Annotated in this window: 54 protein-coding genes (1 of these 54 only partly in view); 20 read left to right on the top strand and 34 right to left on the bottom strand. The window is 70.0% G+C overall.

Annotated features, from left to right (window positions below):
* Positions 1-795: the 5' portion of a helix-turn-helix domain-containing protein gene (locus QWJ39_RS08085; protein ID WP_290257228.1), read on the bottom strand. The gene continues 426 nt to the left of window position 1, outside the view; 795 of the gene's 1,221 nt are visible here — the first part of the coding sequence; the start codon lies at positions 793-795; its stop codon lies beyond the left edge, outside the window.
* A 245-nt stretch (positions 796-1,040) separates the two neighbouring features.
* Here QWJ39_RS08085 and ald point away from each other — a divergent pair, with 245 nt between their 5' ends.
* Positions 1,041-2,159 (top strand): alanine dehydrogenase, encoded by a 1,119-nt coding sequence (gene ald, locus QWJ39_RS08080; protein WP_290257227.1) that lies wholly within the window; start codon positions 1,041-1,043, stop codon positions 2,157-2,159.
* Positions 2,160-2,218: 59 nt separating this feature from the next.
* Here ald and QWJ39_RS08075 read toward each other — a convergent pair whose 3' ends face one another.
* The 6 genes from QWJ39_RS08075 to QWJ39_RS08050 all read right to left on the bottom strand — a co-directional run bounded on the left by QWJ39_RS08075 (position 2,219) and on the right by QWJ39_RS08050 (position 10,366).
* Positions 2,219-3,283: a Gfo/Idh/MocA family oxidoreductase gene (locus QWJ39_RS08075; protein ID WP_290257226.1), complete on the bottom strand. Its 1,065-nt coding sequence runs from the start codon at positions 3,281-3,283 to the stop codon at positions 2,219-2,221.
* Positions 3,284-3,418: 135 nt separating this feature from the next.
* Complete coding sequence (locus tag QWJ39_RS08070; RefSeq protein ID WP_290257225.1) at positions 3,419-5,131, bottom strand: ABC transporter family substrate-binding protein; 1,713 nt, start codon at positions 5,129-5,131, stop codon at positions 3,419-3,421.
* 47 nt (positions 5,132-5,178) lie between these two features.
* Complete coding sequence (locus QWJ39_RS08065; protein WP_290257224.1) at positions 5,179-7,431, bottom strand: ABC transporter ATP-binding protein; 2,253 nt, start codon at positions 7,429-7,431, stop codon at positions 5,179-5,181.
* Positions 7,428-8,396 (bottom strand): ABC transporter permease, encoded by a 969-nt coding sequence (locus QWJ39_RS08060; protein ID WP_290257223.1) that lies wholly within the window; start codon positions 8,394-8,396, stop codon positions 7,428-7,430. The genes QWJ39_RS08065 and QWJ39_RS08060 overlap by 4 nt, the downstream gene beginning before the upstream one ends.
* 2 nt (positions 8,397-8,398) lie before the next feature.
* Positions 8,399-9,385 carry an ABC transporter permease gene (locus QWJ39_RS08055; RefSeq protein WP_290257222.1) on the bottom strand — a complete coding sequence of 329 codons (987 nt, stop codon included), beginning with the start codon at positions 9,383-9,385 and terminating at the stop codon, positions 8,399-8,401.
* Between the two features lie 366 nt (positions 9,386-9,751).
* Entirely contained in the window at positions 9,752-10,366 is a 615-nt protein-coding gene (locus QWJ39_RS08050) for a TetR/AcrR family transcriptional regulator (protein ID WP_290257317.1), read from the bottom strand.
* Positions 10,367-10,511: 145 nt separating this feature from the next.
* Between QWJ39_RS08050 and QWJ39_RS08045 the strand changes: the two genes are divergently transcribed.
* The 3 genes from QWJ39_RS08045 (at position 10,512) to QWJ39_RS08035 (ending at position 12,956) form a co-directional block, all read left to right on the top strand.
* Complete coding sequence (locus tag QWJ39_RS08045) at positions 10,512-11,075, top strand: NADPH-dependent FMN reductase (protein WP_290257221.1); 564 nt, start codon at positions 10,512-10,514, stop codon at positions 11,073-11,075.
* 114 nt (positions 11,076-11,189) lie between these two features.
* Positions 11,190-12,482, top strand: coding sequence for a PLP-dependent aminotransferase family protein (locus tag QWJ39_RS08040; RefSeq protein ID WP_290257220.1), 1,293 nt, complete (start codon positions 11,190-11,192; stop codon positions 12,480-12,482).
* 42 nt (positions 12,483-12,524) lie between these two features.
* The gene (locus tag QWJ39_RS08035; protein ID WP_290257219.1) at positions 12,525-12,956 is read left to right on the top strand and encodes a universal stress protein; all 432 of its coding nucleotides are present in this window, start codon (positions 12,525-12,527) and stop codon (positions 12,954-12,956) included.
* Between the two features lie 40 nt (positions 12,957-12,996).
* Here the strand turns inward: QWJ39_RS08035 and QWJ39_RS08030 are convergent, their stop codons facing one another.
* A complete protein-coding gene (locus tag QWJ39_RS08030; protein WP_290257218.1) occupies positions 12,997-14,598 on the bottom strand; it encodes an AMP-binding protein in 1,602 nt (533 codons plus the stop codon).
* 233 nt (positions 14,599-14,831) lie between these two features.
* On the opposite strand from QWJ39_RS08030, the gene QWJ39_RS08025 reads away from it, so the two are divergent.
* A complete protein-coding gene (locus tag QWJ39_RS08025; protein WP_290257316.1) occupies positions 14,832-15,170 on the top strand; it encodes a hypothetical protein in 339 nt (112 codons plus the stop codon).
* Between the two features lie 89 nt (positions 15,171-15,259).
* Here the strand turns inward: QWJ39_RS08025 and QWJ39_RS08020 are convergent, their stop codons facing one another.
* The 4 genes from QWJ39_RS08020 to QWJ39_RS08005 all read right to left on the bottom strand — a co-directional run bounded on the left by QWJ39_RS08020 (position 15,260) and on the right by QWJ39_RS08005 (position 20,293).
* Positions 15,260-16,801 carry a dihydrolipoamide acetyltransferase family protein gene (locus QWJ39_RS08020; RefSeq protein WP_290257217.1) on the bottom strand — a complete coding sequence of 514 codons (1,542 nt, stop codon included), beginning with the start codon at positions 16,799-16,801 and terminating at the stop codon, positions 15,260-15,262.
* Positions 16,802-16,812: 11 nt separating this feature from the next.
* The gene (locus tag QWJ39_RS08015) at positions 16,813-17,793 is read right to left on the bottom strand and encodes an alpha-ketoacid dehydrogenase subunit beta (RefSeq protein WP_290257216.1); all 981 of its coding nucleotides are present in this window, start codon (positions 17,791-17,793) and stop codon (positions 16,813-16,815) included.
* Complete coding sequence (gene pdhA / locus QWJ39_RS08010) at positions 17,790-19,028, bottom strand: pyruvate dehydrogenase (acetyl-transferring) E1 component subunit alpha (protein ID WP_290257215.1); 1,239 nt, start codon at positions 19,026-19,028, stop codon at positions 17,790-17,792. The genes QWJ39_RS08015 and pdhA overlap by 4 nt, the downstream gene beginning before the upstream one ends.
* 146 nt (positions 19,029-19,174) lie before the next feature.
* Entirely contained in the window at positions 19,175-20,293 is a 1,119-nt protein-coding gene (locus tag QWJ39_RS08005) for a histidinol-phosphate transaminase (RefSeq protein WP_290257214.1), read from the bottom strand.
* A gap of 59 nt (positions 20,294-20,352) precedes the next feature.
* On the opposite strand from QWJ39_RS08005, the gene QWJ39_RS08000 reads away from it, so the two are divergent.
* Positions 20,353-20,778 carry a phage holin family protein gene (locus QWJ39_RS08000; protein WP_290257213.1) on the top strand — a complete coding sequence of 142 codons (426 nt, stop codon included), beginning with the start codon at positions 20,353-20,355 and terminating at the stop codon, positions 20,776-20,778.
* On the opposite strand, the gene QWJ39_RS07995 is transcribed toward QWJ39_RS08000, so the two are convergent.
* On the bottom strand, positions 20,723-22,171 hold the full coding sequence (locus QWJ39_RS07995; protein ID WP_290257212.1) for a hypothetical protein: 1,449 nt from the start codon (positions 22,169-22,171) through the stop codon (positions 20,723-20,725). The genes QWJ39_RS08000 and QWJ39_RS07995 overlap by 56 nt on opposite strands.
* Before the next feature lie 14 nt (positions 22,172-22,185).
* A complete protein-coding gene (locus QWJ39_RS07990) occupies positions 22,186-22,485 on the bottom strand; it encodes a hypothetical protein (protein ID WP_290257211.1) in 300 nt (99 codons plus the stop codon).
* Positions 22,486-22,718: 233 nt separating this feature from the next.
* On the opposite strand from QWJ39_RS07990, the gene purB reads away from it, so the two are divergent.
* The 4 genes from purB to QWJ39_RS07970 all read left to right on the top strand — a co-directional run bounded on the left by purB (position 22,719) and on the right by QWJ39_RS07970 (position 26,554).
* Positions 22,719-24,170: an adenylosuccinate lyase gene (purB, locus tag QWJ39_RS07985; protein WP_290257210.1), complete on the top strand. Its 1,452-nt coding sequence runs from the start codon at positions 22,719-22,721 to the stop codon at positions 24,168-24,170.
* A 109-nt stretch (positions 24,171-24,279) separates the two neighbouring features.
* Complete coding sequence (locus QWJ39_RS07980) at positions 24,280-25,167, top strand: endonuclease/exonuclease/phosphatase family protein (RefSeq protein WP_290257209.1); 888 nt, start codon at positions 24,280-24,282, stop codon at positions 25,165-25,167.
* Between the two features lie 42 nt (positions 25,168-25,209).
* Entirely contained in the window at positions 25,210-25,908 is a 699-nt protein-coding gene (locus QWJ39_RS07975) for a histidine phosphatase family protein (protein ID WP_290257208.1), read from the top strand.
* Between the two features lie 142 nt (positions 25,909-26,050).
* Positions 26,051-26,554 (top strand): GNAT family N-acetyltransferase, encoded by a 504-nt coding sequence (locus QWJ39_RS07970; protein WP_290257207.1) that lies wholly within the window; start codon positions 26,051-26,053, stop codon positions 26,552-26,554.
* A gap of 25 nt (positions 26,555-26,579) precedes the next feature.
* On the opposite strand, the gene QWJ39_RS07965 is transcribed toward QWJ39_RS07970, so the two are convergent.
* The 4 genes from QWJ39_RS07965 to QWJ39_RS07950 all read right to left on the bottom strand — a co-directional run bounded on the left by QWJ39_RS07965 (position 26,580) and on the right by QWJ39_RS07950 (position 30,226).
* The gene (locus QWJ39_RS07965) at positions 26,580-26,972 is read right to left on the bottom strand and encodes a nuclear transport factor 2 family protein (protein ID WP_290257206.1); all 393 of its coding nucleotides are present in this window, start codon (positions 26,970-26,972) and stop codon (positions 26,580-26,582) included.
* Between the two features lie 116 nt (positions 26,973-27,088).
* Positions 27,089-28,276, bottom strand: a complete 1,188-nt coding sequence (locus QWJ39_RS07960; protein WP_290257205.1) for a 4-hydroxybenzoate 3-monooxygenase — start codon at positions 28,274-28,276, stop codon at positions 27,089-27,091.
* Between the two features lie 102 nt (positions 28,277-28,378).
* On the bottom strand, positions 28,379-29,155 hold the full coding sequence (locus tag QWJ39_RS07955) for an IclR family transcriptional regulator (protein ID WP_290257204.1): 777 nt from the start codon (positions 29,153-29,155) through the stop codon (positions 28,379-28,381).
* 30 nt (positions 29,156-29,185) lie between these two features.
* Complete coding sequence (locus QWJ39_RS07950; RefSeq protein WP_356903076.1) at positions 29,186-30,226, bottom strand: FUSC family protein; 1,041 nt, start codon at positions 30,224-30,226, stop codon at positions 29,186-29,188.
* A 240-nt stretch (positions 30,227-30,466) separates the two neighbouring features.
* Here QWJ39_RS07950 and mscL point away from each other — a divergent pair, with 240 nt between their 5' ends.
* Complete coding sequence (gene mscL, locus QWJ39_RS07945) at positions 30,467-30,910, top strand: large conductance mechanosensitive channel protein MscL (protein WP_290257203.1); 444 nt, start codon at positions 30,467-30,469, stop codon at positions 30,908-30,910.
* Positions 30,911-30,927: 17 nt separating this feature from the next.
* Here the strand turns inward: mscL and QWJ39_RS07940 are convergent, their stop codons facing one another.
* Positions 30,928-31,923, bottom strand: coding sequence for a diacylglycerol kinase family protein (locus tag QWJ39_RS07940; RefSeq protein WP_290257202.1), 996 nt, complete (start codon positions 31,921-31,923; stop codon positions 30,928-30,930).
* A 213-nt stretch (positions 31,924-32,136) separates the two neighbouring features.
* Between QWJ39_RS07940 and QWJ39_RS07935 the strand changes: the two genes are divergently transcribed.
* Together QWJ39_RS07935 and QWJ39_RS07930 are read left to right on the top strand one after the other, a co-directional pair.
* Positions 32,137-32,355: a hypothetical protein gene (locus QWJ39_RS07935; RefSeq protein ID WP_290257201.1), complete on the top strand. Its 219-nt coding sequence runs from the start codon at positions 32,137-32,139 to the stop codon at positions 32,353-32,355.
* Positions 32,356-32,479: 124 nt separating this feature from the next.
* On the top strand, positions 32,480-33,106 hold the full coding sequence (locus QWJ39_RS07930) for a hypothetical protein (RefSeq protein ID WP_290257200.1): 627 nt from the start codon (positions 32,480-32,482) through the stop codon (positions 33,104-33,106).
* 43 nt (positions 33,107-33,149) lie between these two features.
* Here the strand turns inward: QWJ39_RS07930 and QWJ39_RS07925 are convergent, their stop codons facing one another.
* The 12 genes from QWJ39_RS07925 to QWJ39_RS07870 all read right to left on the bottom strand — a co-directional run bounded on the left by QWJ39_RS07925 (position 33,150) and on the right by QWJ39_RS07870 (position 44,489).
* A complete protein-coding gene (locus QWJ39_RS07925) occupies positions 33,150-33,971 on the bottom strand; it encodes an IclR family transcriptional regulator C-terminal domain-containing protein (RefSeq protein ID WP_290257199.1) in 822 nt (273 codons plus the stop codon).
* 25 nt (positions 33,972-33,996) lie between these two features.
* Positions 33,997-34,683, bottom strand: coding sequence for a 3-oxoacid CoA-transferase subunit B (locus QWJ39_RS07920; RefSeq protein ID WP_290257198.1), 687 nt, complete (start codon positions 34,681-34,683; stop codon positions 33,997-33,999).
* Position 34,684: 1 nt separating this feature from the next.
* On the bottom strand, positions 34,685-35,344 hold the full coding sequence (locus QWJ39_RS07915) for a 3-oxoacid CoA-transferase subunit A (RefSeq protein WP_290257197.1): 660 nt from the start codon (positions 35,342-35,344) through the stop codon (positions 34,685-34,687).
* 3 nt (positions 35,345-35,347) lie between these two features.
* Positions 35,348-36,571: a thiolase family protein gene (locus tag QWJ39_RS07910; RefSeq protein WP_290257196.1), complete on the bottom strand. Its 1,224-nt coding sequence runs from the start codon at positions 36,569-36,571 to the stop codon at positions 35,348-35,350.
* Positions 36,564-37,022 carry a 4-carboxymuconolactone decarboxylase gene (gene pcaC, locus QWJ39_RS07905; RefSeq protein ID WP_290257195.1) on the bottom strand — a complete coding sequence of 153 codons (459 nt, stop codon included), beginning with the start codon at positions 37,020-37,022 and terminating at the stop codon, positions 36,564-36,566. The genes QWJ39_RS07910 and pcaC overlap by 8 nt, the downstream gene beginning before the upstream one ends.
* Before the next feature lie 11 nt (positions 37,023-37,033).
* Positions 37,034-37,852 (bottom strand): alpha/beta fold hydrolase, encoded by an 819-nt coding sequence (locus tag QWJ39_RS07900; RefSeq protein ID WP_290257194.1) that lies wholly within the window; start codon positions 37,850-37,852, stop codon positions 37,034-37,036.
* Positions 37,845-39,278: a lyase family protein gene (locus QWJ39_RS07895; protein ID WP_290257193.1), complete on the bottom strand. Its 1,434-nt coding sequence runs from the start codon at positions 39,276-39,278 to the stop codon at positions 37,845-37,847. The genes QWJ39_RS07900 and QWJ39_RS07895 overlap by 8 nt, the downstream gene beginning before the upstream one ends.
* Positions 39,275-39,859 carry a protocatechuate 3,4-dioxygenase subunit alpha gene (pcaG, locus tag QWJ39_RS07890; RefSeq protein ID WP_290257192.1) on the bottom strand — a complete coding sequence of 195 codons (585 nt, stop codon included), beginning with the start codon at positions 39,857-39,859 and terminating at the stop codon, positions 39,275-39,277. The genes QWJ39_RS07895 and pcaG overlap by 4 nt, the downstream gene beginning before the upstream one ends.
* On the bottom strand, positions 39,852-40,751 hold the full coding sequence (gene pcaH, locus QWJ39_RS07885) for a protocatechuate 3,4-dioxygenase subunit beta (protein WP_290257191.1): 900 nt from the start codon (positions 40,749-40,751) through the stop codon (positions 39,852-39,854). The genes pcaG and pcaH overlap by 8 nt, the downstream gene beginning before the upstream one ends.
* A 69-nt stretch (positions 40,752-40,820) precedes the next feature.
* A complete protein-coding gene (locus QWJ39_RS07880) occupies positions 40,821-42,743 on the bottom strand; it encodes a sugar phosphate isomerase/epimerase and 4-hydroxyphenylpyruvate domain-containing protein (protein WP_290257190.1) in 1,923 nt (640 codons plus the stop codon).
* Positions 42,743-43,624, bottom strand: a complete 882-nt coding sequence (locus QWJ39_RS07875; RefSeq protein WP_290257189.1) for a shikimate dehydrogenase — start codon at positions 43,622-43,624, stop codon at positions 42,743-42,745. Before QWJ39_RS07875 ends, QWJ39_RS07880 begins: the two co-directional genes overlap by 1 nt.
* 124 nt (positions 43,625-43,748) lie before the next feature.
* On the bottom strand, positions 43,749-44,489 hold the full coding sequence (locus QWJ39_RS07870; protein ID WP_290257313.1) for an IclR family transcriptional regulator: 741 nt from the start codon (positions 44,487-44,489) through the stop codon (positions 43,749-43,751).
* Between the two features lie 347 nt (positions 44,490-44,836).
* Between QWJ39_RS07870 and QWJ39_RS07865 the strand changes: the two genes are divergently transcribed.
* Positions 44,837-46,156, top strand: a complete 1,320-nt coding sequence (locus QWJ39_RS07865; protein WP_290257188.1) for an MFS transporter — start codon at positions 44,837-44,839, stop codon at positions 46,154-46,156.
* A 139-nt stretch (positions 46,157-46,295) separates the two neighbouring features.
* Here QWJ39_RS07865 and QWJ39_RS07860 read toward each other — a convergent pair whose 3' ends face one another.
* Positions 46,296-47,363, bottom strand: coding sequence for an ATP-dependent DNA ligase (locus tag QWJ39_RS07860; protein ID WP_290257187.1), 1,068 nt, complete (start codon positions 47,361-47,363; stop codon positions 46,296-46,298).
* A gap of 140 nt (positions 47,364-47,503) precedes the next feature.
* On the opposite strand from QWJ39_RS07860, the gene QWJ39_RS07855 reads away from it, so the two are divergent.
* Complete coding sequence (locus QWJ39_RS07855; RefSeq protein ID WP_290257186.1) at positions 47,504-47,740, top strand: hypothetical protein; 237 nt, start codon at positions 47,504-47,506, stop codon at positions 47,738-47,740.
* A 55-nt stretch (positions 47,741-47,795) separates the two neighbouring features.
* On the opposite strand, the gene QWJ39_RS07850 is transcribed toward QWJ39_RS07855, so the two are convergent.
* Positions 47,796-48,569: an NAD(P)-dependent oxidoreductase gene (locus QWJ39_RS07850; protein WP_290257185.1), complete on the bottom strand. Its 774-nt coding sequence runs from the start codon at positions 48,567-48,569 to the stop codon at positions 47,796-47,798.
* Between the two features lie 92 nt (positions 48,570-48,661).
* Here QWJ39_RS07850 and QWJ39_RS07845 point away from each other — a divergent pair, with 92 nt between their 5' ends.
* Positions 48,662-49,345, top strand: coding sequence for a GntR family transcriptional regulator (locus QWJ39_RS07845; protein ID WP_290257184.1), 684 nt, complete (start codon positions 48,662-48,664; stop codon positions 49,343-49,345).
* A 3-nt stretch (positions 49,346-49,348) separates the two neighbouring features.
* Here the strand turns inward: QWJ39_RS07845 and QWJ39_RS07840 are convergent, their stop codons facing one another.
* On the bottom strand, positions 49,349-50,758 hold the full coding sequence (locus QWJ39_RS07840) for an aminomethyl transferase family protein (RefSeq protein WP_290257182.1): 1,410 nt from the start codon (positions 50,756-50,758) through the stop codon (positions 49,349-49,351).
* A 158-nt stretch (positions 50,759-50,916) separates the two neighbouring features.
* On the opposite strand from QWJ39_RS07840, the gene QWJ39_RS07835 reads away from it, so the two are divergent.
* From QWJ39_RS07835 to QWJ39_RS07820, 4 genes are read left to right on the top strand one after another with little or no spacing between them, the layout of a single operon-like run.
* Positions 50,917-51,648, top strand: coding sequence for a PIG-L deacetylase family protein (locus QWJ39_RS07835; RefSeq protein WP_290257181.1), 732 nt, complete (start codon positions 50,917-50,919; stop codon positions 51,646-51,648).
* A gap of 29 nt (positions 51,649-51,677) precedes the next feature.
* Entirely contained in the window at positions 51,678-52,382 is a 705-nt protein-coding gene (locus QWJ39_RS07830; RefSeq protein WP_290257180.1) for a 4-carboxy-4-hydroxy-2-oxoadipate aldolase/oxaloacetate decarboxylase, read from the top strand.
* Positions 52,375-53,454, top strand: a complete 1,080-nt coding sequence (locus QWJ39_RS07825) for a 4-oxalomesaconate tautomerase (protein WP_290257179.1) — start codon at positions 52,375-52,377, stop codon at positions 53,452-53,454. Before QWJ39_RS07830 ends, QWJ39_RS07825 begins: the two co-directional genes overlap by 8 nt.
* Positions 53,455-53,481: 27 nt before the next feature.
* Positions 53,482-54,459, top strand: coding sequence for a VOC family protein (locus QWJ39_RS07820; RefSeq protein ID WP_290257178.1), 978 nt, complete (start codon positions 53,482-53,484; stop codon positions 54,457-54,459).
* Positions 54,460-54,484 lie beyond the last annotated feature (25 nt).

Genomic DNA, 54,484 nt, shown 5'->3' with positions numbered 1-54,484 from the left:
CGAGGTTCCCAGGATGATCCGCCGGACGGGCCGGCCGGAGCGCTTGGCCAGTTCGAGCTGATAGTGCACCAGCACCTGGGCGTGGTCCGCCCGGCCGGTGGACTCCTTGAACAGGATCACCGCGTGGGTCTCCGTTCCGGCGCTGAAGAGGGCCGCGTCCACGCCGATGGTGGCCTGCAGCGCGGCGGAGCGGTGGACCAGCATGGCGTCCGTGGGGTCCGATCCCTCGGCCCAGCCGTCGGCGTCGAGCACGGTGACCAGCTGCCAGGGCCCCCGGCCTTGGACTTCCTTCCAGCCCGCAACGGCGGCGACGGCGTTCGCCTCCCCGCGGCAGGCGGCCAGGAATTCCCGTTCCCGGCGGCGGCGGAATTCGGATTCGGCGGTGTTGGAGTCCAGCAGCAGTGCCGAGAGCTGCTCGAGGTCGCGGGCCACGTCCGGCAGCTGGGCCAGGACGGATCCGGCGGTGGGTTCTCCGGCGTCGAGCTGGACCCAGAGGTAGCCCACCCGGAAGCCGCGGACCAGCAGGGGTACGCAGACCCGGCCCAGCATGCCCAGCTCCTCGTTCGCCGGGACCACTACCGGCCGGACCGCGGTGGCGATGCCGTGCGAGAGTTGCCAGGCGCTGACGTCCACCGGGACGCGCTTGCTGAGCAGGAAGTTCACCCGGACCCGGTCCGCGGCGGACTGGTTGGAGGAGTAGGCGAGCAGGACGCCGTCGAGGTCCTCGAGGGACAACCCGCGCCCGAGGCGCATGGCCACGCGCTCCACGAGCTGCTCGACGTCCTGCTGCTGCATGCTGCCACAGTACTGCCCCGCCCGGGCCGCGGCGAAGCCGGACCACTTCGGACAGCAGGCGACACCTGCCGCCCGCACCCTCGACATCTGTCGAAACGCGCCGGACAACATCCGCGGAATGGCGGGGTTTTCGCGTCGGGCGGGCAGGACGTCCCTGTCGCCTGCCTCACAGCCGGTCCTATTCTGGAATCACGACTTCCCCCGTACACCCGGCCGGCCAGGCCGCCACTTTTGGAGCTTCACACATGATCATCGGTGTCCCCAAAGAGATCAAGAACAACGAATTCCGCGTCGCCATCACGGCGGCCGGCGTGCACGAATTCCGCCACCACGGCCACACCGTCCTGGTGGAGCGCGGCGCGGGCCTGGGCTCGGGCATCACGGACGAGGAATACGCCATCGCCGGCGCCGAGATCGTGGCCGAGGCCGACGACGTCTGGGCCCGCGCCGACATGGTGATGAAGGTCAAGGAGCCGGTCAAGGCCGAGTACCACCGCTTCCGCAAGGGCCTGATCCTCTTCACCTACCTGCACCTGGCCGCCGAGCCGGAACTGACCCAGGAACTGATCAACTCCGGCGTCACCGCGATCGCCTACGAGACCGTGCAGGAGGGCCGCGCGCTACCGCTGCTGGCGCCCATGTCCGAGGTCGCCGGCCGCCTGTCGGTCCAGGTGGGCGCCACATCGCTGATGGCTCCGGCCGGCGGCAAGGGCGTGCTGCTCGGCGGCGTCCCAGGCGTCCGCCCGGCCAAGGTCGTGGTCCTGGGCGCCGGCGTGGCCGGCACCAACGCCGCCGCCATGGCCCTGGGCCTCGGCGCGGACGTCACCATCCTGGACATCAACATCAACCGGCTGCGTGAACTGGACGCCCAGTACCAGGGCCGCCTGAAGACCGTCGCGTCCAACGCCTACGAGATCGAAAAGTCCGTGGTCGACGCCGACCTGGTCATCGGTTCGGTGCTGATCCCGGGCGCCAAGGCCCCCAAGCTGGTCACCAACGAGCTGGTCTCCCGGATGAAGCCGGGCTCGGTCCTGGTGGACATCGCCGTGGACCAGGGCGGCTGCTTCGAGGACACCCACCCCACCACGCACCAGGAACCCACGTACAAGGTCCACAACACGATCTTCTACTGCGTGGCCAACATGCCCGGCGCCGTGCCGAACACCTCCACCTACGCCCTGACCAACGTCACGCTGCGCTACGGCGTGGCGCTGGCCAACCTGGGCGTCAAGGCCGCGTTCGATCGGGACGCCTCCCTGGCCGCCGGCCTGAACATCGCCGCCGGCAAGGTGGCGCACCGGTCTGTCTCCGAGGCGCACAACCTGCCCCTGGTCTCCGACTGGCACGAGCTCGTCTCGGCGTAACTCACGCCGGTCAGCCGTTTGAACGGCAGTCATCCGTACGGATGGCTGCCGTTCGGGCGTTAGGGCCTCTCCCCGGCCAGTACCCGGGCCTGCTCGATGATCTCCAGGGCCTCGACGGCGTCCTGCGGGTCGACCGGGACGGGCAGGGGCGAGTTCGCGCCGCCGTCGGCGATCTTCTCCGCGAGCAACCGGTAGAACTCCGGGTAGGCGCCGCGTTCGGTGGGCAGCCGATCCAGGCGGCCGTCACGGCCCAGCAGGCCGGCCCACTCCGTGTCCTCGACGCCGTACGCCGCGTCAAGCGGGCTGCCGCCGGCCGCCAGGTAGGGTTCCTGCGGGTCCACGCCGTGTTTGGTGTAGCCGCCGCCGCTGCCCAGGATTCGGAACCGCGGCCCCTGCTGGGCGCAGAGCAGGTTCATCCAGAGGTGGCTCGTCACCCCGGAGTCGTGCCGCAGCGCCACGAAGGCGTCGTCGTCTGAGGCCCCGCCGGGCCGCCGCACGGCCAGCTCGGCATGGCGGAGCGTGGCGGGCCCGAAGAGCTGCAGGGCCTGGTCCACCAGGTGGGTGCCCAGGTCGTAGAGCACCCCGCCGCCCTCGGCCGCGGTCGCCGCCGCCTTCCACGGCTTACTGACCGCCGGGGACCAGCGCTCGAACCGGGACTCGAAGCGCGCCACTTGGCCCAGGCTGCCGGCCGCCAGCAGACCGCGGACGGTCAGGAAGTCGCCGTCCCAGCGGCGGTTTTGGAACACGGTGAGCACCCGGCCCAGCCGCTCGGCCAGGCCGGTCAGCTCCCGGCCCTCGGCGCTGGTCACGGTGAACGGCTTGTCCACCACGACGTCGAGCCCGGCCTCCAGTGCGGCGCGGGCGAGCGGGTAGTGCGTGGCCGGCGGGGTGCCGAGCACCAGCAGGTCCAGGCCGTCCGCGCCCGCCAGGATGGCCTCCGGGGTGTCCACCAGCCGGGCGCCCGGGTAGCGTTCGGCGGCCGCGGCGCGCCGGCCCGGGTCCGCGGTGGCGATGACCTCCAGCGAATAGGCGGGGTCCGCGGCGATCAGGGGGGCGTGGAAGACGCTGCCGGAGAGGCCGAACCCGGCGACGGCGGTGCGAAGGGGGTGCGTGGGGGCTGCCATGGGTCCACGCTACCGGCCCCTTGCATACGGAGGGGTGCTCCCTCGGTTTCGGCTACAAAATGGCGACGCTCCCCCACGAAGTGAGGGAGCGCCGCCCGAATTCCCGCTTAAGCTGCGGGAGCGTCGGTGGGGAGGTTACTTCTTTTCCCAGCCGATGGTGGTCCAGTCCGGAACCTGGGACAGGCTCTTGAACAGGGAGGGACCGTAGTTCGCCAGGCCCGTGCGGGCGAAGGAGATCTGCGGGCCGTTCATCACGACGCCCATGGAGAAGTACTTCGCCATGTGCTCCTTCTCGACCTCCATGGCCGCCTTGTTGCGCTCGGCGTTGTCGGCGATGGTGGAGAGCTTCTTGATCTTCGCGTCGAGGTCGGCGTCGCCGAGCTCGTTCTCGTTGGTCTTGGAGTCGTAGAACTGCTTGACGGAGTCGGTCGCGTCGGCGCCGACGGTGTAACCGGAGACGCTCAGGAAGAAGTCGCGGCTGCCCAGGACCTTGCCGAAGTCGGCGGAGGCACGCTGGTCGATGCCGACATCCATGCCGCCGGCCTGGAGCTGCTTCTGCAGGGTCTGGGCGAAGGCGAGCGTGGTGGGGTCGTCACCGAAGTTGCTGATCTTGAAGGCGGCGGGGACGCCGTCCTTTTCCATGATGCCCGCGGCGTTGGCCTTGTAACCGGCGTCGGTCAGGACCTTCTTGGCGGCGTCGGGGCCGGTCTCGGTGACGGGGTAGTTGTCCTGGTAGTACTTCGAGAACGGCAGCAGCATCATCGAGCCGGAGCTTTCCTCTTCCCAGTTCAGCCCGTTGAAGCGGACCTTGCGGAGGGCCTCGCGGTCAACTGCGGTGAAGATCGCCTTGCGGATGGCGACGTCGGTCATCGGAGCCTTCTGGGCGTTGATGTTCAGGCCGCCGGCGAACAGGCGCTGGCCGCGCCGGATCTCGGAGTTCTTGGTGCCGTCGAGCTGCTTGTACGGCGTGATGGTGTTTGCGGACACACCATCGATTTCACCGTTCTTGAACGCAGCGATCGCGGCGCTGGACTCGAGCTGGCGGAAGACAACGCTTTCCAGCACCGGCTTGGTGCCCCACCACTTGTCGTTCGGGACCATGGTGACGGTCTTCGCGGCGGTGTCGTACTTGTCCACCTTGAACGGGCCGGCCATCCACTCGGGGTGCATGTCGCCGGTGAAGCCGGTGTTGAAGATCTCCGGGGTGTTGACGGCCGGGTGGATGAAGCCGGTGAAGAGGGAGTCCAGCGGGTAGACCGGCTGGGTGGTGGTGACAACGACTTCCTTGTCGTTGGCGCCGGCCTTGACCGAGTCGACGAATTCGTAGGCGCCGGACGTGACAATGTCGATGTCCTTGTTCTGCCCGTTGAGCATCTTCCAGGTGTTCTCGAAGGTCTTTACGTCGATCGGGGTGCCGTCGTTGAACGTGGCCTTCGGGTTCACCTTGATGGTGATGGTCTGCTTGCCGTCCTTGACGTCGCTCTTGACGTCCTCGCAGAAGTTCTTGTTCGGCGAGGCGGTGCCGTCGAAGTCGAAGTTCCAGCAGCCCCAGGTGCCGGCCTCGTCGATCGGGCGGTGAAGGGCGGTGTTGTCCGCGCTGTTGCCGGTGTTGGAGAAGCCGTTGAAGTCCGGGCCGATGTTGCCCAGCGGCAGGGTGAGCTTACCGCCCTGCTGCAGGTCCTTCGGGTCCTTGGCGTTGATGCTGATGAGCTTGGACAGGTCGCTGCCCGAGTCCTGGCCCTTGGCGGCTTCCGGGCCCTTCGACCCGCCCCCGCCACCGCCGCAGGCGGTCAGCGCGAGAGCTGCCACGACGGCGGTGACGCCGCCGATCTTGTTGAGATTCTTCATTTTTCCCCTCATTTTTTTCTGTTGCACTGCTGCGCCTGACGGGTAGGTCAGGTGGTTTCGTGGACTACGAGCATGTCCGCGTCCAGGTCGCCGTCCGGGTAGAAGCAGGCGAATTGCTGGTCTGTGGGGGCCGACGGCGGACCGCCGGCCGGGCGGCCCGGGGCCGCCCCGGGATGTGCCGCGTTTTCGAGCACGGGCTCGATGGTCAGGCACTTCTCCTGCTTGGCGGGAGGAAGCGCGGCGAAGACCGGGCAGCGGGTCGCGAAGTTGCAGCCCTGCGGCGCATCCAGCGGCGAGGGCAGGTCACCCTGCAGGATGATCCGTTCCCGGGTGCGTTCGAGCCGCGGATCCGGCACCGGGATCGCGGAGAGCAGCGCCCGGGTGTAGGGGTGGCGGGGGCGGTCGAAGACCTCGTCGACGTCGCCGATTTCCACGATCTTGCCCAGGTACATGACGGCTACCCGGTTGGAGATGTGCCGCACCACGGACAGGTCGTGGGCCACCATCAGGTAGCTCAGGCCCAGTTCGGCGCGGAGCTGGTCCAGCAGGTTGATGACGCCGGCCTGGACCGAGACGTCCAGCGCGGAGACCGGCTCGTCCAGGACCACCAGTTTGGGATTGACCGCCAGCGCCCGGGCGATGCCGATGCGCTGCCGCTGGCCGCCGGAGAACTGGTTGGGGAAGCGGTTGACGTGGTCGGGCTGCAGGCCCACCAGCTCCATCAGCTCCATGATCCGTTTCCGGATCGCGGGCTTGGCCATGCCGGAGTTCTCCAGCGGTTCGGCCAGCACCTCGAAGACGGTGAAGCGCGGGTCCAGGGCGCCGGTGGGGTCCTGGAAGACCATCTGGAGTTCCCGGCGCATGGCGGCCTTGGTCTTCGCGTCCGAGGCGGCCTTGTTGCTCAGGCCGCCGATGGTGACCTCGCCGTCCTGGTCCCGGTGGAACTCCATGATCTCCAGGAGCGTGGTGGTCTTGCCGCAGCCGGACTCGCCCACGATCGAGAAGCACTCGCCCTCGCGGATGTCGAAGCTGAGGCCGTCCACGGCCTTGACAGTGCCGATCCGGCGCTTAATCAGGGAGCCCTTTAGCAGCGGGAAGTGCTTGCGCACGTCCGTCAGCTCCAGCACGGCCTTGCGGTCGGCGCGCGGGACGGCGTCGAACCGGGAGACCGGCACCTCGGGGGCGGAGAAGATCCGGTGCACGTCCACCCCGGCGCCCAGCTCTTCGCTCTTGATGCAGGCGGCGCGGTGCTCGAGTGTGCCGTCCCCGGCGCCGCCGACGGCCAGCAGCGCGGGCTCGCCGTCGAGGCATTCCTCCGTGGCCAGCGGGCAGCGGGGTGCGAAGGAGCAGCCGGTGGGGGCGTTGATCAGGTTCGGCGGGATGCCCTCGATCGGCACCAGCGAGGTCTTCTCGGCGGTATCCACGCGGGGCACGGCGCCGAGCAGGCCCATGGTGTAGGGCATCCGCGGGTTGTAGTAGATATCGTCGACGCTGCCGGTTTCCACCGGCCGGCCCGCGTACATCACCATGATGTCGTCCGCCATGCCGGCCACGACGCCCAGGTCGTGGGTGATCATGACGACGGCGGCCCCGGTCTCTTCCTGCGCGGTGTGCAGCACCTCCAGCACCTGCGCCTGGATGGTGACGTCCAGCGCCGTCGTCGGCTCGTCCGCGATCAGCACCCGGGGGTTGTTTGCGATCGCGATGGCGATCATCACCCGCTGCCGCATGCCGCCGGAGAACTCGTGCGGGAAGGCCTTGAGGCGGTCCTTCGGGCTGGGGATGCCCACCATGGCGAGAAGTTCGACGGCGCGCGCCTCCTTGGCCTGCTTGCTCATCCCGGGGTTGTGCACGGTGAGCGCCTCGATAATCTGGGCGCCCACGGTGTACACCGGGGTCAGCGAGGACAGCGGGTCCTGGAAGACCATGGCCATCTCGTTGCCGCGGTGGCGGCACATGGCCTTGTCGCTCAGGCCCAGCAGCTCGGTGCCGTGCAGCCGGACCGAGCCGCTGATATCGGCGGTTTCCGGGAGCAGGCCCATGATGGCCATGGAGGTCACGGACTTGCCGGAGCCGGACTCGCCCACGATGCCGAGGGTCTTGCCGGGCATCAGGTCGAAGTCGATGCCGCGGACGGCGTGGACCACGCCGTTCTCGGTGTTGAACCGGACGTTCAGGTCCCGGACGGAAAGGACGGCGCCCGCGGGCGCACTATCGGCGCTGTGCAGGCCGGCTGCATGGAGGCGTTCGGTGGTATTGAGGCGTTCGGCGGTGCCGAGGCCGGTGGTGTCGCTGCTCATGCGGTGGCCTTCTTCCTTTTCTTGGCGCTGCCAATCGAGCTGGAGCTGGGGTCGAACGCGTCCCGGAGGCCGTCGTTCATCATCGCCAGGGACCCTGTGAGCAGGAACATCACGGTCAGCGGCACCCAGAACATCCACGGGAAGGTGGAGACCTGGGAGGTGGCCTGGCCGATCAGCACGCCCAGGCTCACGTCCGGGACCTTGATGCCGATGCCGATGAAGGAGAAGGCGACCTCGGAGAGGATGGCGCCGGTGACGCCACGGGTGATGTCCAGCACCAGCAGCGAGCCGATGTTCGGGACCAGGTGACGCCAGACGATGCGCCGGGCGGGAACACCCATGTACTGGGCGGCTTTGACGAAATCCCGCTGCATCAGGGACATCGACAGAGACCGGATGAGGCGGGCGGTGCCCATCCAGCTGAAGACCAGCAGCACGATGATCAGCAGCAACCAGCTGGGCAGGCTCTTCTTCAGCCCGTCCCCGCCGCCGCTCGTGGCCACGGCCACCACCAGCAGCGCCGGCATCATGATCAGCGCTTCGAGGATGAAGAGCATGATCTTGTCGACCTTGCCGCCGAAGTAGGCCATGGTGCAGCCGTAAACGGCCGCGATCAGGACCGAGACCAGGCCCACCACCAAACCGATGAGGATGGAGACCCGAGTCCCCTCGACGGTGAGCGCGTACAGGTCGATGCCGGCCTGGGAGGTGCCCAGCAGGTGCTCGGCGGAGGGTTCGGTGCCGATGTTGAACGGGTCGATGGTCTCCTTGTCCCAGCTGGAGAGTGCCCCGCCGAAGAAGGAGAGCAGGGTCAGCAGGATGAAGATGACGAGCCCGGCGACGGCGGTCTTGTTGCGCAGGAAGCGGCGCAGGATGATCCGCGACTTGGCGATGACGACGTCGCCGTCTTCGATCTTGGCTTCCTCGGCGACCGCGGCCGGGTCGATGGCGTTGAGGTTGGTCATGGCTACTGCATCCGCACTCTCGGGTCGACAAGGGTGGTGGCGAAGTCGGCGAGGATCGCGCCGATCGCGAAGATCACGGAGCCGTAGGCCAAGGTGGCCGTCGCCGCGTTCACGTCCTGGAGGGCGATCGCGTCGATGCTCCACGAGCCCACGCCGTGCCAGGCGAAGATCTTCTCCGCGAAGAAGCCGCCGGCGAAGATCGCCGGGATGGTGAAGGCGATGCTCTGGGCCACCGGGATGAAGGAGACGCGCAGTGCGTGCCGGGTGATGGCCTGGTTGCGGGTGAGGCCCTTGGCGCGGGCGGTGCGGACGAAGTCGGCGTTGACGTTGTCCAGCAGGTACTGCCGCTGCGCGATCTGGTAGGCGCCCCAGCCCACGATCGTGATGGCGAAGGTGGGCACGGCGTAGTGGGCGAGCATGTCCAGGAACTGCACCCAGCCGTCGCCCTCCAGGCCGGGGGTGGAGATGCCGGTGACGAACAGAATCCGGTCACCCACGGTCTCGTTGATGTTGATGGCCCACAGCTGCACCAGGAAGTACGCGATCGGTGCGGGCACGATGTACACCAGGTAGCTGTAAGAGGTGATGGCGCGGTCGGAGAACTTGTACTGCCGGGCCGCGGTGTAAACACCGAGGGCGACGCCGATGATCAGGGTCAGGATGATCGAGGCGAGGAAGAGACGGGTGGAGATCCAGACCCGGTCGGTAAACTCTGCGTTGATGTAGGCGCCGTTGGGGCTGCGGCCCCAGTCCCAGCGGGTCACGATCCCGGTGAGCCAGTCCACGTAGCGTTCCCAGGGGCTCAGCGCGGGGTCCAGGCCCTTGAGCCTGAAGGAGTTGGCGACCTGCTCGGGGGTGGGGCGCGGGATGCGTTCCTGTTCCAGCAGCGCCGGCTGCAGGCTGGTGACCGCCAGGAAGTATCCGGCACTGGTGGTCAGGAAGATCATGACGACGTAGGTGACGGCCCGTTTGGCCAAGTAGCGGAGCATGCGGCTACGTCAGGCTGGCCGTCGGCTGTGCTGCGGTGGCGGGCGCCGCCGGGCGGGGCAGGTCCGCCCGGCCGCGGGGCAGGGTCATGAGTTCGTTCACAGCGCGAATCCTTCCGTAGTCCCCGCGTGACGGGGGGTCTCCGCCGTCGGTCCGGGATCAAGGCCAGCAGGTGCGTGGCCACCCGCAGGCCCTTCGGCCAGCCTCGTAAGGCAGTATGTTGCGGGTCACATTCCAGAGGAAACTACCACATAGAAATCACGCCGCCGGGCGGGAAATGCGCCAATCCGGGACCGTCACTACCAGATCGTTATGAATAATTCCTTTGAATTGATTTGACTTGGCGGACGGCCGAAAGAGGGCGTACTCTACGCGGTGCCAACCACCCGGACGGCCAACTCCCGCCAGGACTCGGCCAGCCGCTCCGGGGACACCTGGTGCACCCTGACGGCATAGAGGATGCGCTCCGGTTCGAGAGTCACGCTGAGCGATCCGGCCATCAGCCAGGGGTCCGCCGTAAAGCCCGCCTCGCGCAGCAGCATTTCCAGGTGGCGCTGCCAGAGGACGGCGGCCGGGACGTCGAACCGGTTGTAGGGGGATTCGTCCGCGGCCCGGGCGAGGTCGCCGAATTCCAGCACCCAGCGGATCCGGGCGGCACCCACGGCCACCAGCCGGTCCAGGGGCGGGGCGCCGGGGCCCAGGGGCGGCGGACCGAACATGAACCGGCCCTGGAACTCCGCCTCGGCGTCGCTGAGCAGGCTCACCATCAGCCCGGCGCGGCTGCCGAAGCGGCGGAACACCGTGCCCTTGCCCACGCCGGCCCGTGCGGCAAGGGAATCCATGGTGAGGGCCTCCGCGCCGCCCTGGGCGATCAGTTCCCGGGCGGCGGCCAGCAGGAGTTCGCGATTCCGCGCGGCGTCCCGGCGCTCGGACGGCCTGCCGGCGGCCGTGGGCAGGGCGGCACCGGGCGCGGACCCCGGCATGCCGGGGCGGAGGGGGATGTGGCTCACGCTCCACATCCTAGCCGCCGGGAATATTAAACGGACCGCAGTCCGTTTACCTCCGTGAAGGCCTCCGGGCCGATTCCAACAGCCACGCGCCGCTCCCGGCGCACACGAAGGAGACTCTATGTCCAGCACCACAGTCCTCACCCTCGTCGGCAGCCTCCGCGCCGGCTCCACCAACGCCCAGCTCGCCGAGGCGATCCAGCTCAACGCGCCGGAGCAGGTGGAGGTCGTGATCCACGACAGCCTGGGTGACATCCCGTTCTACAACGAGGACATCGACGTCGAGGGCCAGGTTCCCGCCGCTGCGGCCGCCCTGCGCGCGGCCGCCAGCGAGGCTGACACGCTGCTCCTGGTCACCCCCGAGTACAACGGCACCGTTCCCGCCCCGCTGAAGAACGCCATCGACTGGCTGTCCCGCCCGTTCGGCGCCGGCGCCCTCAACGGCAAGCCCACCGCCGTCGTCGGCACCGCCTTCGGCCAGTACGGCGGCGTCTGGGCCCAGGACGAGGCCCGCAAGGCCGCCGGGATCGCCGGCGCCCGGGTCCTCGAGGACGTCAAGCTCGCCGTCCCGGGCTCCATGGTCCGCTTCGCCGAGGTCCACCCGAAGGACGACGCCGAGGTCGTGGAGCAGATCAAGGGTGTCTTCCAGGCCATCGAAGAGGCCCGCACCGCCGACGCGGCCTAGTCTCCCCTGCCCCGGAAGCCCCCGGCCGGCCGCTGGCTGCCGGGGGCTTTCGTGTGCGCTCGATCTTGTGAACAAAAGTTTTCCCCATAACAACAAGCGCTGTATCCTGAGGGTGTGACCCACGAAACACTTGATGCCGCCGGCGCTGTCCTGCCGGCCGAGGCCATTGACGCAATCGAACGCGCGGCTACGTCCGCCCACCGCCACGAGGAACTCTTCTCGGAGCGCGCAGCAAACATCAAGCAATCGGCCGTGCGGGACGTCTTCGACATCTCCCTGCGGCCCGGACTGGTCTCCCTCGCCGGGGGCAGCCCGTACCTCCAGTCCCTCCCGCTGGACCGGCTCGCGGAATCGGCGGCCCGGATCATCGCCGAGGAGGGCCTGACCGCCCTCCAGTACGGCGGCGGCCAGGGCACCGAGGAACTCCGCCGCCAGATCTGCGAGGTGATGGCCGCCGAGGGAATCCTCGACGCCGCCCCGGAGAACATCGTCATCACGGCGGGCTCCCAGTCCGCCCAGGACGTGGCCACCAAGGTCTTCTGCAACCCCGGCGACGTGGTCCTGGTGGAGGACCCGACCTACGTCGGCGCGCTGAACACCTTCGAGGCCTACCAGGTGGAGGTCGCCACCATTCCGATGGACGGCGACGGCATCGTCCCGGAGCAGTTGGAGGCCAGGATCGCCGCCCTGCAGGCCGAGGGCAAGAACATCAAGTTCCTCTACACCATCCCCAGCTTCAACAACCCTTCCGGCATCACCCTGGCCGCCGAGCGCCGGCAGCGGGTCGTGGATATATGCCGTAACGCGAATATCATCATCCTGGAAGACAACCCCTATGGGCTGCTGCGCTTTGACGGCCGCCCGCTGACGCCGCTGCGGGCCGGGAACCCGGACGACGTCATCTACATGGGGTCCTTCTCCAAGATCTTCGCCCCCGGCCTGCGGATCGGCTGGGCGCTGGTCCCCGCGCACCTGCAGCGCCGCTACTACCTGGCCTCCGAGGCTGTCACCCTGTGCCCGCCGACGCTGAATCAGATGCTGGTCTCGGCTTACCTCCGCGATTACGACTGGCAGGGTCAGATCGCCACTTACCGCGGCCTCTACAGGGAGCGGTGCGAGGCGATGCTGGCAGCCCTGGAGGAGTACATGCCGGAGGGGCTCAGCTGGACCCGGCCCGAGGGCGGCTTCTTCGTCTGGGTCACCCTGCCGGAGGGCATCGACACCTACCCGCTGCTGCAGAAGGCGATCGACGCCGGGGTGGTCTTCATTCCGGGTGCCGCGTTCAGCCCCTCCGACGAGCCCTCGAACAAGCTGAGGCTCGCGTTCAGCGCCGTCCCGGCCGAGGCGATCGAGGAAGGCGTCCGCAGACTGGCGCCGGTCCTGCGGGAAGCCGTCGGGGCGTTGTAGCCTGAACTGATTGTCTGGCCCGCCTGAATTAGAGGAGACCTCATGTCCGGAATCATCGTCGTCGGCGTCGACGGCAGCGAGACTGCCCTGCGCGCCGCGCACACCGCGCGCGATTTGGCCGCCTCCCTCGGTGCCACCCTCCACGTTGTCAGCGCCTTCGACAGCGACCGGACGCAGGTGTTCGGCAGCGGCAGCGACCAGTGGATCGTCTCCGACGCCGGCGACGCCGAGACGGTCGCCAAGGGCGTGGCCGAGAAGCTGCAGTCCGAAGGCACCCCCGTGACCTACTCCGCGGCGCGCGGCAAGCCCGCCGAGGCCTTGATCCAGGAGGCCGAGCGCACCGGCGCCCGGATGATCGTGGTGGGCAACCGCCGGATGCGCGGCCTGGGCCGGGTGCTGGGGAGCGTTGCGAACAGCGTGGCCCACAACGCCCCCTGCGACGTCTACATCGCCAAGACCGACTCGCCGGAATAGTCACCCCGGCCGCCCGGGCGGCTCAAGTTTTACGGCCGGCTCAGGCCTGCGGCGCCGGGTGCGGATTTTTCAGCACCCGGCGCAGGATTTTGCCCGAGGCCGACTTCGGCACGGCGTCGATGAACTGTACCCGGCGGATTTTCTTAAACGGGGCGACCTTCGCGGCCACGAAGTCCTCGACGGCCACCTCATCCAGCGCGTCGCCGTCGGGCCCGGGCTGGCGCACCACGAAGGCCATGGGAACCTCCTGGCCGTCCTCGTCGACGCTGCCGATCACGGCGGCGTCCGCGATTCCCGGGTGGGTCAGCAGCAGCGCCTCGAGCTCGGCCGGGGCGATCTGGTAGCCCTTGTACTTGATCAGTTCCTTGAGCCGGTCAACGATCGTGACCACCCCGTCGGCACGGACCGTGGCGATGTCCCCGGTGCGCATGAACCCGTCCGTGTCCAGGGTGTCCGCGGTCTCCTCGGGCCGGTTCAGATACCCGAGCATCACGTTCGGGCCGCGGCACAGCAGGTGTCCGGGTGCGCTGGTGCCCTCGGCGGGGATCTCGATCTCGTCCCCGCTGGCGGGGTCCACCAGGCGGCACTCCATATTGGGGACGGTGTAGCCCACCGAGCTGACCGGGACGTCGACGGCGTCGACCGGGATCAGGTGCGAGACCGGGCTCATCTCGGTCATGCCGTAGCCCTGGAGGACCCGGCAGCCCAGCCGTTCGCCGAGCCGGGTGCCGAGTTCGCCGTCCAGCGGCGCCGCGCCGGACATGGTGGTGCGCACGGATCCGAGGTCGTACTCGGCCACCATGGGGTGCTTGGCCAGGGCCACGGCCACGGGCGGGGCGATGAAGAGGAAGCTGCAGCGCTGCTCCTGGATCAGCCTGAGGAACTCCGCGAGATCGAACCTGGGCATGGTGACCAGCCTGGCGCCCTCGCGCAGGGCCAGGTTCAGCAGCACCGTCAGGCCGTAGATGTGGAAGAACGGCAGGACCGCCAGGACCCGGTCCTCGGCGGTGACCTTGAGCAGGTTCCGGGACTGTTCGACGTTGGCCACCAGATTGCGGTGGCTGAGCATCACGCCCTTGGGCCGGCCGGTGGTGCCGGAGGAATAGGGCAGCACGGCGATGTGCCTGGCCGGGTCGAAGCTGACCTCAGGGGCGGGTTCCCCGGCGGTCAGCAGGTCCCGCAGCGAGGGGTGCCCCTCGGCGCCGTCGAGCACCACCAGCCGGTCGGCGGGAATGCCCGCCTCCTGCGCCGCGGCGCGTGCGGCCGGGAGCAGCGCCGAGACGGTGAAGAGCCAGTCTGCGCCGGCGTCGTCGAGCTGCTTGGCGGTTTCCTCGGCCGTGTACAGGGAGTTGACAGTGGTGACGGTGGCGCCGGCCCGAAGCAGGCCGTGGAAGACGACGGCGAAGGCCGGGGTGTTTGGGCAGAGGATTGCCGCGACGCCGCCGACGCCGAGGCCCCGGGCCGCAACGGCTCCGGCGACGGCGTTGACCCCGTCGCGCAGTTCCCGGTAGCTGGTCTCCGCGCCGCCGCTTCCATCCACCAGCGCCACCCGGTCCAAGGCGGCGTCGTCGAGGCCGGCAAAAAGGTAGTCGTAGAGGCTGACGTCGGGAATGTCTACGGCGGGGAACGGACTCCGGAACACCACTATCTCCTTTGATCGGTGAGGACCGCACCGCGGCGGCTGGTGCCACTCTAATGCCGCGGGACGCCGGCGGACAGGAGGGCGGCACTTTGACCGCCGTCACGGTGGCCCGTGGGCAGTCTCACCCGGATCCGGTCCGGGCCGGCGGTGGGCGCGGCGGTAAAATGGGAGGTGCCCCCGACGGTGCGGACAGTCCTATCCGCCCACGTTTCCGGGAGAATCCCTTGCCTACTCTGCCTACTTTGCAACGCCGCCAGCTCGTCGGCCACGACATCCTGCTGGCCCGCCACGGCAACCACATCAGCGCCATGCGGGTGGACCGCGCCGCCGGCCGCGTGGTGGCCTACCTCGACGACGGCAGCGTGGACTCGGCGCCGAACCTGATTTCCCCGTCGCTGCGGATGCCGGCGACGGTGCGCAGCGTGCTGCGGGAGGACTGGAAGTTCCTCTCCATCGTCACCGGCGCGAGCTTCGGCGTGGCCGGCACCATGTTTGCCGCGGCCATCGCCGTCGCGAACTGGGGCGGCAGCCGGGTCATCGGCCAGCTCCTCTCCGGTTACTCCGGAGCGTAGAGCCTCCAGAAGGTTCTCACTAACGGGAAGGGGCGGGCGCTCGGGCGCCCGCCCCTTCCCGTCGGTCAGACCCGGCGAGTCGGAACCGGTTAGTCGAGCAGCAGCGCCGGTTCCTCGAGGATCGAGGCGACGTCAGCCATGAAGCGGGCCGAGAGGTCCCCGTCCACCACGCGGTGGTCGAAGGAGCCGCCGAGCGTGGTGATCCAGCGCGGGATGACTTCGCCGTCCAGTACCCACGGCTTCTGCTTGATGGTTCCGAAGGCCACGATCGCCACCTCGCCCGGGTTGATGATCGGGGTGCCGGTGTCGATGCCGAGGGCGCCGATGTTGGTGATGGTCAGGCTGCCGCCTTGCATCTGGGCCGGCTGGGTCTTCCCGGCGCGGGCCGTAGTGGCCAGCTCGTTCAGTGCCAGCGCCAGTTCCTTCAGCGAGAGGTCCTGAGCGTTCTTGATGTTCGGCACCATGAGCCCGCGCGGCGTGGCCGCGGCGATGCCCAGGTTCATGAAGTGCTTGACGTGGATCTCCGCGGAGTCGCTGCCGTCCTTCGCGTCCACCCAGCTGGCGTTGACGCTGGGGTTCCGTGCCGCGGCCCAGATGACGGCCTTCGCCAGGATCAGCAGCGGCGAGACCTTGATGCCTTCGAAGTCCCGGGAGGCCTTCAGCCGCTTGACGAATTCCATGGTGCGGCTGGCGTCCACGTCGACGAAGATGCTCACGTGCGGGGCCGCGAAGGCAGACTCGACCATGGCCCGGGCGGTGGCCTTGCGGACACCTTTGACCGGGATCTTCTCGATCCGCTGTTCCTGCGGGCGGCCCGTCTTGCCCCAGAAGGTGTCCGCCTTGTCCACCTCGGCGTCGCGCTGCGCCTGGTAGCTGACCAGATCCTCGCGGGTCACCTCGCCACGGGCGCCGGTGGGGACGACGTCGGCCAGGTCGATGCCAAGGTCACGGGCGATCTTCCGGACCGGCGGCTTGGCCAGGACCTTGGAGACGAGGCCGGTGATGGCTCCGCCGAGGGTGGGGCGCGGGTCGGCCCCAGCAACGGGGGCCTGGGGTCCGCGTCCGGCCTGGGTGACGGAGGCCGGGTCGATCCAGATGTCGTGCGACTCGACCGGCTCGGCGGGAGCGGCTGCCGCGGGGGCTGCGGCCGGGCTGGCTGCGGGCGCTGCCGGCGCGGAGGTCCGGCGGCGGCGCTTCACGGCGTCGGCCTTGGGGCCGGAGCCAACCAGCGGGCCGCCGGCGGGGCGGCCGTCGGCTTCTGCGGCGGGCTCGGCGTCGCCGCCCGGGGTGAGCGTGCCGTACATCGGTGCCGGTTCCGGGGCCTCCGGCGCCTGGGTCCGGTCGGGGGCGGGCGCCGCGGAAGCCGCCGGGGCGGGTGCCGCGGGTGCGCCGGCGTCGGCCACGCTGATGATGGGGGTGCCGACGTCGACCGTCACACCCTCGGCGACCAGCAACTCCGCCACCGTCCCGGCGTAGGGCGAGGGGAGTTCGACGATCGACTTGGCGGTCTCGATCTCGCAGAGGATGTCATTGACGGCCACCGTGTCGCCGGCCTTGACCTTCCAGGAGACGATTTCGGCCTCGGTCAGGCCCTCGCCGACGTCCGGGAGATTGAACTTGTTTACGGTCATGGTGCTCCCCGTCAGTAGGCGAGGGCGCGTTCGAGCGCCTCAAGAATGCGGTCGATGTCCGGCAGGTAGTCTTCCTCGACCTTGGCCACCGGGTAGGGCATGTGGAAGCCGCCGACGCGCAGCACCGGGGCCTCCAGGGAGTGGAAGGCCCGCTCGCTGACGCGCGCCGCGATCTCGCCGCCGATGCCGCCGAAGGTGGGGGCCTCGTGCGTGACGATCAGCCTGCCGGTCTTCTTCACGGACGCTGTGACGGTGTCGAAGTCGATCGGTGAGATGGACCGCAGGTCGATCACCTCGACGCTGTGCCCGTCCTCGGCCGCGGCGTTGGCGGCGGCGAGGGCCACGGGCACCAGCGGGCCGTAGGCAACCACCGTTGCGTCGGTTCCCTCGCGCAGCACATGGGCGGCAAACGGGTCGGCGGAGCGGCCCGCGGCGGCGGTGTCGACGTCGCCCTTGAGCCAGTAGCGGCGCTTCGGCTCAAAGACGATCACCGGGTCCTGGCAGTCGACGGCCTGCTGGATCATCCAGTAGGCGTCGTGCGGGTTGGACGGGGTGATGATCCGGATCCCGGCGGTGTGTGCGAACAGTGCCTCGGGAGACTCGGAGTGGTGCTCGATCGAGCCGATGCCGCCGCCGTAGGGGATGCGGATGACCACGGGGACCGTGAGGTTGCCGTTGCTGCGCGAGTGCATCTTGGCCAGCTGGGTGGTGATCTGGTTGAAGCCCGGGAAGACGAAGCCGTCGAACTGGATCTCGCAGACGGGCCGGAAGCCGCTGAGGGCCAGGCCAATCGCGGTGCCGATGATGCCGGATTCGGCCAGCGGGGTGTCGACGACGCGGTCGGCGCCAAACTCGCCGATCAGGCCGTCGGTGACCCGGTAGACGCCGCCGAGGGGTCCGATGTCCTCGCCCATCAGCAGGGTGCGCGGGTTGCCGGCCAGGGTGGCGCGCAGGCCCTCGTTGATGGCCTTGGCAATGGTCATGGTGGTCATCGGCTGGCTGCCCCGTCTGTCGCTGTGCCCTGTGTTCCGGAGTCCTCGGCGTCTGCCGCCTCATCGGCGAAGCCGGCGCTGTAGTCCTCGAACCACGCCAGTTCCTCAGCCACCAGGGGGTGGGCCTCGGCGTAGGTGTTCGCGAAGGCCTGCCGAATGTCCGGGGTCTCCAGGTCGTGGGTGGTCTTGCGGACGTAGGCGGCGAGCTCGTCGCCGTCGGCCTTGACCTGCTCGAAGAAGGCGTCGTCCGCGAGACCCTCGGCCCGCAGGTACTTCTCGAGCCGCTCCAGCGGATCCTTGGCCCGCCACTGCGCCTCCTCCTCGGAGCCGCGGTACTTCGTTGGGTCATCCGCCGTGGTGTGGGCGCCCACCCGGTAGGTGAAGGCCTCGATCAGCACCGGGCTCTCGCCGCGCCGGGCCCGGTCCAAGGCCCATTCGGTCACGGCGTGCACCGCGATGACGTCGTTGCCGTCCACCCGGATGCCCGGGAAGCCGTAGCCCTTGGCGCGGTTGGAGAGCGGAATCCGGGTCTGCACCGTGGTGGGGACCGAGATGGCCCAGTGGTTGTTCTGGCAGAAGAAGACCACGGGGGCGTTGAAGGAGGACGCGAAGACCATCGACTCATGGACGTCGCCCTCGGAGCTGGCGCCGTCGCCGAAGTAGACCATGACGGCGGCCTTCTCCCCGGTGGGGTTCAGCTTCTGCTCGCGCTGGATGCCCATGGCGTAGCCGACGGCGTGCGGCGTCTGGGCTGCCAGGACCAGCGTGTACAGGTGGAAGTTGGTGTCTTTGGGGTTCCAGCCGCCGTTCGACACCCCGCGGAACTGCCGCAGCAGCTCGGCGAGGTCCACGTTCCGCGTCAGGGCGACGCCGTGTTCCCGGTAGGTGGGGAAGATGTAGTCCTGCGGCTGGCTGGCCCGGCCCGAGCCGATCTGCGCGGCTTCCTGTCCGGTCAGCGGCACCCAGAGGGCCAGCTGGCCCTGGCGCTGCAGCGCGGTGGCCTCGACGTCGAACCGGCGGATCTTCGCCATGTCCGCGTAGAAGCCCTTCAGCGTCCCGGCGTCCAGGCGGGCGGCGTACTCGGAGAACACCGGGTCCGTCCCCAGGGTCCCGTCCGGGCGCAGGAGCTGGACCATGGGGACGTCGGGGTCGCCCAGGACAGCCTCGGCCTGCGCCTCGCGGCGGTCATCCGTGTCGGTTCCGTCGAACTCGGTGGAGGGCAGTTGTGTACCCATACCGTCTCCTTGCCTGCCGCATCCGGGGCGCTGCACTCGGTGGTAGATATGCCGCACCGGGAATACATCCCGGTTCCGGCATACATGATGGCTTACTCGTCCCCACAGTACCCTCCGCGGGCGGCCGCAGGGGGTGATGCTTACCGCTAGGAACGCTGCGGGGCTTTTGTATAGTTCGCACACAGTTCGAGGAAGCGGGTGTTGGCTTCCGTCTCGCCGATGCTGACCCGCACACCCTCGTCGCCGAAGGCCCGGACGGAGAGCGCCTGCTCCCCCGCCAGTGCGGCAAATTCGCCGCTGTTGGCCCCGAGGTTCAGCCAGACGAAGTTGCCCTGGGCCTCGGGAACGAACCAGCCGAGGGCCCGCAGGCCTGCCGTTACCCGGTCCCGTTCGTCGACCAGGCTTTGTACCCTTTCTACAACCTGGTCGTAGTGCTGGAGGGAGGCGACGGCGGCGTCCTCACCCAGCTGGGATACGGCGAACGGGGTGGCCGTGACGCGCAGGTGCTGGGTCAACCCGGGCTGGGAGACGCTGTAGCCCACCCGGAGGCCGGCCAGGCCGTGGGCCTTGGAGAAGGTCCGGAGCACCACCACGTTGGGGAATTTGCGGTACATCTCGATGCCGTCCACGGCGTCCTCGGCCCGGACGAACTCCTGGTAGGCCTCGTCGATCACGACGACGACGTCCGCGGGCACGGCGTTGAGGAACCGCTCCGTCTCTTCGGAGGTGAGGATGGGCCCGGTGGGGTTGTTCGGGGTGCAGAGCAGGATCATCTTTGTCCGGACAGTGACGGCGGCGGCCATGGCGTCCAGGTCGTGGCGTCCGTCCGCGGTGAGCGGGATTCGGACGCTCTCGGCACCGGCGAGGCCGACGCTGATGGGGTAGGCCTCGAAGGAGCGCCACGCGTAGATAACTTCGTCGGCCTTGCCGTCGTCGTTCTGGCCGGCGAAGGTGGCCAACAGCTGGTTCAGGGCGCCGAGGCTGCCGGCGCCGGTGACGATGTCCTCGGCCGGGACGTCGAGGAAGTCGGCGAGCGCGGCGCGGAGCTTGCTGCTGAGCGGGTCCGGGTAGCGGTTGAAGTCGGTCCGCGCCGCGATGGCCTGCTGCACTGCAGGGATCGGCGGGAGCGGGTTTTCGTTGGAGGAAAGCTTGTAGCTGACCAGCCCCTCGACGGGAGCCGGCGGCTTGCCGGCTGCGTATCGGGGAAGCAGGTCCACCACCGGCCGCGGGCGGATTCCGCCGGCCAGGCTGTCAGAAGAAGTCATGCCCCCTAGCCTACGACGCCACCCTGCCCGTGCGTCCGGTGATGTGACAGCATGGGGCCATGCGCTCTCTCTTTGTGCGGGTCATCGTCAATGCCCTGGCCCTCTGGGTGGCCAGCTGGATCCTGCCGGGACTGAATATCTCCACCACGGCCACCACCGGCGCCGTCGCGGACCAGGGGGTCACGCAGGGCACGGAGACCATCGGTATCATCCTGGCCTACCTGTTCATCGGCCTGATCTTCGGCCTGGTCAACGCCTTCGTCAAGCCGCTGGTCAGCCTGCTGTCACTGCCGATCACCATCCTCACCCTGGGCCTGTTCACCGTTGTGATCAACGCGGCCATGCTGTACCTGACGGCCTGGCTGAGTTCCTACACGCCGGTGCACTTCACCATCGACTCCTTCTTCTGGACCGCCGTCCTGGCCGCCATCATCGTGACCCTGGTGTCGCTGGTGGCCGGCCGGCTTCCCGGTGGCCGCCGCTGACCGTACCGCCGGCGTCGGCCCTGACGCTCCCTCCTCCCGCCGGTACGGGGCGTGCCTCGCGGCGGAGCGCGAACCGGGTGACGGCCGCCGTCCCGCCCGTACCCACCACGGCCGCGAGCGCGGCGGTGGACGCCTGCAGCGACGGGTCACGGGAGGCTTCGACGGCGGCGGCGCCGGCCTCGTAGTTCTCCAGCCGGTGTCCCGGCCCCAGACCGAAGTCCTTTGGCGCCGGGACGCTCAGGGCGTTGGTCAGGGTGGCCGTGACCCGGTCGCGAGTGTCCGCGTTCGGGGCGCCGTCGGCCCCGGGCACCCAGTCCTCCCGGTGTTCAAGGTGCAGGCTGCTGATCCCCGGGGCGGGGCTGATCCCGCCGACCGGCGACCCGGCCGTCAGGACGTACTTGAGGTCGAATTCGGCCAGGAATGCCTTGTCCCGGCTGAGGTTCATGGCGTGGATGCCGCCCTGGCTGTAGCCGACGGCCACCAGCTGATCGCCCGCCTCCGCGCCGGCCTCGCGCAGTGCGCACCTGATGGCGGCTGTTGTTTCGACGGAGTCATAGCCCAGCGCCTCCGCGATGCCGGCCGTGTCGAAGGGGTTGGTTCCGGCGGGAAGACCGCCCAGTTGCGTCCCCGGGACCAGCACCACCCAGGCAGGGCCGCCGGCGGCATCGACCCTGATGACCTCGATCTCGCCCGGCGTCCGGTCCACGTCCTCGGTGCGGCGGAGCAGTCCGGCCGGCGTCAGGTCCACGGTTTCGGTGCTGGTGCCCCCGGCGGTGGCCGAGACCGGACGGGGCTTGAGGAAGCCGAGCCCGGGCTCGTCCGTCAGCGCCCTGACCAGGCCACCGATCGAGGCCGACCCGGGAACCCCGGCGAGCGCTCCGGCCAGCGGGAGCGGCAGGCCCAGCAGCAGCGCCAGGCTCCCCGGTGAGGCCAGCCCGGTTTCGAACCGGTCGCGCACCCCGGGGAAGCCCAGGACCCCGCCGGCGGATCCATACTCGGGCCCGGCCAGGCCCATCCTCAGCAGCAGGGCGTTGCGGGCCTCGGTGAACTCGTAGTCCCGGTGGCTGGCCCGGACCTGGGCGGCGATGTGTTCCACCTCCGCCCGGACCCTGCCGATCCCCCGACCTGCCTCCCCCACAGCGGTGATGGCTTCGCTGCCGCTGCGGTAGGCGTCCTGCTGAAAGGGGAACAGGGACCGGCGGATCCCGTCCGCCTCCGCTTCCACCGCGTAGAGGTCCCGCACCGAGGCGTCCAGGGCTGCCGCTCCGGCCAGCAATTCCTCGAACTGGAAGGCCACGCCGCCCACCCCGCCGCGGATGCGGAGCATGCCGTCCGGGGGCGGGGCCACCGGACGCGGCACCTCGCCGGAACCGGCCGGACTGAGTTCCGTCATCAGTACCCGCCCTCTCAAAACCCCGACCGGCCGGGGGCGAGGGCCACCAACCGGGCGTGGGCCAGCACCGCGGACGAGGCCTCGAGCAGGCCATCCCGGGCCCGTCGGAGCGAGGCCGCCTGCAGCGAGAGCGTCACCCGGTACGCCCGCCCGGCCGGCGACTGCCAGGTCTGCAGCTCCAACCGGGCCAGCGCCGCCAGGACGGCGTCCGCCTGCCCGGCGCATCCGGCCACCCGGGCCGCGAGCCGCTGCACCTCGGCGCTGCGGGAGGCGCAGGCCGCCGCGTCCCCGGCCAGCACGGTTGTGGACGTCATCGCGCATCCCTCCTTTCTCCGGCTTAAGCCGGCTTCCTCGTGTTCTCTGCCGTGTGTTCTCTTCCTGGGGTTGCCTCCTGCACACCCCGGCCACAGAACGACGCTAGGGCCACGCACCGGGGGCGGACACGGCACGGTGCGGCTATGTGGACAACGGGCTGCGCCCCGCCCGGGCGGCTGTCATACCACCGCCCGGCTTCGGCCCCGGCGGCACTTCGTGAAAGAATCGGACCATGCCTGAAACTGCTGCCACAGCTGAGACCCGCACGCCGTCCGGACGCCTGGCCCTGGCCGCCTCCGGCACCCCCATCGCCCTGGGACCGCTGGACGGCCGCTACCAGTCCGCCGTCGCGCCTTTGGTGGACTACCTCTCTGAGGCCGCGCTCAACCGCGACCGCGTCGCCGTCGAGGTCGAATGGCTGATCCACCTGACCGGCAACAACGTCCTTCCCGGCGCCGGCCCGCTGTCCGCGGAACAGCAGCAGCAGCTGCGGGACATCGTCACCGAGTTCGACGCCGCCTCGGTGGCCGAACTCGCCGAGATCGAGGCCGTCACCGTCCACGACGTGAAGGCCGTCGAGTACTACATCGGCCGCCGCCTGCCCGGCATCGGGATCGAGCACCTGACCGCGATGGTCCACTTCGGCTGCACGTCGGAGGACATCAACAACCTCTCTTACGCGCTCGGCATCAAGGGCGCCGTCGAGAATGTCTGGCTGCCCGCCGCACGCACGCTCGTGGGACAGATCGGCGCCATGGCCGAGGCCAACCGCGCCGTCCCGATGCTCTCCCGCACCCACGGCCAGCCCGCCACCCCCACCACCCTGGGCAAGGAACTGGCCGTCATCGCGCACCGCCTGACCCGCCAGCTGGACCGGATCGCGCGCACCGAATACCTGGGCAAGATCAACGGCGCCACCGGCACCTACGCCGCGCACGTCGCCTCCGTCCCGGGAGCCGACTGGGAAGCCGTCGCCAAGGGCTTCGTCGAGGGCCTCGGGCTTACCTGGAACCCGCTGACCACCCAGATCGAAAGCCACGACTGGCAGGCCGAGCTGTACGCCGACGTCGCCCGCTTCAACCGGATCCTGCACAACGTCTGCACCGACATCTGGAGCTACATCTCGATCGGCTACTTCGCCCAGGTCCCCGTGGCCGGCGCAACCGGCTCCTCGACCATGCCGCACAAGGTCAACCCGATCCGCTTCGAGAACGCCGAGGCAAACCTGGAGATCTCCTCCGGTGTCCTGGACGTGCTCGGCTCCACCCTGGTGACCTCCCGCTGGCAGCGCGACCTCACCGACTCGTCCTCGCAGCGGAACATCGGCGTCGCCTTCGGCCACTCACTGCTGGCGATCTCCAATGTCGCCAAGGGCCTGGACCGCCTGGACGTGGCAGAGAACGTGCTGGCCGCGGACCTGGACACCAACTGGGAGGTCCTCGGCGAGGCCATCCAGATGGTCATGCGCGCCGAGGCAATCGCCGGCGTGCCGGGCATGGAAAACCCCTACGAGCGGCTCAAGGACCTGACCCGCGGCCAGCGGGTGGACGCCGCCCGGATGCAGGAGTTCGTCCAGGGCCTGGGCCTCTCCGCCGAGGCGGAATCACGCCTACTGGCGCTCACCCCGGGCCGCTACACCGGCATCGCGGACAAGCTGGTCGATCACCTGGCGGACGGCCGCTAGGTCATTCACGTCGAATTAACCTTCCGGCACAGCCGCGTTTACGCCGCCGTCTAGGAGCGGCCAGTCGTATCGTGGATTCTGGGACTGTAACCGACACGAGGAGACTCCCTTGCCGAGCGACATAGCGTCGACCGCACGGACCGTTCTGACCGACCCGGACCCCCTGGCGCCGGACGCCCCCGAATCTCCGGGGGCGGACGACGCCGCGTTGAGCCTGATGAGCTTCAACATCCGCTGCGACACCAACCGCACCCTCCCCGGCCAGGCCGACTACTGGCCGGAACGGGCACCGGCCCTGCAGGCCGTGCTCGCCGAGGAACTCCCGGACGTCCTGGGCATCCAGGAGGGCCTCGGGCACCAGCTGGCGGTGATCGAAGAGGCGCTGCCGGACCACTACCGGATGATCGGCCAGGGCCGCGACGGCGGCAGCCGCGGTGAGTACTCCTGCATCTTCTACAACTCCCGGCGCCTCCTGCTGCAGGCCTGGGACCAGTTCTGGCTCTCGGACACCCCGGACGTCGCAGGATCCGCCACCTGGGGCAACGACACCACCCGGATCGCCACCTGGGGCCGGTTCGAGGACAGCAGCACCGGCCGGGAACTGATGGTCCTCAACACGCACTTCGACCACGAGTCGGAGAACGCCCAGCTGCGCAGCGCCGAGGCCATCATCGACCACACGGCCCGCTTCGAACCCGGGCTGCCCACCGTGGTGATGGGCGACTTCAACGCCCGCGCCGGCGCCTCCGGGGCGTACTCCACCCTGGTGGACGGCGGACCGTTCCGGGACTCCTGGCTGGTCGCCAAGCGGCACCTCACCCCGGCGTACGGCACCTTCCCGAACTACAAGGACCCGGTGGTGGGCGAGAGCCGGATCGACTGGATCGCCGTCACCCCCGGCATCCAGGTGGCCGACGCGGCGGTCAACACCTTCCGCCTCGACGACCGCTACCCCAGCGACCACGCCCCGATCCAGGCCACCGTCCTCATCCCCTGACGCCCGGCTCCCCTCGCAGGGCGCGGCGGTAAAATTCGGGCTATGAGGCTCCTCCTGATCAGGCACGGCCAGACGCCGGGCAACGTGCTCGGCCAGCTCGACACGGCGCATCCCGGCCCCGGCCTGACCGAGCTGGGCGAACGGCAGGCGGAGGCCCTGGCCCGTTCCCTGGCGCGGCTGGAAATCAGCCGGCTCTACGCCTCCACGCTGATCCGGACCCAGCTGACCGCCGCCCCGCTGGCCGGCCGCCGCGGACTGGATGTCACGGTCCTGGACGGGCTGCACGAAATCGAGGCGGGCGCGCTGGAGAAGCTCACCGATCGGGAGTCCCACCTGCGCTACCTCGGCACGGTGTTCGGGTGGGCCGCGGGCGAGCTGGACCGGCGGATGCCTACCGGTCCCAGCGGCCACGACTTCTTGGCCCGGTTCGACGACGCCGTCGACCGGATCGCGGCGGCAGCTGCCGGGCCCCGGGGCGGGGCGTCCCCGGGGAGCACGGACGACGGCGGCACGGTCGCCGTCGTCAGCCACGGCGCGGCAATCCGGGTCTGGACCGCCCTGCGCGCGGAGAACGTCGACGCCGGGTTCGCGGCCCGGCACGTCCTGGCCAACACCGGCATCGTGGCCCTGGAGGGCGGCCCCGCGGACGGCTGGCGGATGGTCCACTGGGACGGCAGCCCCGTGGGCGGCCTGGCCCTGGCCGACCCGACGGCGGAGGACCCGGCCGGCGGACCCGCCTGAGGTCCCTTCGGCATCGATGCCCTCCGCGCCCTCCGCGCCGTCACCGCCCCAAGTTCTCCCATCCCTTACCTGCGGGAAACACCGTGGAAACCACCGCTTCCTAGCCTTGGACTGCATAACCCTTCGGTGAAACGAGGCAACGATGCAGACCAACCCGCGGCTTCACATCCGGCAGGTGCCCTGGGCCAACCCCGTGGGCGCAGACCTCCGGGCCGCCCAGCAGGCCGAACTGGACGCACGCTTCGGCCGCCCGGACCACGAGCCGGGCCCGGTACCCTCCGAGTCGGACTCGGCGGTGTTCCTGGTCGCCTATGACAAGGGCTCGGGCCAGCCGGTGGGCTGCGGCGGGCTGCGCCTCCTGGACTCCCGGACCGCCGAGATCAAGCGCCTCTACGTCCTGCCGTACACCCGCGGTTCGGGGGTGGCGAGCTCCATCCTGGCGGCACTGGAGGGGCACGCCCACGCCCTGGGCATCACCAGGCTGACGGCGGAGGCGGGCTCGGTACAGACCGACGGGCGGCAGTTCTACGCCAACTCCGGGTTCGCCCCGGTGCCGAACTTTGGGCCGTACATCGGCGTGGATCACTCCTTCTGCTACGAGAAGACCATCGATTCCCACAGCGCGGCCCACACCGCGATGGCCTGAGGGACACGAGGGCGGGGATGTTCGGTCAGGCCCAGAAATCGTCCGCCGTGGCGGTGTTCTCGAAGTACTCCCTGCCCTCCGCGACCTTCCCGTCCCGGACCACGAAGACGATGACCGAGCCCATGTCCAGGGTTTTGCCGTTACCCTCCGCAACGGTCCGCTGGATCGCTACCGTGTGTTCCTCGCCGCCAACGATGTCCTGGACCTTGGCGTGGAAGTTGCCCTGCGTGCGGGCACCCAGTTCGCCGAAATAGGCGAGAATTGCGTCGCGGCCCTGCTTGGTTCCCGAGAGCACGCCGCTTCCGGCCACGTGCCACACTGCGTCCTCGGCGAAGATTTCGCTGAGTGTCGCCATATCCCCTGAGTTGAAGGCCTCGTACCCCCGTCGGACCAGTTCAACATTGTCTGCGCTTCCCATGATGGACACCTCTCCGTCGTCCTCGTCGGGTCATGGTGGGATGGTTTAAGGCTAGTCCCGTCGCAAGGGAGTGTCGATGGAAGAATGAGTGGCTGACCGCTCCCCGGAGCGCCGCCCTACCGCGCCGACGGCCAGCCGGTGTAGGCCTCGGCGAGGTAGGCGCGGCCGTGCCGGGAGGACACCACGGAGTTCAGCTCGCCCAGCTGCCGGGCCCGGGCGAAGTCGTCCGCACCCTCGGGGGTGTGCAGCATGGAGGTCATCCAGTAGGAGAAGTGCTGGGCCTTCCACACCCGGTCCAGGGCGCGGCTGCTGTAGCGGTCCAGGAGAGCCTCCGACCCGGTCTTGTAGTAGCTGTCCAGTCCCTCGAACAGCACCCGGACGTCAGCGATGGCGAGGTTGAGGCCCTTCGCCCCGGTGGGCGGCACCGTGTGGGCGGCATCCCCGGCCAGGAACAGCTTCTTGTGGCGCATCGGGGCCTGCACGAAGCTGCGGAACTTCAGCACCGTCTTGTCCAGCACAGGACCTTCCTTGAGCTCGAAACCGTTGCCGTTCACCCGGCTGCGGAAGGTCTCCCAGATCCGCTCATCGCTCCAGTTGTTGACGTCCTCGCCCGGATCGCATTGGAAGTACATCCGCTGCACCGTCTCGGTGCGCTGGCTGATCAGCGCGAAGCCGTTCTCCGAGTTGGCGTAGATCAGCTCCTCCGAGCTACGCGGTGCCTCGGCCAGGATGCCGAACCAGGCGAACGGGTACTCGTGGAAGTACCACTTTCGGTGCGCCTCCGGGATCTGCCCGCGGCAGTGGCTGCGGGAGCCGTCGGCGCCGACGATGAACTCCGCCCGGAGCTCCACCTCGGTGCCGTCGGCGTCGGTGAACCAGACCCGGGGGTCGCCGTCGAGGTCGTGGATGGCCGTGTCCGTGACTCCGTAGCGCACGTCTCCGCCGTCGGTCTCGCGGCGGGCGGCAAGGTCCTTGAAGACATCGGTCTGGGGGTAGAGCCACACCGATTCCCCGACCAGGTCCTGGAAGTCGATGCGGTGGCTCTCGCCGTTGAAGCGCAGCTCGATCCCGTCGTGCCGGTCCCCGTCGGTGAGCACCCGGTCCGAGACGCCGCTGTCTACCAGCAGGTTGACGGTGCCGTGCTCCAGGATTCCGGCGCGGACGGTCTCGGCGATCTCCTGCCTGCTGCGCAGCTCCACCACCGTGGACTCGATCCCTTCCCTCGCCAGGAGGTGGGAGAGCATCAGGCCAGCGGGGCCGCCGCCGACGATAGCCACCTGCGTGCGGACGACGTGCCGTGCCATGGGTTCCTCGCTTCGTTGCGGGGTCCGGGCAGCCCGGGACGGGCGCGGCGCACGGACCGGATTATCACTGCCTCCCAGTGTGCCGCACGGGCGTGACCGGCGTTACACCGATTCCGTTGAATGGATCACTGATGCGCGGGTCTCCCCCAGCCGCCGGCCGATGCCCCGCGCGGCGGTCTGCAGCGCAGGCACCAGCGCCTGGAGCCGCATCTCGCGCACGGGAACCACGACGCCGAGCGCGGCCACCGCGCGCTTGCGGGCGTCCCGGACCGGCACCGCGATGCCCCACGTGTCCGGGTCCACCACGCCGGAGAGTTCGGCGTAGCCCTGGGCGGCGGCCTGGGCCAGCAGCGCGCGGAGCCCGGCCACGCCCACCTTCCCGGCGGGATCGGCGAAGTCGCGCAGGTACGCCGCCTGGCGGGCGGGCGGCTGGTGGGCCATCAGCACCAGCCCGGCCGAGGAGAGGTGCACGGGCATCCGGCCGGCCACTTTGGCCCGGTTCGCCACCGAGCCGCGCCGGGAGAGTCGTTCGACGAAGAGGGCCTCCGCCCCGTCCAGCACCGCCAGGTTCACGTTCTGGTTCAGCACCTGCTGGATGTCCTCCATGAACGGCATCGCCGCCTGCCGCAGGGCCAGGGTGGGCGAGTTCCGGTTTACCAGTTCCCAGAGCCGCAGCCCCAGCCGGACCGACCCGCCGGCACCGAGTTCCAGCAGCCCGTGCCCGGCCAGCTGCCGGACCAGGCGGTGTGCGGTGCTCAGCGGCAGCCCGGCGCGGGCGGCGAGTTCGGAGAGCTGCAGCGCATCCGAACCCTCCGGGATGGCCTCCAGCAGGCGCACCACGCGGTCCACCACCGAATCACCCGATTCGGAATTGGCCATTCCCCACGCTCCCGCCGTCGACGTTTCCTGCTAGCGACCAGTCTTCCACTGCCGCCACAGGGCGGGCGCCAGGACGACGGCAACGCCCACCACGGCGCCGATTACGGTCTCGAAGAGCCGGTCCCTGAGCAGCACGCCGGCCGGGACGGGCGCCACCAGGAGGGTGGAGACCAGGGCCAGCGGCGTGACGAAGAGCTGGGCCACCAAGTACTGGCGGGCGATGAACATCTCCGCGCCGAACTGGCAGGCGGCGATCACCAGCACCGTCAGCCAGGGTTCGGGCTGCAGCAGCAGGATCGCCGCGAGCAGCGCCAGGCCCAGGGCGGTGCCCAGGATGCGCTGCAGGCCGCGGCTGATCCGGTGCCGGGTGGTGTGGCCCACCAGGGGCACGACGGCGGCCACCATGGCCCAATAGTTGTGGCCGATGCCGAGGCGCTGGCCGATCACCGTGGCCAGGATCCCGGCCAGGCCCGCGGCCACGAGGTAACCGACGGCCTCCTGCCACGCCGCACGACGCTCCGGCCCGGTCAGGCGGACGGGGGCGGACCAGTTCCACGGCCGCCGCTGGCCGGGAACCACGCGGGAGGACATGCCCACCAGGAGCGAGAAGGCGACCGTCAGCACCGCCACCAGCATGCCCTGCCAGAGCGGCGGCTGGTGCGGGACGGAGGCGATCGCCGCGAAGGCGAAGATGTGAAACAGGGATCCCGCCGGGCGGAGACGCCACAGGGAGACGATGAGCGAGCAGGCGCCGGCCACCAAGGTGGTCGCCGCGACCTGCAGCCAGATCCGCCCGGCCGGCGTGAACGCGGGCAGCGCGCCGGCGTGCGCGGTCAGGGCGGCCAGCAGGATCACGGCGAGCATCAGCGTTCCCGCGCGCAGCTGCAGCACCAGCCGCCGGCCGTGCGGCTCGTTACGTCCGTAGATTCCGGCGAAGGCGCCGAAGGAGGCGAAGATGGCCAGGTCCAGCCGCTGCAGCAGCACCAGGGTGATCAGCGGGACGAAGACGCCGACGGCGCAGCGGAGCGCGGGGTGGTGGTCCTTGTTGGCCGGGCCCATGGTGAAGAACATGGCGAAGAAGTCGGCGAACGGTGCGCGGCGGTCCGCGGCGGATGAGGGATGCACGGGGTGTGAGGGGCCTTCCTTTGCCAGTCGGTGAAACGACGGCGGCACTGGCATCCCTGACGAGCCTACGCCCGGAAGGTCCCCGCCGGCGCCTCAATTTCCGATCAACGGAAGACCCGGAGCGTGCTTCCGGTGGTAGCGTCGAGCGGTTGAAACACCCGTACGGCAGCATTCCCGGAGGACCCCATGCTCAAAGGATTCAAGGACTTCATCCTGCGCGGCAACGTGATCGAACTGTCGATCGCCGTCGTCGTCGGTACCGCGTTTACCGCCCTGGTGACCGCCTTCACCACCAACATCATCAACCCGATCATCGCGGCCGCGGGCGGCGTGGAGGCCCAGGGCCTCGGCTTCCACATCTGGCCGGGCAACGAGAAGACGTTCGTCAACGTTGGCGCGGTGCTGACGGCGTTCGTCACCTTCCTGATCACCGCCGCAGTGGTGTACTTCATCTTCGTGGCGCCGATGAACCGGATCAACAGGATGGTCAAGAACCGGCTCGCGACGGCGGAGCCGGAGGAGAAGCCGCTCCCGGCGGACACGGCCCTGCTGGCCGAGATCCGGGACCTACTGACGGTGGTGGCAGGGACGTCCCGCGACTCCCGGGACGTCCCGGCCGATCACCGCTAGCGGCCAGGCGCCTCTCGCTAGGCCTGCGCGGCCTTCGTCATCCGGATGGTCAGCGCCTCGTGCTCGACGGCCACGCTCAGGTGCTTGGCCTTGCCGATGTGGTCGCCGTCGAGCTGGAATTCCTGCTCCTGTTCGAGGCTGATTTCCGCGGTTTTGCCGACGAAGTACTCCACGGCCTTGTTCTTGTTGTTCTTGCGGCCGAACATGCCGGCCAGCACGCTGAACCAGCCGAGCCGGCCCTGCGGGGCGAGGATCAGGACGTCCAGGATGCCGTCGTCGATCTTGGCGTCCGGGAACACCTCGATGCCGCCGGTGATCTTGCCGCAGTTGCCCACCATGACGCTGCGGATGCGGCGCCGGACCGGCTGCTGTCCGTCGACGCTGATCCGGGCGCGGACCGGCTTGCCGGGCAGGTGCCGGATGCCGGCCTCGACGTAGGCCAGCCAGCCCACCCGGTCCTTGAGCTCGTCGACGGTGTTGGCCATGATGGCCGCGTCGTATCCCAGTCCGGCCATGACCAGGAACAGCTGCTCGTCCCCGCCGTGGTCCAGCCGTGCCTTGACGACGTCGACCTTGATGTCGGAACCGGCCAGGACGTCCCGGCTGGCCGCGACCGGGTCGGTGATGTCGACCCCGATGTTGCGGGCCAGCAGGTTGCCCGTGCCCATCGGCACCAGGCCCATCGGGGTGCCGGTGCCGGCGAGGACCTCGGCGACGCACCGGACGGTGCCGTCCCCGCCCGCGGCGATGACGACGTCGACGCCGGCCTCCAGGGCCTCCCGCGCCTGGCCCAGGCCGGTGTCCGCGGCGGTGGTCTCGAGCCAGAGCGGTTCGGCCCAGCCCTCCGACTCGCAGAGGTCATAGAAGGCGGTCTTGAAGTCCTCGCCGGAGGATTTCATCGGGTTGATGACGACGGCGGCGCGGCGGGTCGTCGAGGCGTCCCCTGCCGGGCTGGTCTGTGCGGAATGCTCCGGGGCCGGGGTGGCCTGGGTCGCGGCATTGTTCTGTGGCATGTCGTCCTTCGGGCAGCGTGGCGGGATGGCTCCCGCAGTGAAATCCTATCCGCGCCGCCCCGCTATCCCGCACCGCGGGGGCGCGGAATCGTGGACGCACCGCTCGGATGGTCAGTACACTGACCGTGTTCAAGGACTGAAGCGTGCCGGCCTGGCCGGATGCCGCCCCGGAACCTCCGAGGCGTGTGCGCTTCGGACGCGGAAGGCGGCCACATGACCGAACACCAGGACCATCACACGGCGGAAGCCGAAGCCTCCAGCAGGGATCCCCACGACTGGGGCCGGGCCATGGCGCTGGCGCTGACCCGGCTGGCCGAACAACTCGATCCCGAGGGCGGCGAGGACATGCACATCACCCTGGTGAACCGGCCGCTGCAGCTGCAGATCCGTGACGACGACGAGGGCGTCACCATCACCGTCTCCACCGCGTAACCGGGCCCCGGCCCGGCGACGGGGAAACAATCCGCCGGGAATCCGTATTTTGTCCAAGGTATGTGCCAGACTGGGCGGGATTTAGCGGCCCGATGTGGCCGGAAGACTCATCTCATTTGGGGGAATGATGACCGAGCGCGCGGATTCCGACGCACACGAACAATCACTGACGGACCTCGGGGCGGAGCCCCGCTACGGCCAGCGGTGGCCCGACGGCGCGCCGTGGCCGGATTCGGCGGACCGCCGGCACACGCTGCTGCCGGCCCTGCCGCTGCCCCGCCCGCGGACCGAGACGCTGGAACACGCCGTGCGCGGCACCGTCTTCGCCCTGGCGGTGGTCCCGGCCGGCGTCGTGCTGTGGCTGGCTCTCTGGAAGCTCGGCTGGATGGCCTCGCTGGTGTCGTTCGTGACGGCGGCCGGCGCCGCGCGGCTCTATCTGGCCGGCAGCACCGGTGGCCGGGGCGGCTCCGTGACCCGGCGCGGGGCCTGGGTGGTGCTGGGCGTGACCGCGCTGACCATGCTCCTGGCGTTCTTCGGCAGCATCTGGCTGGATGTGGCCGAATATATCGGCGACCAGCCCTTCGGACTGCTCTTCGAACCGGGAGCCTGGGACCTGCTGGGCTACAACCTCACGAGCAATCCGCCGCTGGTGCAGGACCTCAAGGGCGAATTCCTGATGATGCTGCTGTTCAGCGCGCTGGGCTCCTCCTTCACGCTGCGGCAGCTCTTCGCCCGGTCCCGCCGGGTCTAGAACCCCTCGCCCGGCGACTCAGTCCGCGCGCCAAGCCCGCGGCTCAGCTCTTCGCGGAGAGGTCCGCCGAGATGAGTTCGGCGGTGGCGACGGCGGCCTCGCGGACCGAGTCGAGGTACGCTGCGGGGTCCGGGCGGGCCGCGACGGCCTGGGCCTGCAGGGACACGTTGATCGCCGCCACCACCTTCGGCCCGTCGTGGATCGGCGCGGCCACGGACATCAGCCCGAGTTCCAGTTCCTGGTCCAGCAGGCACCAGCCCTGGGCGCGGACCGTGGCGAGTTCGGCCTCCAGCCCGGCGCGGTCGGCGATGGTGTGCGGTGTCAGCGGTCGCAGATCCGCGGTGTCCAGGTAGCGCGCCAGCTCCTCCGGCGGGAGGGCGGCCAGCAGCACCCGGCCCATCGAGGTGGCATAGGCGGGGAACCGGGTGCCCACGGTGATGCCGACGGTCATGATCCGGCGCGTCGCCACCCGGGCGACGTAACTGATGTCCTGGCCCTCCAGCACCGCGGCGGAGGTTGATTCGCCGAGCGCCAGGGAGAGCTCCTCCAGGTGCGGCTGGGCGATCTGCGGCAGGGACAGCCCGGAGAGGTACGCGTAGCCGAGCTGCAGCACCTTGGCCGTGAGCGCGAAGTCCTTGCCATCGGTGCGGACGTAGCCCAGCTCCACCAGGGTGTGCAGGAAGCGCCGGGCCGTGGCGCGGGTCAGATCCGTCCGCGCGGCCACCTCGCTGAGCGTCATCTGCGGGTGCTCGGCGTCGAAGGAGCGGATGACGGCCAGGCCGCGGGCCAGCGACTGGACGTACTGGTCGCTCGCGGCGGGCGCCTCCGTGGCACCGGCCGGGGACGGGTTCGGCTTTTGAGTCACCGCCCTACCCTATCTGCGCGGCCCGTCATTCCGGCCCGGCCGCGGTCAGCGGCACGGGCACCACGGCCTGCAGGTCCGCCAGGGTGCAGCCGAACGTCTCCCGCACCGTGACGCCGTCGGGCCCGATGAGGAAGACGGCCTTGTCCGTGTAGACGCGGGTGACGCAGCCGATTCCGGTGAGCGGGTAGGTGCAGGTTTCCACCAGTTTGGAGACGCCGTCGCGGGTCAGCAGGGTCATCATCACGAAGACGTCCTTGGCGCCGGTGGCCAGGTCCATGGCCCCGCCCACGGCCGGGATCGCGTCCGGGGCGCCGGTGTGCCAGTTCGCCAGGTCCCCGGTCCCGGAGACCTGGAAGGCGCCGAGGACGCAGATGTCCAGGTGGCCGCCGCGCATGATCGCGAAGGAGTCCGCGTGGTGGAAGTAGGAGGCGCCGGGCAGCTCGGTGACGGGGATCTTGCCGGCGTTGATCAGATCGCCGTCGATCTGGCCCCCGGTAGCCTCGGGTCCCATGCCGAGCATGCCGTTCTCCGTGTGAAGGGTGACGTTCTGTTCCGGCTCGAGGTAGTTGGAGACCAGGGTGGGCTGGCCGATGCCGAGGTTGACGAACGAGCCGGGGGCGATGTCCCGGGCCACCAGGCGGGCCAGCTCGTCCCGGCCCAGGGGCTCTTCGGAGCGCCGGAGACTCTCCTGGCGCTCGGACTGCGTGCTCATCTCAGGCCACCTTCACAATGCTGTTGACGTAGATTCCGGGCGTGATGACGTTTTCCGGGTCGAGGCTGCCGGTGGGGACGACGTCGGAGACCTGGACGATGGTGTGCTTGGCAGCCGCGGCCATGATGGGACCGAAGTTCCGGGCGGTCTTGCGGTAGACCAGGTTGCCCTTGCCGTCGGCGGTGAGCGCCTTGATCAGGGCGACGTCGGCGTGGATGGGCGTCTCGAAGACCTGCCATTTGCCGTCCAGGAACCGGGTTTCCTTGCCCTCGGCGAGCATGGTGCCGTAGCCGGTGGGGGTGAAGAAGCCGCCGATTCCGGCCCCGGCCGCCCGGATCCGTTCGGCCAGGTTGCCCTGCGGGACAAGCTCCAGTTCGACCTCCCCGGCCCGGTACTTCTCGTCGAAGTGCCAGGAGTCGGACTGGCGGGGGAAGGAGCAGATCATCTTCCGCACCCGGCCCTCCTTGATCAGCAGCGCCAGGCCCTGATCCGCCTGGCCGGCGTTGTTGTTCACCACCGTGAGGCCGGTGGCGCCGCCGTCGAGCAAGGCGTCGATGAGTTCGAAGGGCTGGCCGGCGTTGCCGAAGCCGCCGATCATCACCGTGGACCCGTCCCGGATACCGGCGACGGCCTCGGCCACCGTGTCTACGAAGTTCAGCATGGCTCAGGCCTTTCCCTTGCTGGCGCCGGCGGTGACGTTTTCGAGGACGACGGCGAGGCCCTGCCCGACGCCGATGCAGATCGCGGCGACGCCCCAGCGTTCTCCGGACGCCTGCAGGGAGCGGGCCAGAGTGCCCAGCAGCCGGCCGCCGGAGGCGCCTAGCGGGTGGCCCATGGCGATCGCCCCGCCGTGCCGGTTCACGATCGCGGGATCGATGCCCCAGCCGTTGATGCAGGCCAGGGACTGCGCGGCGAAGGCCTCGTTGAGTTCGACGGCGCCCACCTGGTCCCAGCCGATCCCTGCCTTCGCGAGGGCCTTGTTGGCCGCCTCGACGGGGGCGTAGCCGAAGTACTGAGGGTCGTTGGCGTGCGCGCCGCGGCCGGCGATCCGGGCCAACGGGTCCAGGCCGAGCAGCCCCGCGGCGGCCTCGCTGCCCAGCCACGCCGCGGACGCGCCGTCGGAGAGCGGGGAGGCGTTTCCGGCGGTGATGGTCCCGCCGTCGGGCCCGTCGGCCGCGGCGCGGAAGACGGTCGTCAACCCGGCGAGCTTCTCCGCGCTGGAACCGGGGCGGATGCCCTCGTCCCGCGTCAGTTCCGTGCCCGGCACGGCGGCGACGAGCGAGTCGTAGAAGCCCTCGTCCCAGGCCGCGGCGGCCAGGTTGTGCGAGGCGGCCGAGAACTCGTCCTGGGCCTGCCGAGTGACGCCGTACTTCTGGCGGAGCCGCTCGGTGGCCTCGCCGAGGGAGATGGACCAGTCCGGGCGCATCCGCTTGTTCACCAGGCGCCAGCCCAGGGTGGTGGACACCAGGGCCATGTCCCCGGCCGGGTAGGGCTTTTCGGTCTTGGGCAGCACCCACGGCGCCCGGGACATCGACTCGACGCCGCCGGTGAGTACCAGGTCCGCGTCGCCGGTGGCGATCTGCCGGGAGGCGATGATCGCCGCATCCAGCGAGGACCCGCAGAGCCGGTTGACCGTGGTCCCCGGGACGCCGACCGGAAGCCCTGCCAGCAGGGTGCCCATCCGGGCGACGTTGCGGTTTTCCTCGCCGGCGCCGTTGGCGTTGCCGAAGACCACCTCGTCGATCCGCTCCGGGTCCAGGCCGGGGGCCCGGCGGACGGCCTCGCCGATCACGTGCGCGGCCAGGTCATCCGGGCGTACGCCGGCCAGGCCGCCGCCGAATTTGCCGAACGGGGTCCGTACGGCGTCGTACAGAAAAGCCTCAGTCATGGTTCTTGTCCACTTCGGTCTCGTCGATGGTGCGGAACACCTGCTGGGCGGTCTTGAAGGCGGTGTTGGCCGACGGGACCCCGCAGTAGATGGCCGTCTGCAGCAGGATTTCCTTGATCTCGTCCCGGGTCAGGCCGTTGGTCAGGGCGGCCCGGATGTGCATGGCCAGCTCCTCCCAGTGCCCGTGCGCCACCATCGCGGTGATGGTCACGGCGGAGCGCATCTGCCGGCTGATGCCCGGCCGGGTCCAGATGCCACCCCAGGCGATCCGGGTGATCATGTCCTGGAAGTCATCGGTGAAGTCGTCCTTGGCGGCGTTGGCCCGGTCCACATGGGCGTCGCCGAGCACCTCGCGGCGGGCCTTCATGCCGCCGTCGTAGATCTCACGGCTGGTGGCCTCCGGCTGGACGACTCCGTGCCGTTCCGGGCCGCTCCGTTCTTTGTCGCTCACTGTCCCGTCGCTCACTGTCCCGCCCCGTTCGACTCGGCCCAGGTAATGAGGGTGCGCAGCAGTTCGGCGACGTGGCCGGGGGCCTCGAAGGGTGCCAGATGGGCGACGCCGGCCAGGGTGGCGGCGTTCGCGGTGCCGCCGCCGGCGGTGATGCCGTCCACGATTTCCTTCGCGAGCGACGGCGGTGCCACCTTGTCCAACTCCCCGGCGAGGGCCTGGGTGGGGACGGTGATGCTGCCGAGTTCGGCGCGGACGTCGTAGCCGGCCAAGGCCTCGCAGCAGAACGCGTAGCTGAACCGGTCGGCATCCCTGAGCGTGTGCAGCAGGCGGCTGCTGCGCTCGGGTTCGTGCTCCATGAAGCCGGGCGCGAACCAGCGCTGGGCGGAGCCCTCGATCATCACCGGGGTGCCCTGGCTCCGGACGGTCTCCGCGCGCTCCAGCCAGCCCTCGGGGGTGCCGATCTTGGCGCCGCTGCACTGTACGGAGAGGCTCTTGAGCCTGCCGCCGTGTTTGATGCCCAGCTGCAGCCCCACGGCCCCGCCGAGGGAGACGCCGGCGTAGTGGAAGCGGGCGCCCGGGGAGATCGAATCGACGAGCTCGACGACGGCGTCGGCCAGTTCGGCCACGGTAAAGGGTTCCGTCGCGGCCGGGGAGACCCCGTGGCCGGGCAGGTCCCAGGCAACGACGTCGAATGCGTTGCCGAGGAGGCCCCCGGCCTGGCTCCAGAGCAGGGTGGAGGTCCCCAGGGAGGGCCCCACCACCACCAGGGGCCGGTCGCCGAGTTCGCGTTGCGGCGAGAGCAGGACGGCCTTGAGGGTTGGCTTAGTCATCGGAAACACCTTTCTGGAGGGCCGGGTCAGCGAAGCCGGGCCGGGCGTCGAGCAGCCGGCGGATGATCCCGCCGGACTGGCCGAGGTAGTTCGCGGGGTCGAGCAGTTCCTCGAGCCGTTCGTCGGTGAGGGCGTCGGCGGGGACGGCCTCCCGCAGCAGCGAGCGGTAGGTGGCGCCCTGCTCGGCGGCGGGCGCCTGCAGGGTCCGGTCCACCACCTCCTGCAGCCGGGCGCGGCCGCCGTCCCCCAGCAGGGGCGCGACGGCGGCGCCGACGGCCTCGGAGAGCAGCAGCGGCCCGAAGAGGTCCAGGTTGCGGCGCATGGCGTCCGGGTGCACCTGCAGCCCGGCGGTGAGCTCGCGCAGCTGGCCGGCGGCGCCGAGGGCCAGCCGGAGCAGGGAGCGCAGCGCGGGCCATTCGGCGTGCCAGGCGCCGTCGGCCCGTTCGTCGTTGAAGCTGGCCGCGGCCAGGTGCAGCTGGGCCGCGAGCGCGGGGGCCTGCAGCGCGGCGCTGCGGACCAGGACCGAGAGGACCGGGTTCTGCTTGTGCGGCATCGCCGAGGAGCCGCCGCGTCCGGGGGCTACGGGTTCGGACAGCTCGGCGACCTCGGGCCGGCTGAGGAACAGCACGTCCCCGGCGATTTTGCCTGCCGCGTCCGTGACCGCGGTGAGGGCGTCGCCCAGCGCCGTGACGGCGAGGCGGTTGGTGTGCCAAGGTGCAGCTACCGGGGCCAGGCCGAGGCTGGCGGCGAGCCGGTCGGAGAGCTCGAACGGGGTGACGGCGGGGCCGGCCAGTGCGGTGCCGGCGGCCAGGGTGCCGGCGGCGCCGCCGGTCTGCACCGGAAACTCCAGGTTCTCCAGGCGGGCCGCGGCGTCGGCAAGGCCGGCGAACCACTGCGCGGCCCGGAGTCCGAAGCTGTAGGGCAGGGAGTGCTGGGTCAGGCTGCGGCCCACGCAGACGGTGTCCCGGTGGCGTTCGGCGAGCCCGGCCAGCGCCGCGGTCGATTCCCGTATCCCGGCCAGGAGCCCGGCGACGGCGTCTTTGGCCAGCAGCATCAGGGCCGAGTCCAGCACGTCCTGGCTGGTCAGCGAGGCGTGCACGGCAGCAGCGGCCCCGACGCCGGCCGTGTCCAGGGCCTTGACCTCGGCCCGGAGGTCGGCCAGCAGCGGGATGACCGGGTTCGCCCCGCCCTGGGCGCGGACCGCGATCCCGGCAAGGTCGTAGCGGTCCACGCCCGCGGCCGCCGCAACGACGGCGGCGGACCCGGCGGGCGCCAGCGAGGCCTCCTCGAGGACCCCGGCCCAGGCGGCCTCGACCCGCAGGATGGCGGCGAGGACGGCGCGGTCGCCGGTCAGTGCCGTCACCCGCGGCGCGGCCGACACCGGGCTGAGCAGACCGAGGTCGCCGTCGGGAAGGGCGGCCGTCACGGTGCGGTGCCCTCGCCCTCGGAGCCGGCCTCGAAGTCGAGGAACACCGTCTCGTCCGCGCCCTGCAGCCGGATGTCCCAGCGCAGGCCGCCGTCGGCCTCGCGCCGGGCGATCAGCGTGCGGCGGCGCTCCGGGTCCAGGGCGGACAGCAGCGGGTCGCTGGCCAGGGCTTCCTCGTTCTCCGGCAGGTACACGCGGGTGAAGAGCCGGTTCATCAGGCCGCGGGCGAAGACCACCACCGAGATGAACGGCGCGGCACCCGGGGCGGTGGGGCCGGGGTTGACGGTGGTGAAGGTGAAGATGCCGGTGTTGCCGACGGCGCAGCGGCCGAAGCCGGTGAAGGTGTACCCGTCGCGGACCAGGGAGCCGGGGTGCTGCGGGACGTTGCCCTCGGCGTCGGCCTGCCAGATCTCCAGGATGGCGTCCGGGACCGGGTGGCCGGCGCCGTCGTAGACCGTGCCCTGCAACCGGATGCTGCCCGGGGTGGCGGGCGGCAGCAGTTCGCGGTCCTTGGCGTAGGGCAGGGCGTAGCCGTAGAACGGGCCCACCGTCTGGCCGGGCGTGGGGGTCAACTTACTCATGCTGGTCGCCTTCCGCGCCGAGGGCCTCGTTTTCGGTCCAGGTCCGCTTGGACCCGGTCAGGACGATGTCCCAGTTGTAGGCCAGCGCCCATTCGGGTTTGGTCTGGTCGTGGTTGTAGGTGGCCACCAGGCGGTCCCGGGCGTCCTGGTCCACGATCGACTGGTAGATCGGGTCGAGGGCGAAGAGCGGGTCGCCGGGGAAGTACATCTGCGTGACGATGCGCTGGGTGAACTCGTGGCCGAAGAGCGAGAAGTGGATGTGCGCGGGGCGCCAGGCGTTCAGGTGGTTCTTCCACGGGTACGCGCCGGGCTTGATGGTGGTGAAGCTGTAGGAGCCGTCCGCGCCGGTGATGCAGCGGCCGACGCCGGTGAAGTTCGGATCCAGCGGGGCCGGGTGCTGGTCCCGCTTGTGGATGTAGCGGCCGGAGGAGTTGGCCTGCCAGATCTCCACCAGCTGGCCGGCGACCGGGCGGCCGTCGCCGTCGAGGACCCTGCCGGAGACGATGATCCGCTCACCCAGGGGCTCGCCGTTGTGCTGAATGGTCAGGTCCGACTCCAGCGCGTGCACGTCCATGTGCCCGAACGCCGGTGAGTACAGCTCGATGGTCTCCGGGTCCGCGTGGTGCAGGCTCTTCGTCGGGTGCCGGAGGATGCTGCTTCGGTACGGCGGGTAGTCCAGCCGCGGCTGGATTTCCGCGGCAGCGCCGTTCGCACGGGCCTGGGCATACGCGGCGCCGAGGGCCTGCATCTCGCCGCTGAGGATCTGCTGGGATTCGGCGGCGGCGTCCAGGGCGGGTACGGCCGGCTGGGCCAGGGTCTGGGGCGCTGCGTCGGACACGTCTTCGGTGAGCGGGTCGGCGTTGAACGTCTCGCGGTTGATCTCTTCAGGCACTGCAGCCTCCTTTCGTGGTGCTGGATCGGTGGTGCTCGGATGATGGTCGGGTCAGGCGGTCTGTTGCGGTCAGGAGGTTCGGGTCAGCTGGTGCCGGTGGTCGTATTGGACGGCGTGGCGGACCGGCGCGTTGGGGGCACCATACCCGTCGTAGCGGCCGCGGCGTTCGACCATTTCGAAGAACACGCTGCCCACGGTGGCGGTGTAGAAGTGCAGGAACTCGCCGTCGGCGTCGCGGTCGTAGAGCAGGTTCAGCTCGCGCAGGGTGGCAAGGAACTCCGTGTCCAGGTCGAAGCGGGCGTCCAGGTCCTCGTAGTAGTTGGCCGGGATGCGCAGGAAGTCCAGGCCCCGGTCCCGGGCGGCGCGGGCGGTGGCCACCAGGTCATCGACGGCCACCGCGATGTGCTCCTGGTAGGTCCGGCGCGGCGCGTGGCCCCCGGCTACCGGCTCCGCGGAGCCCTCCTGCTGGTGCAGCGGGGCGAGGTTGAGTACCAGCCGGACGCCCCGGTCGCCCGTGGCCATGACCTGCGAGCGGACCAGCCCCGTGGGGCTGGCCACCTCGGCATAGGGCTGGGGCTGGAGCGCCAGGGCGCTGGTGTAGAAGAGGACGGCCTCGTCGAAGTGCTGCCAGGGCTGGGCCAGGTTGACGTGGTCGATCACGGCGCCGGACCCGGCGGCTGCCCCTTCCGCGTCGGTGTCCGCGCGGCCTGGGCCGAACTCGTCCACCCAGGCGGCCGTGCCGTCCGGGCTGCCCTGGCAGAGGAAGATCTCGGTGGAGTCCGGCGCGGCGAAGCCCTGGAAGACCTCCTCGTCCGCGCGGCTGGTGCGCGGCACGGCGGGGGCCTTCAGCTGCCGGGCGCGGGCCGCGGCGAGCACGGGCGAGTCGACGTCGAAGCCGACGGCGGCGATGGCGGTTTCCGCGGGGGCCGGGGCGTCCTCGTTGATGATGATCCGGGCCCGGCCGAGGGTCCAGAGCTGGACGTTCTTGCTGCGGTGCCGGCCGTTGAAGCCGAAACCGAGCTGGCCCAGCAGGCTCTCCAGCGCGGCGGTGTCCGTGGCGCGCACCTCGGCGAAGTTAAACCCGGCGGGTTCGGCCACCCGCGGCAGCGTGGCCAGCTCCATCGGGTGCCGGCGCGGGGCGGGCCGGCCGGCGACGGCACCGGGCGGGTTCCCGGTGAGCCACTTGGCGCTTTGTTCCTCGAGCCAGATCAGCGAGCGCATTGCGTCCACGGCGGTGCGTTCGACGTCGGACTGGCGGAAGACGTCGTTGAAGACCTCGAGCGAGACCGGTCCCGCGTAGCCGGCGCGGACCACGTGGCCCATGAACTTGGCCAGCTCGAACTGTCCCTCGCCCGGGAAGACGCGGTGGTGCCGGCTCCAGGACAGCACGTCCATGGACAGCTTGGGGGCGTCCGCGACCTGGACGAAGAAGATCTTCTCCGGGTCAAACGCCTCGATCGGTGCGGTGTCCCAGTCGCGGGAGAGGATATGGAAGGAGTCCAGGCAGGTGCCCAGGTTTGGGTGGTCCACCCGGGCCACCAGTCGGTGGGCGTGCTCGTAGTCGTTGACGTAGCGGCCCCAGGCGAGGGCCTCGTACGCCACCCGGACCCCGTGCTCCCCGGCCAGCTCCGCGAGCCGGGCCAGCTGTTCGGTCCGGAGGTCGTCGTCGTCGATCGACGCGGTGGCCACGTTGGAGCAGACCAGGATGGTGTCCATGCCCAGCCGGGACATCAGCCGGAACTTGGCCTCGGCGCGGCGGAGGTTGCCGGCCAGCAGCTCCTCCGGGACGCTGTCGAAGTCGCGGAACGGCTGGTACAGGTCCAGGGTGAGTCCCAGGTCCGCGGCCATGGCGCGGATGTCCTCCGGGCTCAGCGGCGAGGTCACCAGGTCCTGTTCGAAGATCTCGATCCCGTCGAAGCCGGCGATGGCGCAGGCCTGCATCTTCTCCCGCAGGGTGCCGGAGAGGCAGACGGTGGCGATTCCGGTGCGCATCAGGCGGCCACCTCCTCGGCGGCGACGAGTTCCAGGAAGTGGTCACGCATCCGGGCCGCGTCCGGTTCCCTTCCGGTGAAGATGCGGAAGGCGTCGGCGGCCTGGCCCACGGCCATCCGGCCGCCGTCGAGGACGTCGCAGCCGCGTTCCCGCGCCACCCGGACCAGCTCGGTCTCGATCGGCCGGTAGACGATGTCCGCCACCCAGTGCCGGGATTCCAGCAGCGCGGCGTCCAGCGGCAGGCCCGGGTGGGCGGCCATGCCCACCGGGGTGCAGTGGACCAGGCCGTCGGCGCGCGGCATCAGGGCCGGCAGCTCCGCCGTCGTCCGTGCCGTGACCGTGGCGCCGGGGAAGAGGACGGCCAGCTCGGCGGCGCGGGCGGCGCAGCGGGCGGGGTCAGTGTCCACCAGGTCCAGTTCACGGACGCCGGCGGTGAGCAGGGCGTAGGCGACGGCGGAGCCCGCGCCGCCGGCGCCGAGCTGGACCACGCGGTCCAGGGTGGCGTCGGGGAGCCCGTCGGCCAGGGCCGCGGCAAAGCCGGAGCAGTCGGTGTTGTGGCCGGTCAGCCGGCCGTCCCGGATGGTGACGGTGTTGACCGCACCAAGCCGGCGGGCGTCCGGGGTGAGGTCGTCGAGGTGCTCGATGACCAGCTGCTTGCAGGGGTGGGTGATGTTCAGGCCGTTGAAGCCGAGCCGCGCGGCCCCGGTGAGGAGATCACCGACGGCGGTGCCGGGCAGGCCGAGTTCGATCAAGTCGATGGGCCGGTACAGGTAGCGCAAGCCCTGCTCATCGCCCTCCCGTTCGTGCATGGGCGGCGTGAGCGAGGGCGTCACGCCATCACCCACGAGGCCTATGAGGAAGGACTCCGCTCGGTTGCTCATCCGTCTAGCTCCTTTGACAACGGCACCCTCCCCGCCGCACCGCTCGGGGCGGCGGCGAAAGTGATAGGGATAACAATACTGGAAGTGTTCACATAATGCACTTGTGTTCTTATGACGAACTTATTTATTGCTGCGGCAGCCTGGCGGAGAGTTCCGCGGCCGCCGCCTGCAGCAGTGGCACCAGCGCCACGAGGGCCTCCATGCTCATCCGGAAGACCGGCACGGCGGTGGCCAGGGAGGCGAAGGCATGGCCCTGGGCATTGAAGACGGGGACGGCGACGGCGCGCATGCCCAGCTCGTTCTCCTCGTCCATGGTGGCGTAACCCTGACGGCGGACCTGCTCGATCTCGGCGCGGAAGTCCCCGCGGTCCGTGATGGACCGCTCCGTCAGGGGGTCGAGCGGGAGTTCCTCCAGGAGCCGGTTCCGGGTGGCGTCATCGGCGAAGGCAACCAGCGCCTTCCCCACGGAGGTGGTGTGCAGCGCCCCCAGATGCCCGGGATCCGAGGTCACCCGGAAGGTCTGCGGGCCATCCACCTTGTTCACCGTCAGGTGGTGGTTGCCGTCCCGCACGGAGAGGATGGTGGCCTCCCCGGTCTCCTCGGTCACCCGGCGCAGGATGGGCAGCGAGGTGCCGGCGAAGCCGTGGTGGTTCGATACCCGCTGACCCAGCTGGAACACCCGCAGGCCCAGGTGATAGCGGCGGCCATCCGGCTCGTAATCGACGAAGCCGTCCCGGGTCAGCGAGCCCAGCAGCCGGTAGGTGGTGCTGAACGGCAGCTCGGCGCGGCGGGACAGTTCAGCGGCACTGGCGCCGCGGGGTTCGTCGCCGAGCAGGACCAGCAGCCCGAGGGCCTTGCCGACCATGTCGGTGCGGGAGCCGGCGGCCGGTTCCGGACCCGCCCCGGCGGTCGGCTCGGCAACGGAATCGGCGGCAGCTTCGGCGCCGGACTGATCGGCGGCCGGCATTGTGTCCTGGTTCACACTCATCACTCGATATTCTCACATTGTGAGAGCTATTGCTAGATGGTGAATATTTTCCTTGACAAGTGATCTACCCCACAGCCATGCTTGCTACATCACGCAAGTAGCTCCCACCATGCGGCTACTTCACAGGGTCCACTCCAGGTCAATCGGCTGCCGCATCCGGGAAGCCAGCTGCCGGCACGGCCCCCAGATCCATCCCGACAATGCCGTCACCCCGAAGGAACACCATGAGCCAGACTCTCCCGACTACGACGCCGGGCACCGCCACTCCGGCGGGCACGCCGAAGAAGGCGGCCCTCGCCAGCTTCCTCGGCAGCGCCGTCGAGTACTACGACTTCTTCATCTTCGGTTCCGCCGCCGCCCTGATCTTCCCGAAGGTCTTCTTCCCGGACGCGGACACCAACGCCGCCATCATGTCCTTCGCGACCTTCGGCTTCGCGTACATCGCCCGTCCCGTGGGCGCCATCATCCTGGGCCACTTCGGTGACCGGGTGGGCCGCCGCAAGGTCCTCATGTTCACGCTGGTGCTGATGGGTGCCTCCACCTTCGTCATCGGCTGCCTGCCGGACTTCAAGACGGTCGGCTGGTGGGCGCCCGTACTGCTGGTGATCGCCCGGCTCTGCCAGGGCCTCTCCGCCGCCGGCGAGCAGGCCGGCGCCTCCTCCATGACGCTGGAGCACGCCCCGGACAACCGCCGCTCCTTCTTCACCTCCTGGACCCTCACCGGCACCCAGGGCGGCCAGATCCTCGCAGCACTCGTCTTCATCCCGGTCCTGGCCCTGCCGGACGAGGTCAAGTACGGCATCGGCTGGCGCATCCCGTTCTGGCTCAGCGCCGTCGTCGTGGTGGTCGCGTTCTTCATCCGCCGCACCCTGCACGAGCCGCCCGCCTTCGAGGAAGCCCAGAAGAGCGCCCAGATTTCCAAGATCCCGGTGGCCGACCTGCTCAAGCACCACTGGCGTGACGTGCTGCGCGTCGTGGCCTGCGCATTCATCGCCGCCGTCTCCACCGTCTTCGGCACCCTGGCCATCAGCTACGCCAAGACGGTCGCCAACGTGGACGGCACCGTGACCCTCTGGCTGGTGGTCGGCGCGAACCTGGTGGCCCTGGGCACCCAGCCGCTGTTCGGCAAGCTCGCGGACCGTATCGGCCGGAAGCCCGTCTTCATCTACGGCGCGCTCTCCAGCGCGGTGCTGACCCCCGTGTTCCTGCTCAGCCTCGAATCCGGTTCCGTCCCGCTGATGTTCCTGGCCGCGATCGGCTTCTTCTCCTTCGGCTACGCCGCCTCGAACGCCGTCTGGCCCTCCTTCTACGCCGAGATGTTCAGCACCAAGGTCCGCTTCTCCGGCCTGGCGATCGGCACCCAGCTGGGCTTCCTGATGGCCGGCTTCGCCCCGGCGATCGTGGCCGCGATGGGCGGCATCAAGGCCGGCGGCTGGGTCCAGATCACCATTTTCACCGCCATCATCTGCGTCATCGCCGCCGTCTCCGCGCTGACCGCCAAGGAGACCTTCAAGGTCCCCACCAAGGAGCTCGGCCTGCGCTGAGCCGGCCTCCTTTGAAAGGCCAGGGCGGACGTTCCCGCCCGGTTACAAACCCGGAAGGCCCGGTGTGTTCACGGAACACGCCGGGCCTTCCGGCGTGTCGGGGCACTGAGGGCCGAGGTAACCGGGGAGGAGCGTACGCCTAGCGGCCGGCGCCCAGCACGTCGGCCAGGTCGTAGCCGACCGGTTCCTCCAGCTGGGCGTAGGTGCAGGACTGGGGGTCCCGGTCAGGCCGCCACCGCACGAACTGGGTGGTGTGCCGGAACCGGGGCCCTTCCATGTGGTCGTACTTGACCTCCAGCACCCGCTCCGGCCGCAGCGGCACGAAGCTGAGGTCCTTGGTGCCGCTCCACCTGCTGCCCTCGGCGTTGCGCGGGGTGCGGGTGCCGTCCTCCCGCCGGTCCCAGGCCCAGGGGTGGTCGGCGAAGTCCGTGACCAGGGGCTGGAGTTCCTCGAAGAGTTCCTTCCGGCGCTGCATCGGGAAGGCCCCCACGACCCCGACGCTGGCCAACACCCCCTCGCCGTCGTAGAGCCCCAGCAGCAGCGAGCCCACCCGGTCCGGCCCGGAGGTGTGTACCCGGTAGCCGGCCAGGACGCAGTCCGCGGTGCGCTGGTGCTTGACCTTGAACATGGTCCGCTTGTCGGGCTGGTAGATCGAGTCCAGGGCCTTGGCCACGATCCCGTCCAGGCCGGCGCCCTCGAACTGGGTGAACCAGCGCTCCGCGGTGTCCCGGTCCCGGGTCGCGGCCGTGACGTGCACCGGGGCGCCGCTGGCGGCCAGCGCGCGTTCGAGGGCCCCGCGGCGTTCCGCGAAGGGCCGGCCGGTGAAGTCCTCGCCGTCCAGGGCCAGCAGGTCGAAGGCGACGAAGCTGGCGGGCGTCTGCTCGGCCAGCAGCTTCACCCGGCTGGCTGCGGGGTGGATCCGTTGCTGCAGCGCGTCGAAATCCAGCCGGTCCCCCGCCACCAGGACCACCTCCCCGTCCAGCACGCAGCGCGGCGGCAGGTTCCGCTTCAGGGCCTCGACCAGCTCCGGGAAGTAGCGGGTCAGCGGTTTGCCGTTGCGGCTGCCGATCTCCACCTCGTCCCCGTCGCGGAAGATGATGGAGCGGAAACCGTCCCATTTGGGTTCGAAGCTCAGCTCCCCCTCCGGGAGGGCGGGGACGGCCTTGGCCAGCATCGGCGCGACCGGAGGCATCAGGGGCAGGTCCATGCGCCCATTCTTGCCTGCACCCGGCCCGGCGTCGAGAACTAACCCGTTCCTTACCGCACCGAAACGCGGCGGCAACAATGGCCTCCCACACTGGAAGTGCCCGCAGGTCCAGGCATCAGCTCCAGTCCGGGAGGCCCGCCATGTTGAAGGAAGCCGCAGCGCACGTTGTCCGAATCCGCAGCCTCGAGCAGGTGCGGCGCGGGGATGAGATCGAGGCCCGCTTGCGGGTGGGACCGAACTACGACGACGTCGTCATCCGCCGCGGCTGTGTGCAGGAGACGGCCCCGGGGATCGGCGTCGTCTGGATCCTGGACCGGCACAGCGGGATGCGCAAGGCCGTCAATACCGACGAATGCACCCTGTGGCGCGTCGCCTGAGCCGGGGATCCAACCGCCGCTGGACCGGAGACCCACGACCGGCCGGCGGGCGTAGTCAGTCAGGACTGCCCCCGGCCAGCAGGTGAAGCCATTCGATGGTGCCGTCGGTGACCGGGTGCGGCACGCCGAGGGTGTCCAGGAAGGCCCGCGCCTCGCGCATCTCCGCCTCGCGCCGCACCGCGTGGACCGGCGTCCCCGCCAGCAGCCGCGACACCAGCGCAGGTCCGGCGGGGCCCAGTTCCGCAGCGATCTGCCCGGTCAACCACTCCTCCGCGCCCACCGCACGGGCCGCCGTCACCGCCTCGATCAGCCCGGCCGCGAGGCCCTTCATGAATACGCTGCGCAGCAGCTTCAAACCGGCGGCCACGCCCGCCTCGCCGCCCGCGCCGGCCGTCGGGATGCCCCAGCCCGCCAGCACCGGCAGCAGCGCCTCCGTGCCGGGGCCGCTCAGCAGCAGCGGGGTGGCCAGCCGGGCGCGGGCCACGGGGGCCAGGACGGCGACGTCGACGAAGGACGCCCCGCCGTCCCGGGCCGCCAGGGCCCACCGCCGCTTGGCCTCCGGCCCGGCGGTGTTCAGGTCCGCGTAGAGGGCGTCCTGGCCCAGGGCGGGCAACGCCTGGGCCAGAACCTCCGCAGCGGCGGCTCCCCCCACCAGGCTGAGGACCACGGATGCGCCGCGCACCGCCTCCGCCACGGACGCGGCCCGGAGCACGCCCGGCGGGGTCGCGGCCACCCGGGGGTCGACGCCGGCGACGGCCACGCCCAGCCCGGCGAGGTCCGCGGCATAGATGCTTCCGGCTTCCCCCAGGCCGAGTACGGCGACGCGCATGCGGACCCACCCCTTCGATGCTTCTAAGATTGTAGACAATATGGTCCCGGATCCGGGGTCTGCCGCAGTCCGATTCCGGGGGTTGAGTTCATATGGCACCAGCAGCTGAGAGTCCCGCCCTGGCAGGCCGGACCGGGGCCGGGCCCGCCGCGGACACCCGGGTGACGGACCTGATCCGCGGGGCGATCATCCGCGGCGAGTACGCCCCCAACCAGCGGCTGATTGAGGCCGACCTGAGCGGAGTCTTCGCCGCCAGCCGGGCCACGGTGCGCACCGCGCTGCTGGAGCTGGCCGGCGAGGGCCTGGTGGAACGGCTGCCCAACCGCGGCTCCCGGGTGCGTGCCATCTCGGTCGAGGAGGCGATCGAAATCCTGGAGGTGCGGATCGGCGTCGAGGGCCTGTGCGCCGCGAAGACCGCGGCCGCGCTCAGCGACCGGGACGCCGCCGGGCTGCTGGACCTCCGGGCCAGGATGGTCGAGTCCGTCACCGAAGGTGACTTGGTGGAGTACTCCCGGCTGAACCTCTCGCTGGACAACCGCATCCGGGAACTGAGCCACCACACCATCGCCGCGGAGGTCCTGGCCCGGCTGCACGCCCAGAGCGTCCGGCACCAGTTCAAGCTCTCCTCCCGGCCGCAGCGGGCCAAGGTCTCCGTGCTGGAGCACGCCGCGATCATCGACGCCGTCGTCGCCCGCGATCCGGACGCCGCCGAGCAGGCGGTGCGCAGCCACCTGCTCAGCGTCATCGCGGCCCTCCGCGAGCTCCCGCCGGCCTGACCCTCAGCGGGCGGCGCCGGCGGTGCGCCAGCCGCCGTGGTACTCGGTCCGGGCCGTCACGGCGTAGGGCACCGGGCTGACGACGGCGCGCACGCTGAGCTGCTCGTGCGGTTCCACGGTGGTCTTGCGGGAGCCGCCGCCGGGTTCGCCCCAGATCACCCTCACCTCGGTGCCGGCCTCGACGTTCGCGTCAACGGTGGCCAGGGACAGGCCGCGGCGTTCGTTGGCCGAGACGCCGGTGAAGAGCGAGAGCCCCACCGGGGTGCCGTCCGCGTCCACCACGGAGTCATAGTTGGAGGAGCCGTAGTTGGCATTGGGGAGGTCGAAGAACTGGTAGCCGGGGGTGTCCCGGTCCAGGAAGGAGGCCCAGATCCTCGCCAGGTCCTCGTCATTCCAGGCCAGGGTGACCTTGCGCCGCTGGGACGCCGGGTCGATCCGCTCCAGGGCATCCCGGCCGATGAAGTCGTGGTCGAACTTCACGAAGGAGCCGTAACCGAGCTCCCAGGGGGTCAGGTAGTAGTCCTCGATGCTGTCCGAGACGAACGATCCGGCCAGGGCATTGGTGGCCTCGTAGCTGGCGGCGGGCAGCCACTGCCGGTAAGCGCGCTCGTCGTCACTGCTGTAGATAGCCGGCAGCGGCGAGGGGATCCAACCGGACTCCAGGGTGTTGGAGGAGTAGGCCCGGGATCCGCAGGGTTCGATGCCGAACTCCGCGCCGGCCTCCAGCACCGCGTCGCGGATCCTGCCGTGCTGGGCGTAGGGTCCCCAGATTTCCAGGCCCGGGGCGCCGGCCATGCCGTGGCGCAGGGTGCGGACGTGCTGCCCGGCGATCTCCAGCTGCCCCATGTGGAAGAACCGGACCTGTTCCAGCGTGCCGCCGTTGAGCTTTTCGATGATCTGCCAGGCGTTCGGGCCCTGGATCTGGAACCGGTAGTACTCGCGCTGGACGGCCTGGCCGTAGGGCCGTGACGGGGACCGGTCGTCGTATCGGCATTCGACATCGTAGCCGCCGGTCTCAGCGTGGAACTGCAGCCAGTTCGCCGCCGGCGCCCGGCCGACGTAGACGAATTCGTTCTCGGCCTGGTGGAAGAGGATGCCGTCGCCGATCACGCCGCCGTTGGAGGCGGTGGGGACGAACTGTTTGGCGGTGTTGACCGGGAAGTTGGCGAAGCTGTTGATGCCGGTGTCCGAGAGGAGCCTCAGCGCATCCGGGCCGGTGATGAAGAAGTTCACCATGTGGTGCGACTGGTCGTAGAGGACGGCGGTCTCCCGCCAGGCCCGCTGCTCGCGCCGCCAGTTGGTGAACTCCGCCGGCACCACCGGGTAGATGTAGGTGCCGAGCTGGGAGTTGCGGAGGTGCTCCACGGTATTGCCGGCCGCGTCGAGGACATCCTGCAGGGACTTCTGGGCCATCGGTTATCTCCTTTGATAGCGGGCCGCAACCGTGGCCGCGATCGCCGTATGGATCTGGAATCAGGATTGCTAACAAAATTGTATGGGATGTATTGACCGGTCTGCCAGAGCGTGGTTGTCTGACACTGTCCGCGGAGCGAACCGGAGAGGACCGAGACATGGGCATGCCAGGAACGGTGCTGGTGGTCAGCGCGCACGCCGGGGATTTCGTCTGGCGGGCCGGGGGCGCCATCGCCGCCGCCACCGCCCGGGGGGACCGCGCCGTCGTCATCTGCCTCTCCTACGGTGAGCGTGGCGAGTCCGCGAGCCAGTGGCTCGCCGGCAAGTCGCTCGAGGAGATCAAGGAGCTGCGCCGGTCCGAGGCGGAGGCCGCGGCGGCCGCGCTCGGCGCCGAGATCGAGTTCCTGGACGCCGGCGACTACCCGCTGCAGCCCAGCCGCGAACTGCTGGACACGCTGGTCCGGATCTACCGCCGGATCCAGCCCACCGTGGTGCTGACCCACCCGCTCCTTGACCCCTACAACGGGGACCACCCGGCGGCGGCCCGGCTGGCGATCGAGGCCCGGATCCTGGCCCAGGCAATCGGCTACGACGCCCCCGGCGAGGTGCTCGGGGCACCCCCGGTGTTCTTCTTCGAACCGCACCAGCCGGAGCAGTGCGACTTCAAGCCCGACGTCCTACTGGACATCACCGCGGCATTCCCGGCCAAGGAACGCGCCATGAAATGCCTGCCCGCCCAGCAGCACATGTGGGAGTACTACAGCTCCCTGGCCGTCCGCCGCGGCGTCCAGGTCAAGCGCAACGCCGGGCCGAACCTCGGACTGCCGGTGGACACCCGCGGCGAGGCCTACATGCGCTACTACCCCCAGGTCACCGATGTCCTGGCCTGAAGCACCGCGGGAATGAGAGGGATGACGGCATGAGGACCGTCGTGGTCACCGGGATCGAACGGGCCGACGCCGGTGTGGCGGACCGGCTCGGGGCGCACGGGGTCGCCACCGTGCACGAGGCCATGGGCCGCACGGGGCTCCTCGGCCCCGGCCTTCGCCCCATCCAGGACGGCGAACGGATCGCAGGCACCGCCGTGACCGTGCTCTGCTGGCCCGGCGACAACCTGATGATCCATGCCGCCGTCGAACAGTGCCGCGAGGGCGACATCCTGGTGGTGACCACCACCTCCCCCTCCCTGGACGGGTCCTTCGGCGAACTCTTCGCCACGGCGCTGCGGCACCGCGGGGTCCGCGGGCTGGTGACCACCGGCGGGGTCCGGGACGTGGCCGAGCTGCGGGCCCTGGGCTTCCCGGCCTGGGCCGCGGCCGTCAACGCCCAGGGCACGGTGAAGGCCACGGCCGGTTCGGTGAACGTCCCGGTCGCTATCGGCGGGACCGTAGTGCGTCCGGGCGACGTGATCATCGCCGACGACGACGGCGTGCTGTGCGTGCCGCGGACGGAGGCTCCGGGGGCGCTGCGGGCCGCCGACGCACGGGCGGCCAAGGAGGCCGATTCACGCGCCGACTACTCCACCGGCGGGCTGAGCCTGGACCGCAACAAGCTGCGCGGCCTCCTCGACGGGCTCGGCGTCCGGTATATAACCGCTGCGGAATATGAGTCCGGGGATGGCTGAGACCGAGGGCATTCCGTGCCTGCTGATGCGCGGCGGCACCTCGAAGGGGGCCTACTTCCTGGCCTCCGACCTTCCCGCCGGCCCGGAGGAGCGGGATGCCCTGCTGCTGCGGATCATGGGCAGCCCCGACCCCCGGCAGATCGACGGCCTGGGCGGGGCGCACCCGCTGACCAGCAAGGTGGCCGTGGTGTCCCCCTACCCGGACGGAGACGCGGACGTGGATTACCTGTTCCTGCAGGTGGGCGTGGACGAGGCGGTGGTCAGCAGCCGGCAGAACTGCGGCAACCTGCTGGCAGGCGTCGGTCCCTTCGCCGTGGAACGCGGCCTGGTGCGCGCCGGTGGAGATCACACCGAAGTCCGGATCCGGATGCTCAACACCGGCAGCTTCGCCACCGCCGCCTTCCCCACCCCGGGCGGCTGGCCCCAGTACGACGGCGACCTCGCGATCGACGGCGTCCCCGGCACCGCGGCACCGGTCCGGCTGAACTTCGAGGGCACCGCCGGGTCCTCCACCGGGGCGCTGTTTCCCACCGGACGGGTGATGGACACCGTGGACGGCCTGGCCGTGACCTGCGTGGATAACGGGATGCCGAGCGTGCTGCTGCGCGCCGCGGACCTGGGCCTGGCCGGCGACGAATCCCCGGAGGAGCTCGAGGCGGACGCCGCGCTGGCGGACCGGCTGGCCGGGCTCCGGAAGGCCGCGGCCACGTTGATGGGAATGGGCGACGTCAGTAAGGCAACGGTGCCGAAGCTGGTGCTGCTCTCCCCGCCCCGGGGTGGCGGCACTGTCACCACCCGCAGCTTCCTGCCGGTGCGGGTGCACACCTCCATCGGGGTGCTCGGCGCGCTGACCGTGGCGGCCGGGATCCTGGCGGACGGGTCCGTGGGCCACGGCTTGGCCGCCCTGCCCGGGCCCGGCGACCCGTGCCGGATCGAGCACCCGACGGGCCAATTCGACGTCGAGGTGGGCCTGACCGCCGGCCCGGACGGGATCACCGTGACCCGCTCGGCGGCGCTGCGCACCGCCCGCAAGATCTTCGACGGGCGGGTCTTCCCGCGCCCCCGGCCCTGACCACCACCGCTACGAGAGGACGCCCCCGTGACCGAGTACACCTCGTTCGACGTCGCCCACCTGGGGAATGTGGAGCTGCTGACCCCCACCTTCGACAAAAGCCTGTGGTTCTTCCGAGACCTGCTGGCCATGCGCGTCGTCGCCGAGGCCGCCGGGGACGCCGGGGACGGCCGGTCCGTGTACCTGCGCACCTGGGACGAATACCAGCTTTATACGATCAAGCTCACCGAATCCGTCGACGCAGGTGTGGGCCGCACTTCCTTCCGGGCCAGCAGCCAGGCCGCGCTGGAGCGCCGGGTCGCCGCGATCGAGGCCATGGGCCTGGGGGCCGGCTGGGTGGACGGGGAGGTGGGGACCGGGCCGACTTACATGTTCCGCGACCCCGACGGCCACAGCATGGCCCTCTACTACGAGACCGAGCGCTACGTCGCCACCGACGACAGGCCGGCCCTGAAGAACCAGGCTTCGGCCTTCCCCGGACGCGGCGTGAACGCGCGGCGGCTGGACCACATCAACTACCTGGCCAAGGACGTGGTGGCCAACGGCGAGTTCGTGGCGCACGCCCTCTGCGGCCGGGAGAGCGAGCGGATCAAGCTCGACGACGGCGGCTACGCGGCGTGGTGGTTCCACTTCAACAACAAGTCCTACGACGTGGTCTACTCCGACGACTGGCTCAAGCACGGCAACCGGCTGCACCACGTGGCGTTCGCCCCGGACACCCGCGAGGACATCCTCAAGGCAGCGGATATCTTCCTGGAGAACGGCATCCACATCGAGTCCGGGCCTCACAAGCACGCCATCAACCAGACCTTCTTCCTCTACGTCTGGGAGCCCGGCGGGAACCGGATCGAATTCGCGAACGCCGGCGCCCGGCTCCTGTTGGATCCCGACTCCCCGGTGGTGGAATGGACCCAGGAGGAGCGCAAGAAGGGCCAGGCCTGGGGCATGAAGACCATCGAAACCTTCCACACCCACGGCACCCCGAACGTCTCCGCCGACGCCTGACCCACGCCCCACGCAGCAATCCACA

Source organism: Arthrobacter sp. YD4, from assembly GCF_030410515.1.
Classification (GTDB): domain Bacteria; phylum Actinomycetota; class Actinomycetes; order Actinomycetales; family Micrococcaceae; genus Arthrobacter.
The sequence above is the reverse complement of the archived record's forward strand: the minus strand, read 5'-3'. Positions and strand labels throughout refer to the sequence as shown.

Coding starts and splice junctions, on each gene's coding strand:
- QWJ39_RS08075 (WP_290257226.1), bottom strand. CDS start 3,283: ATGGCAGCCCCCACGCACCCCCTTCGCACCGCCGTCGCCGGGTTCGGC.
- QWJ39_RS07865 (WP_290257188.1), top strand. CDS start 44,837: ATGAGCCAGACTCTCCCGACTACGACGCCGGGCACCGCCACTCCGGCG.
- QWJ39_RS08020 (WP_290257217.1), bottom strand. CDS start 16,801: ATGACCGTAAACAAGTTCAATCTCCCGGACGTCGGCGAGGGCCTGACC.
- QWJ39_RS07930 (WP_290257200.1), top strand. CDS start 32,480: ATGATGACCGAGCGCGCGGATTCCGACGCACACGAACAATCACTGACG.
- mscL (WP_290257203.1), top strand. CDS start 30,467: ATGCTCAAAGGATTCAAGGACTTCATCCTGCGCGGCAACGTGATCGAA.
- pcaG (WP_290257192.1), bottom strand. CDS start 39,859: ATGAGTAAGTTGACCCCCACGCCCGGCCAGACGGTGGGCCCGTTCTAC.
- pdhA (WP_290257215.1), bottom strand. CDS start 19,028: ATGGGTACACAACTGCCCTCCACCGAGTTCGACGGAACCGACACGGAT.
- QWJ39_RS07995 (WP_290257212.1), bottom strand. CDS start 22,171: ATGACGGAACTCAGTCCGGCCGGTTCCGGCGAGGTGCCGCGTCCGGTG.
- QWJ39_RS08045 (WP_290257221.1), top strand. CDS start 10,512: ATGTCCAGCACCACAGTCCTCACCCTCGTCGGCAGCCTCCGCGCCGGC.
- QWJ39_RS07975 (WP_290257208.1), top strand. CDS start 25,210: ATGAGGCTCCTCCTGATCAGGCACGGCCAGACGCCGGGCAACGTGCTC.
- QWJ39_RS07970 (WP_290257207.1), top strand. CDS start 26,051: ATGCAGACCAACCCGCGGCTTCACATCCGGCAGGTGCCCTGGGCCAAC.
- QWJ39_RS07950 (WP_356903076.1), bottom strand. CDS start 30,226: ATGTTCTTCACCATGGGCCCGGCCAACAAGGACCACCACCCCGCGCTC.
- QWJ39_RS07900 (WP_290257194.1), bottom strand. CDS start 37,852: ATGACTAAGCCAACCCTCAAGGCCGTCCTGCTCTCGCCGCAACGCGAA.
- QWJ39_RS07840 (WP_290257182.1), bottom strand. CDS start 50,758: ATGGCCCAGAAGTCCCTGCAGGATGTCCTCGACGCGGCCGGCAATACC.
- QWJ39_RS07990 (WP_290257211.1), bottom strand. CDS start 22,485: ATGACGTCCACAACCGTGCTGGCCGGGGACGCGGCGGCCTGCGCCTCC.
- QWJ39_RS07955 (WP_290257204.1), bottom strand. CDS start 29,155: ATGGCCAATTCCGAATCGGGTGATTCGGTGGTGGACCGCGTGGTGCGC.
- QWJ39_RS07910 (WP_290257196.1), bottom strand. CDS start 36,571: ATGACTGAGGCTTTTCTGTACGACGCCGTACGGACCCCGTTCGGCAAA.
- QWJ39_RS07835 (WP_290257181.1), top strand. CDS start 50,917: ATGGGCATGCCAGGAACGGTGCTGGTGGTCAGCGCGCACGCCGGGGAT.
- QWJ39_RS07880 (WP_290257190.1), bottom strand. CDS start 42,743: ATGCGCACCGGAATCGCCACCGTCTGCCTCTCCGGCACCCTGCGGGAG.
- QWJ39_RS07965 (WP_290257206.1), bottom strand. CDS start 26,972: ATGGGAAGCGCAGACAATGTTGAACTGGTCCGACGGGGGTACGAGGCC.
- QWJ39_RS08015 (WP_290257216.1), bottom strand. CDS start 17,793: ATGACCACCATGACCATTGCCAAGGCCATCAACGAGGGCCTGCGCGCC.
- QWJ39_RS08065 (WP_290257224.1), bottom strand. CDS start 7,431: ATGAGCAGCGACACCACCGGCCTCGGCACCGCCGAACGCCTCAATACC.
- QWJ39_RS07855 (WP_290257186.1), top strand. CDS start 47,504: ATGTTGAAGGAAGCCGCAGCGCACGTTGTCCGAATCCGCAGCCTCGAG.
- QWJ39_RS07870 (WP_290257313.1), bottom strand. CDS start 44,489: ATGGTCGGCAAGGCCCTCGGGCTGCTGGTCCTGCTCGGCGACGAACCC.
- QWJ39_RS08000 (WP_290257213.1), top strand. CDS start 20,353: ATGCGCTCTCTCTTTGTGCGGGTCATCGTCAATGCCCTGGCCCTCTGG.
- QWJ39_RS07935 (WP_290257201.1), top strand. CDS start 32,137: ATGACCGAACACCAGGACCATCACACGGCGGAAGCCGAAGCCTCCAGC.
- QWJ39_RS07960 (WP_290257205.1), bottom strand. CDS start 28,276: ATGGCACGGCACGTCGTCCGCACGCAGGTGGCTATCGTCGGCGGCGGC.
- QWJ39_RS07940 (WP_290257202.1), bottom strand. CDS start 31,923: ATGCCACAGAACAATGCCGCGACCCAGGCCACCCCGGCCCCGGAGCAT.
- QWJ39_RS07845 (WP_290257184.1), top strand. CDS start 48,662: ATGGCACCAGCAGCTGAGAGTCCCGCCCTGGCAGGCCGGACCGGGGCC.
- purB (WP_290257210.1), top strand. CDS start 22,719: ATGCCTGAAACTGCTGCCACAGCTGAGACCCGCACGCCGTCCGGACGC.
- QWJ39_RS08070 (WP_290257225.1), bottom strand. CDS start 5,131: ATGAAGAATCTCAACAAGATCGGCGGCGTCACCGCCGTCGTGGCAGCT.
- QWJ39_RS08035 (WP_290257219.1), top strand. CDS start 12,525: ATGTCCGGAATCATCGTCGTCGGCGTCGACGGCAGCGAGACTGCCCTG.
- QWJ39_RS07860 (WP_290257187.1), bottom strand. CDS start 47,363: ATGGACCTGCCCCTGATGCCTCCGGTCGCGCCGATGCTGGCCAAGGCC.
- QWJ39_RS07920 (WP_290257198.1), bottom strand. CDS start 34,683: ATGAGCACGCAGTCCGAGCGCCAGGAGAGTCTCCGGCGCTCCGAAGAG.
- QWJ39_RS08050 (WP_290257317.1), bottom strand. CDS start 10,366: ATGCCGGGGTCCGCGCCCGGTGCCGCCCTGCCCACGGCCGCCGGCAGG.
- QWJ39_RS08060 (WP_290257223.1), bottom strand. CDS start 8,396: ATGACCAACCTCAACGCCATCGACCCGGCCGCGGTCGCCGAGGAAGCC.
- QWJ39_RS07915 (WP_290257197.1), bottom strand. CDS start 35,344: ATGCTGAACTTCGTAGACACGGTGGCCGAGGCCGTCGCCGGTATCCGG.
- QWJ39_RS07875 (WP_290257189.1), bottom strand. CDS start 43,624: ATGAGCAACCGAGCGGAGTCCTTCCTCATAGGCCTCGTGGGTGATGGC.
- QWJ39_RS08055 (WP_290257222.1), bottom strand. CDS start 9,385: ATGCTCCGCTACTTGGCCAAACGGGCCGTCACCTACGTCGTCATGATC.
- QWJ39_RS08005 (WP_290257214.1), bottom strand. CDS start 20,293: ATGACTTCTTCTGACAGCCTGGCCGGCGGAATCCGCCCGCGGCCGGTG.
- QWJ39_RS07850 (WP_290257185.1), bottom strand. CDS start 48,569: ATGCGCGTCGCCGTACTCGGCCTGGGGGAAGCCGGAAGCATCTATGCC.
- QWJ39_RS07825 (WP_290257179.1), top strand. CDS start 52,375: ATGGCTGAGACCGAGGGCATTCCGTGCCTGCTGATGCGCGGCGGCACC.
- QWJ39_RS07830 (WP_290257180.1), top strand. CDS start 51,678: ATGAGGACCGTCGTGGTCACCGGGATCGAACGGGCCGACGCCGGTGTG.
- ald (WP_290257227.1), top strand. CDS start 1,041: ATGATCATCGGTGTCCCCAAAGAGATCAAGAACAACGAATTCCGCGTC.